Source organism: Pseudoduganella ginsengisoli (assembly GCF_009720865.1).
Classification (GTDB): Bacteria; Pseudomonadota; Gammaproteobacteria; order Burkholderiales; family Burkholderiaceae_D; genus Rugamonas; species Rugamonas ginsengisoli.
Map to the genome: position 1 here is coordinate 1 of NZ_WNLA01000007.1, position 57,671 is coordinate 57,671.

Consider the following 57,671-nt stretch of genomic DNA (forward strand, 5'->3'; position numbering starts at 1 on the left):
AGCCGTCTGCCAGCGTGCCGCGCTGCGCCGTGGCATTTACTACCGCGCTGACGGCTTTATCGACGCCAGCCTTGGCCGCCGCCAGCGATGCATCCGTGGTAATGCCTTTCAGCCAGGCGCTGGCAGCCGCCTTGGCAGTGGCCAGCGTATAGGCCGTGCTTTCCGCCGCCGTATCGAGCGCAGTGGTAAAGGCCGTGGCCGCGTCAACCTTGTTGGCCACCACGCGGCTATCGGTTGCCGATGCCGCCGCCAGGATCATGCCCACCGTCTCGTGCGCGCTGTAGCCCTGTTTCATCACCCCGGCCCAGTATTCGGCGCCGGACGGCTCCGCTTCACGGCCGAACAAGTTCAAATAGACCGCCTTGATCAGGTCGGTATTCGACTTACCTTCGTACAGTGCTTTATATTCCGGCGATTTCGCGAAATCGGCCGCGATCGACGCCACGCTGGTGCCGCTTTCCACATAGCCGGTCCAGAACGCCAGGCCGTCCGTATCGGCCGGACGGTTGAAATAGGTCACATACAGTTGCTGCAACTGTTGCGTGGTGGCGGCCATCGCCTGTGCCGTGGCGCCCACTGCGGCGCTGACAGCCTTGTCGATGCCTGCCTTCGCTTGCGCCAGCGATGCGTCGGTGGTTACGCCGTTGAGCCATGCGCTGGCCGAAGCTTTCGCTGGCGTACGCGTGTACGCAGTGCTTTCCGTTGCGGTATCGAGCGCGGCCGTAAACGCTGCCGCCGCTTCCGTCTTGTTGTCCACCACGCGCTTGTCGGTTTCTGATGCCGCCGCCAGGATCAAGCCAACCGTCGCATGGGCGCTGTAGCCCTGTTTCATCACCCCGGCCCAGTATTCGGCGCCGGACGCCTCCGCCACGCGGCCGAACAGGTTCTGGTACACCGCCTTGATCAAATCCACATTGGACTTGCCTTCATACAGCGCCTGGTATTCGGGCGACTTCGCGAAATCCGCTGCAATCGATGCCACTGTGCTGCCTTTGTCCAGCGCAGCCGTCCAGTAGGCCAAGCCTTCCTTGTCTGCTGGACGGTTGAAGTAAGTGACGTAGAGCTGTTGCAGCTGACTTTGGATGGCGGCCATGCAGAGTAATCCTGGTGATTAAAAAATGACAATAAACTGTGCATTATAACAATTTACAATTGGAAACAAACTATCCAATCGTCACCAAAAGTCATAACAGGTATGACACAGATGCAGTCCGGAACCGGTCCGCGGAGGGCAAAAAAAAACCGGAGAAGCCGAGGATCGCCCGACTTTCTCCGGTGGGAGTTATAACTTGTTTGACTGATTAGCGCGGCAAGTTCGACGAACCCATCAGGAACTCATCCACCGCGCGGGCGCATTGGCGGCCTTCGCGGATCGCCCACACCACCAGCGACTGGCCACGGCGCATGTCGCCGGCTGCGAACACTTTCGGTACCGACGTCTTGTAGCTGCTGTCGCCTTCGGTAGTGGCTTTGGCGTTGCCGCGTGCATCCTTGTCGACGCCGAACGCGTCCAGGATTTGCTGCACTGGCGACACGAAGCCCATGGCCAGGAACACGAGATCGGCTTTCATTTCAAATTCCGAATCCGGCACTTCCGTCATCTTGCCGTCTTTCCATTCCACGCGGCACGCAATCAGTTTTTCAACCTTGCCATTTTTGCCTTCCAGGCGCTTGGTCGCCACGGCCCAGTCACGTTCGCAACCTTCTTCGTGCGACGACGACGTGCGCAGCTTGGTTGGCCAGTATGGCCACACCAGCGGCTTGTTCTCTTGCTCTGGCGGCATTGGCATCAATTCGAACTGCGTTACCGAGGCTGCGCCGTGGCGGTTCGAGGTGCCCACGCAGTCGGAACCCGTGTCGCCGCCGCCAATCACGACCACGTGCTTGCCGTTGGCCTTGATCTGGTCTTTGACTTTATCGCCTGCGTTGACTTTATTTTGCTGCGGCAGGAAGTCCATGGCGAAGTGCACGCCCTTCAAGTCGCGGCCTGGCACTGGCAAATCGCGCGGCTGTTCCGCACCGCCGGCCAGCACCACGGCGTCGAATTCCTTGTCCAGGTCTTCCGGGAAGATGGTTTCCTTGGCCCAGTTGTTGACGTTGGCCGGGAAATCTTTGCCGATCAGCACGTTGGTACGGAATTTCACGCCTTCCGCTTCCATCTGTTCCACGCGGCGGTCGATGTGCGACTTTTCCATCTTGAAGTCAGGGATGCCGTAGCGCAGCAGGCCGCCGACGCGGTCGGCTTTTTCGAACACGGTCACATCGTGGCCGGCGCGGGCCAGCTGCTGGGCGGCAGCCAAACCTGCAGGACCGGAGCCAACCACGGCAACTTTCTTGCCGGTTTTAACGCTTGCCGGCTGCGGCACAACCCAGCCGTGTTCCCAGCCTTCGTCGATGATCTTGTGTTCGATCGACTTGATGCCGACCGGATCTTCGCTGATGCCCAAGGTGCAGGCGGCTTCGCACGGCGCCGGGCAAATGCGGCCCGTGAACTCCGGGAAGTTGTTGGTCGAATGCAGCACGTCCAGTGCTTCGCGGTAATTGCCGCGGTACACCAGGTCATTCCAGTCAGGGATGATGTTGTTGACCGGGCAGCCATTGTTGCAGAACGGGATGCCGCAATCCATGCAGCGCGCGCCCTGGATCTTGGCCTGGTCATTCGTCAGGTGCAGGACGAATTCCTTGTAGTTCTTGAGGCGTGCCTCGGGAGCCAGGTAGCTTTCGTCCTGGCGCTTGAATTCCATAAAGCCGGTGATTTTACCCACGATTCAATTCCTTATTCTCATCAGTTTGCGTCCCCCGGCGGCGGCGCGTAGCCGCTCAGGCCGGGGATCTGCATCACATCAGGCAGCGATAGCCTGGGTTTCCATTTCGAGGGCCTTGTCTTCCGCCATCTCGATCAGCGCGCGCTTGTACTCGTTCGGGAACACTTTCACGAACTTGCTGCGGCCTTCAGCCCAGTTATCGAGCAGGAAGCGCGCACGGGTGGAGCCCGTATGCTTGAAGTGGCGCTCGATCAGGCGCTTCAGGATGACCTCGTCGGCCTCCGGCTCGCCGTCACGGTGCTGGCTGTGCCACGTGTTCTGGTCGACTTTCTGCTCGGCGGCAGGCAACACCGATTCCAGCGACACCATGGACAGGTTGCACTTCTGTGCGAAATCGCCGTCCGGGTCGTACACGTAAGCGATACCGCCCGACATACCCGCTGCGAAGTTGCGGCCGGTGGCGCCCAGCACGACCACGGTACCGCCGGTCATGTATTCGCAACCGTGGTCGCCCACGCCTTCAACAATCGCGGTGGCGCCCGAGTTACGCACAGCGAAACGTTCGCCTGCCACGCCGTTGAAGAACGCTTCGCCGGCAATCGCGCCGTACAGCACGGTGTTACCGATGATGATGTTGTTCACTGCCCAGCCACGGAATTCCGTGTTCGGACGCACGATGATGCGGCCGCCCGACAAGCCTTTACCCACATAGTCGTTACCCTCGCCCACCAGGTCCAGCGTGATGCCATGTGCCAGGAACGCGGCGGCGGACTGGCCGGCCGTGCCTTGCAGCTGGATGTGGATGGTGTCGTCCGGCAGGCCGGCGTGACCATAACGCTTCGCCACTTCGCCGGACAGCATGGTGCCGACCGTGCGGTTGACGTTCTTCACTGGCGAGATGAACGACACGCGCTCGCCTTTTTCCAGTGCGGCTTTGGCCTGGGCGATCAGCTTGTGGTCCAGTGCCTTGTCCAGGCCGTGGTCCTGGTCTTCCACGTGGTACACCTGCTGGCCTTCCGCCAGTTTTGGCTGGTAGAAGATGTTGGAGAAGTCCAAGCCTTGCGCTTTCCAGTGTGCGATGGCTTTCGACTTGTCCAGCAGGTCGGAGCGGCCGATCAATTCGTCGAACGTGCGGATGCCCAGTTGCGCCATCAGCTGGCGGGCTTCTTCCGCAACGAAGAAGAAGTAGTTGACCACGTGTTCCGGCTTGCCCTGGAACTTGGCGCGCAGCACCGGATCCTGGGTGGCAACGCCAACCGGGCACGTATTCAAGTGGCACTTGCGCATCATGATGCAGCCTTCCACCACCAGCGGTGCGGTGGCGAAGCCGATTTCGTCGGCGCCCAGCAGCGCGGCAATCACCACGTCGCGGCCGGTACGCATCTGGCCGTCAGCCTGCACACGGATACGGGAGCGCAAGCCATTCAATACCAGCGTCTGCTGCGTTTCCGCCAGGCCCAGTTCCCATGGGGTACCAGCGTGTTTCACGGACGACAGCGGCGATGCGCCGGTACCGCCGTCATGGCCTGCCACCACCACGTGGTCGGCTTTGGCCTTGGAAACGCCGGCTGCCACGGTACCGATACCTACTTCCGACACCAGCTTGACGGAGATCGACGCGGAAGGATTCACGTTTTTCAAGTCGTGAATCAGCTGCGCCAAGTCTTCAATCGAATAGATATCGTGGTGCGGTGGCGGCGAAATCAGGCCCACGCCTGGTACCGAGAAGCGCAGCTGCGCAATGTACTCGGACACTTTATGGCCTGGCAGCTGGCCGCCTTCGCCTGGCTTCGCGCCCTGCGCCATCTTGATCTGGATCTGGTCAGCGGAGCTCAGGTATTCGGCAGTCACACCGAAGCGGCCCGACGCTACCTGCTTGATGCGCGAACGCAGCGAGTCGCCTTCTTGCAGCGGGATGTCCACCACCATCTTGTCCGAACCCAGCACGGTGGCCATGGTGTCGCCCTGCTTGATTGGAATGCCCTTCAATTCCATCTTGTAGCGCGCCGGATCTTCACCGCCTTCACCCGTGTTCGACTTGCCGCCGATACGGTTCATGGCAACGGCCAAGGTGGCGTGCGCCTCGGTCGAGATCGAGCCCAGCGACATGGCGCCGGTAGCGAAACGCTTGACGATCTCTTTCGCCGGTTCCACCTGGTCCAGCGCGATGGCCTTGCTTGGATCGATCTTGAATTCGAACAGGCCGCGCAACGTCAGGTGGCGCTTGGTCTGGTCGTTGATGATCTGCGCATACTCTTTATAGGTCGAGTAATTGTTGGCGCGGGTCGAGTGCTGCAGCTTGGCGATCGCGTCCGGCGTCCACAGGTGGTCTTCGCCACGGATACGGAACGCGTATTCACCGCCGGCGTCCAGCGCATTTTTCAGCACAGGGTCGTTGCCGAACGCCAGGTTGTGCAGGCGCAGCGCTTCTTCGGCCACTTCGAACACGCCGATGCCTTCGACGTTCGATGGCGTGCCACGGAAGTACTTGTCCACCAGCGACTTGTTCAAGCCGATGGCTTCGAAGATTTGCGCGCCGCAGTACGACATGTAGGTCGAGATACCCATCTTCGACATCACCTTCATCAAGCCCTTGCCGATGGCTTTGGTGAAGTTGTAGATCGCTTGTTCGCCCGTCAAATCGCCTTGCAGGGTCGGCGCGATTTCCATCAGGGTTTCCATCGCCAGGTACGGGTGCACGGCTTCCGCGCCGTAGCCCGCCAGCAGGGCAAAGTGGTGGGTTTCGCGGGCCGAGCCGGTTTCCACCACCAGGCCGGTCGAAGCGCGCAAGCCCTTCGACACCAGGTGCTGGTGGATGGTCGACGTGGCCAGCAGCGCAGGAATCGCCACGCGGTCGGCGCTGATGGAACGGTCGGACACGATCAGGATGTTGTGGCCGGATTTCACCGCGTCCACGGCTTCCGCGCACAGCGAGGCCAGGCATGCTTCCACGCCTTCGTTGCCCCATGCCAGCGGGTAGCAAATGTTCAATTCATACGACTTGAACTTGTTGCCCGTGTGTTGCGCGATATTGCGCAGGCGCGCCATGTCGTCGAAGCCCAGCACCGGCTGCGCCACTTCGAGACGCATCGGCGGGTTCACGTTGTTGGTGTCCAGAAGGTTCGGTTTCGGACCGATGAACGACACCAGCGACATCACCATGGCTTCGCGGATCGGGTCGATCGGCGGGTTGGTCACCTGGGCGAACAATTGCTTGAAGTAGTTGTACAGCGGCTTCAGCTTGTTCGACATGATCGCCAGCGGCGAGTCGTTACCCATCGAGCCGGTGGCTTCTTCGCCGGCCACTGCCATTGGCGCCAGCAGGAAGCGGATGTCTTCTTGCGTGTAGCCGAATGCCTGCTGGCGGTCCAGGATCGATGGCACGGCTTTTTCGCCTGCGGCATCGTACTTGGCGACGTTTTTCGCCAGCTGGCTTTCCGACAGCTTGATTTCGTTCAGCTTGATGCGCACGGCGTTGATCCATGCCTTGTACGGCTTGGCGTTGGCGTACGTATCTTTCAATTCCTTGTCATCGATGATGCGGCCGGCTTCCAGGTCGATCAAGAACATCTTGCCTGGCTGCAGACGCCATTTCTGGATGATCTTCGATTCAGGAATCGGCAGCACGCCGGATTCCGACGCCATCACCACCAGGTCGTCATCGGTCACGATGTAGCGGGCAGGACGCAAGCCGTTACGGTCGAGGGTGCCGCCGATATAGCGGCCATCGGTAAAGGCCATGGCGGCCGGGCCGTCCCATGGTTCCATCATCGACGCATAGTATTCGTAGAATGCTTTGCGGTTGTCGTCCATCAGCGTGTGGTTTTCCCACGCTTCCGGAATCATCATCATCATTGCCTGTGCCAGCGGGTAGCCTGCCATCAGCAGCAGTTCCAGCGCGTTGTCGAAGCATGCGGTGTCCGACTGGCCTTCATAGATCAGCGGGAACAGCTTTTGCAGGTCGTCGCCCAGCACGGCGGATTTCATCACGCCTTCACGGGCGCGCATCCAGTTGAAGTTACCCTTAACGGTGTTGATCTCGCCGTTGTGCGCGATCAGGCGGTATGGGTGGGCCAGTGGCCACTCTGGGAAGGTATTGGTGGAGAAGCGCTGGTGCACCAGGGCCAGGGCCGAGATGCAGCGTGGATCTTGCAAGTCTTTATAGTAGACGCCCACCTGGTCCGCCAGCAGCAAACCTTTGTAGACGACGGTACGGGCCGACATCGATGGCACGAAGAATTCTTTGCCATGCAGCAACTTCAGGGCCTGGATCGCGTGGCCCGACGATTTGCGGATCACGTACAGTTTGCGCTCCAGCGCGTCGGTCACCATGATGTCGGCGCCGCGGCCGATAAAGATCTGGCGGATCACGGGTTCTTTGGCGCGCACGGTCGGCGACATCGGCATGTCATAGTCGACCGGTACGTTACGCCAGCCCAGCACGACCTGGCCTTCGATGCGCACGGCGCGCTCGATTTCCTGTTCGCATGCGATACGGGATGCGTTTTCTTTCGGCAGGAACACCATGCCGACACCGTATTCGCCTGGCGGCGGCAGTTCCACGCCTTGCTTGGCCATTTCATCGCGGTAGTACTGGTCCGGGATCTGAATCAGGATACCGGCGCCGTCGCCCATCAGCGCGTCCGCGCCAACCGCGCCCCGGTGATCGAGGTTCTTCAGGATCAGCAGACCCTGCTCCACGATCGAATGGCTTTTCTTGCCCTTGATGTGGGCGACGAAACCGACGCCGCACGCGTCATGTTCGTTGGCTGGGTCGTACAAACCTTGCGATTCCATGTTTTCTCCACTGCATTTAGATAACGAAAACTCAGAATAGAACAAGGTCAACGTAAACTCAACAAAAACAATTAGGGTCGGAGTCAAATTAAATCAACAGGAATCGCCATATTTTTTAATTAGGGACATAGTCAATAACGGCATAAAAATACCCGGCGTGTGGCCGGGCTAGCGACAAAAAATTGTCTGTTTAATCAAGGGCCTTCTTGAATGGACGCCCCCGTTTGGCGGGCAGCACCTGGCGCTGCATCCGGTTTTGCAAGTCAGTTTTGAACTTGTCCGAGCCCAGCGGCCAGCCTTTTAAAACCGACTTTTCCACTGTGAGGATCTGGTCTTTCGACAGGTCTGAGGACGCCATTTCCGCATACGTGTTTTCACGCTGGTACGGCGTGTTACCGAGCGCCCAGTACAGCGGGTGGTCTGTCACTACCGGATCCGGGTTCAGGCCCGCATGCTGGCCATAACTGGACCACTTATAGCCGGCCGGCTCGAACGCCAAGCCGGCCCGCACGGGGAGATACTCGATATACCGGCTATTGAGCAGCAAATATGACTCGGCATCGACGACGGACGTCTTGAAACGGCCCTGCCATAACGTGCCGGAACGGCCATATTTCCGGTTGTAGTACGGCACGTAGTTGCGGCCTATCCATTGCATGGCCTGCCCCAAGCCCTCTTCGTCAGCCGGCGACACCAGCATGTGCAGGCAGTCCGGCAGCAGCGCATAAGCGTGGATGGAAATCTTCCAGTTGCGGGCGGCCGTACGCAGCCAGTCCAGGAATGCCGTATAGTCGGCGTCTTCCTGGAACAGGGGGACGCCGGACAGGGCTTTTTGTATCACGTGGTGTGGTTGGAACGGGACGATGAGTCGGGGAAGCCGGGCCATGTTGTCAAATAAAGTGCTATCGGGAAGTGCGATAGTACCTCGAATCAACTACTCTGTCCCTGATTATTTTTCAAAGTTCAAAAAAATGCCCGACTCCGTCCCTTTTTAATTAAAACTTGCTATGTCGTCAATAAACGCCGGGCCAGCCGGCCGGGCGGATAGGGCTGCCCAGCGTTACCGGCTCCACTGCCGCCCCCGTTGCCAGCCAGGCTGAATGCACTGACCAGGTTGGCCAGCGCCACACTTTGTTCTTGCAGCGCATCCGCTGCAGCGGCCGCCTCTTCCACCAGCGCGGCATTTTGCTGCGTCACCTGATCCATTTGCATGATGGCCTGGTTGATTTGTTCGATGCCATCGCTTTGTTCCGCGCTGGCCTGCGTAATTTCGCCGATCAATCCTGTCACGCGCTGCACGTGGCCCACGATATCGTCCATGGTCGTGCCAGCCAGGTCCACCAGTTTCGCGCCATTTTCCACCTGGGCCACCGAATCGACGATCAGCGCCTTGATTTCCCGCGCCGCCGTGGCGCTGCGCTGTGCCAGGCCGCGCACTTCCGACGCCACCACGGCAAATCCCCGGCCCTGCTCGCCGGCACGCGCCGCTTCCACTGCGGCGTTCAATGCCAGGATATTGGTTTGGAAGGCAATGCCATCGATGACGCCGATGATGTCGGCAATTTTCTGCGCCGATGCATTGATCTGTCCCATGGTGTCGACCACTTGGCCCACCACCACGCCGCCTTGTTGCGCCACAGCCGAGGCTGACATGGCCAGCGCATGGGCCTGGCGGGAATTGTCATCATTCTGGCGCACCGTGGCTGTCAATTGCTCCATCGACGACGCCGTCTGCTGCAGCGAACTGGCTTGCCGCTCGGTCCGGCTCGATAAATCCAGGTTACCGCTGGCAATCTGGCCCGACGCCATGGCAATCGTGTCGGTGCCGCCCCGTACCTGGCCAACCAGGCTGGCCAGACTGTTATTCATGTCTTTCAACGCTTGCAGCAACTGGCCCGTTTCATCGCGGCTGGTAACAATGATCTGGCTGCCCAGGTTGCCGGATGCCACGGTTTGCGCCACCTGCACGGCCTGGTGCAGGGGCGCGGTGATCGACACAGTAATGCGCCACGCGAACCAGGCGCCCAACACCACCGCGCACACGGCTGCCCAGACCAGGAATTGCGTACCGCTCTGGTAATCTTTTTGCACTTCTTGCGCCAATACCTTGCTGATTTCAGCCTGGTGCTTGCCGATGTCTCCCAGCCGTTCCAGGTACTGGTCCAGTTTGGGCGCCAGCGCACTGTTGGCCAGCGCGCGGGCGCCGTCACGGTCCCCTTTTTGCTGGAGTGCAAACACACGGTCGCGCGTGGCGGCATAGTCCTTGCGCACATCGCTCACGCGTGCAAACAAGGCTTGCTCTTCCGGCGTCACCAGCATGGCTTCCAGTTGCTTTTGAATATCGGTGACGCGCACCCGCGTAGCCGCTGCCACTGCGGCATCGGCTTTGGCTTGAGCATCGTCAACTTGTGGATCGCGCGCCAGCGCCAGCACCCGCACGCCGACCATGCCGACCATCCGGTGCCATTCTGCTATCAAGCGTTCCTTGGCCATGGCCTCGTTGACCATGCGGCCCGTCAGATTCCCTACCGCCTGCAACTGCCAGGCGCCCGCCACTGCCATCGTTATTACCAGCAGCATCAATACGCCAAAGCCTCCGCCCAGGCGCATGCCAATTCTTAAGTCCCTGATTTTCATCCGTAAACTCCTCTGGCAAATTCGGCCATGCGCAATATGCTGCACAGCACAAGAATTCATCTTAGGAAATCATTACGGAAAGAAAATCTCCAATTGTCACAAGTGGAAATTTTTTATGTGAAGTAACTCAACCGATACCGATTGGTTATCGTTCAGGACAAATTGAAGCTGGTCGACAGGCTGTAGCCTTCGCCATACGCGCTGCGCAATGGCAAATCCTGCCCCAAACCACTGCGGGCCTTTTTTCGCAAACGGTACACCAGCATATCGACACGCCGGCCCGCATCGGGGTCGTCACCGCCAATACCGGCAACGATGACCTGGCGCGGCACCGGACGTGTATTGATCGTCAGCAAATGCAGAAAGTTGCATTCCTTTTCCGTCAGCGTGATGGCTTGCCCTTGCAATTCCAGGCGGCGGGCGGCCAGGCGCAATGTCCATTTGGCGGGCAGCGGCACGGTTTCCTGTGGGCCCACGCGACGGTCCAGCGCTTCAATGTGCGCGGCCAGTTCAGGGAACTTGATGGGTTTGGTCAGATAATGGTCGGCGCCTAAACGCAAGCCGAGAATGCGGTTATCAAATGCTACTCGGCCCGTCAGAACCAGCAAACCAATGTGCGGATATAGCTGGCGCATGCGCGGAATGACATTGAAGCCATCCTCGTCCGGCAAGCCCAGGTCGAGCACCACCACGCCAACATTGCCTTGGCTCAGTGCCGACCACATTTCGCCGGCGTTATTGGTGATGTGGACTACGTGTTCAAGCTCAGTCAGGAACTCCGCCATTTCTTCGGCATAGTCCAGATTGTCTTCCACGATCAATATCTGCGTCATGTATGAAGCGCCATTTAATTGGATGTAAGCATGCGCCTACATGGTGAGAATTATCACCGGTTGGTGCTGCATGGCGCAAGGCTTTTCCCGGCTCAAGCTGCGATTGGAAGCCAAATCCTAAATTTCTTGCCGCTTTCAGAAAAATTCTCGACCGTCAGCGTCCCGCCATGTACTTCCACCACTGCACGCGCCATATATAAGCCGAGGCCGGAACCAGCAATACCAACGGCATTAGGGCCCCGGTAGCCTTTTTCAAACAGCTTATCGATCTCATCAGGGGGGATACCATTACCCTGGTCCGATACCGCGAATTCAATGCCACCCTCTGTTGCTTTTTTGCCGATCAGTGTTATGGCCACGTCATCGCGTGTGTACTTAATGGCATTGTCGAGCAAGATCTCCAGGCACAGGCGCATGCCGGCCGGGTCGCAGCGCAGCCATTGCGGCATGCCTTCCACTTCCACACGCACATTGGCGCGGCGTGTGCGGGCCTGCTCTGCCGCGGTTTCCAGCAGCGCCAGCGGTGAAATCTCGTTGGGTTGGCGCTTGCGGCCTATCGACGCCAGCCGTTCCGGCGACAGGTATTCGTCCAGCATGGCCAACAGCCGGTCAACTGCTGTCTGGATTTTTGTATAACGTTTGCGCGTTGCCTCGTCGTGGTGGGCGCCCGTCATTTCCAGGCGCTGGATGGCGCCATCGATGGTGGACAGCGGCGTGCGGAATTCATGCGACAGCATCGACGCGAATTTCTTTTGCTGTTGCTGCCATTCGTGCCGCTCGCTGGCATCGCGGACCGTGCCCGTCAGCGCCACGGCGCTGCCGAACTCATTCAATACCAGCACGGATTCCACGTCGACCGGGATCGTGCTGCCATCGGTCGCATGGGCCAGATCCAGTTCGCGCCGCACGCGCAATCGGCTTTGGTCGCCAGCCGCAAAGCGCTCTAGCCGCAACGGCAATTCTTTGATCAAGCCATCGGCCAGCTTTTGCGCCTGTTCCAGCGTGTAGCCGAAACGGCGGCCGGCAGCAGGGCTCAGGTACAGCAGCTTGCCGCTGTCGCATTCAAGCATAAAATGCACGTCGCTGCTGTTGTCGAGAATTTGGCGGTACAAGGCTTCGGACATGGATCAATCCACTTAATCTACCAAAGGCGCAAAGATTTGCTGCAAGTCTTCCTGCGTCAACGTCATCTTTTGCGATTCGCCTTCCGCCAGCACCGATTGCGCCAGGTCGGATTTTTTCTGCTGCAAGACCTGGATCTTTTCTTCCAGCGTGCCCTTGGCAATCAACTTGTAGACAAATACCGGCTTGTCCTGGCCGATACGCCAGGCGCGGTCCGTAGCCTGGTTTTCCGCTGCCGGGTTCCACCACGGGTCGTAGTGAATCACGGTATCGGCGGCCGTCAAGTTCAAGCCCACGCCGCCGGCCTTCAGCGAAATCAGGAAGATCGGCACAGCGCCTTGCTGGAACGCCGCCACTTGCGCGCTGCGGTCCTTGGTTTCGCCGGTCAGGATCGCGTACGGAATGTCACGCGCATCCAGTTCTTCTTCAATCAATTCCAGCATCGACGTGAATTGCGAGAACACGAGGATTTTACGTTTCTCTTCCAGCAAATCCTCCACCATCTGCATCAAATCCTGCAGCTTGGCGGAACCGGCTGCCTGTTTTTTCGACGGCAGCGTTTTCACGAGACGCGGGTCGCAGCATACCTGGCGCAGTTTCAGCAACGCTTCCAGGATCACGATCTGGCTGCGCGCCACGCCTTTACGGTCGATTTCTTCGCGCACCTTCTGGTCCATGGCCAGCCGCACGGTTTCATACAAGTCGCGCTGGGCGCCCGTCAACTCCACCTTGCGCACCATTTCTGTTTTTGGCGGAAGTTCCTTGGCCACGCTGTCCTTGGTACGGCGCAGCAGGAACGGCTTGATGCGGCGGTTCAGCAGCGCGCGGCGCAGCGGATCGTCTTGCCGTTCGATCGGATGCCGGAATTGCGAGTTGAAAGTTTTCTCGTCGCCCAGCAAGCCTGGCAACAGGAAGTGGAATTGCGACCACAATTCCCCCAGGTGGTTTTCCAGCGGCGTGCCGGACAGGCATAAACGGTGGCGCGACTTCAGCAAGCTCGCGCTTTGCGCCGCCTTCGAGCGGGTGTTCTTGATGTAATGCGACTCATCAAGGATCACCAGGTGGAATTCATGTTCGTGCAGTTTTTCTTCATCGCGCGGCAGCAGCGCGTACGTCGTCAGCACCAGGTCCGCCTGCGGAATCTGGTCAAACAATTGTGCGCGGTCTTTGCCTTGCAACAGCAGCACGCGCAAGTCCGGCGCGAAGCGCGCTGCTTCATCTTGCCAGTTGCCCATCAAGCTCGTAGGGGCAATCACCAGCACCGGATGCGTGAGGCGGCCTGCCTCTTTTTCCACCAGGATGTGCGCCAGCGTTTGCACGGTTTTACCCAAGCCCATGTCATCGGCCAGGATGCCGGCTAAACCATATTCGCGCAGGAATTGCATCCATGCGAGGCCGTCGGCCTGGTAATCGCGCAACGTGGCGCGCAAGCCGGCCGGCGTCGGCACGCGCTTGACGGAACTGAACTGGTTCAGGCGGCGGCCCATTTCACGCAACTCTTCGCCGCCAGTCCATTCAAAGTCCACCGTACGCGCCAATTCATCGAGGCGCGCCGCATCCAGCGTGGCCATGCGCACCGAGTGGCGGATTTTTTCGCTGAAATACAGTTCGCCCAAGGTGGCGAGAATCGGCTTCACGCGGTTCCATGGCAACGCGACACGCTCGCCATCGGACAACGTCGCCAGCATCTGGTCTTCTTCCGCATGCACGGCCAGCGCTTTCGGGCTGAAATCGTTGGGCGCATTGCGGATCATTTGCACCAGCACCGGCAACAGCGGAATGCGTTCGCCCGCCACCACAATGCCCAGCTCCAGGTCGAACCACGCGTGGCCGCCATCGGCGTCGTCTTCTTCCACTTCCGCATACCAGCCATCGACAGCCGTCACGTCATAGCGGTACTTCGATGTCTTTTCCACTTGCCAGCCATTGCTGCGCAATTCATCAATGCCATCAGCGGCAAAGCGCAGCCAGTCAGCCTGGCTAGCCAGCAGCAAGCCGCCGCGCACGGACGACAGCGGCAGCGCATTCGGCTTGCGGAAGCCCAGCGCCGTCAGCGCCGCCAGCGCATCGGCTTCAGCCTGTTCATTGCGCTGGATGACTTCAGTGACTTCGCCGCGCTGGCGCACGACGCGCTGCGACGGGTCGAACGACACGCGTTCGCCATCATAGTCATACGACAAGACCGCGTAATCGTTCCAGCGCTGGTGCGCGCCATCGGCCAGCATGGCCGAATCCAGCACAAGGATAGGTTTCGGCAACACGTCATTGCGGATGCGCTGCGGCAGCGGCTGCGGCAGCGGCATCAATTGCTGCAAGCCGTGCGCCAGCAACAGTTGCGACACGCGCAGTTTATCGTTGGCCGTCAACAGCGGCGCTTGCGCCACCAGCGCCTGCAAGTCGGCCAGCGGGATTTCCGTGCCGCCCTGGTTTAATTGCAGTACGCCGCACGACAGGTTATCGATGTACCATGGCGGATCGGTCGGCAGCATGTAGTCGACGGAATCGGCGCCATGATGGCGCGCACCTTCCGGCGCTTCCACTGCCCAGCCCAGCCGCAAGCCCTTGCCTTCTTCGCGCCATGCCAGGTTGGCCTGCCGCAGCGCGCCACCTTTCATCGGGTACACCAGCCCATTGCCCACGTCGGACCACGAATTGGCCCACAGCAGTTTGTCCTGTTCAGCCAGCATTTGCAGCAGGGCCGCACCAATCTTGCCGCGTGGTTCCGTGGCGCTGCCCGTTTGTGAATTCGGGCCGCTGCGCATGGCAACAAAGAAGCGGATCAAGTCTTCATCACCGGCTTCCAGGAAAGAAGGCGGCGCGGACAACAGGGAAAATACTTCGCTGACAGGCGTTGCGGCAGCCACGTCGCCATTCGGGCGCAAGCGTGCCTTGTACAGGCACAGCGCCACATGGCGGCCACCGCTGGTCGGCGCCAGCACATAAATTAACCGGTACTGCGTTTGCGGCTGTTTCGGGTCCGGCTCTGGTATTACTGCCAGCTTCGGCTTCGGATGCGCAGCTGCATCCACCCGCTGTAGCCACGTGGCAACCGCATAGGGCAGCTGGGTCGCTGGTGCCGATGCTGGGGCCTGGGCCGGGGTGGTTTCGCGGGTTTCGGCGCGTGTCAAATCCATAGTGCGCATAGCTTTTACGAACTCTTACTTTGGTGCTTACAGAACTGCTGTTTTATTGGGAAGTGGACGGTTCTAAAACTGCAACATGTAATATTATCCGTTTTAGGGGGATTCTGGTTTGTGTTTCTTCGAACATATCCCGTCTAAAACATGAAAGATAAGGAAAGCTGCGGTCCTGAGGTTGGCGATGGCAGCGGCATTGCGTATGATTCCGGGCTCGTCTTAGAGGAAATACGCCATGCTGCCTACCATCGAACAACGCCTTGCCAACGAATTGGCCGCCAAGCCGGCCCAGGTCACTGCCGCCGTCGCCCTGCTGGATGAAGGCGCCACCGTGCCCTTCATTGCTCGTTATCGCAAGGAAGCCACCGGCGGCCTGGATGATACGCAATTGCGCTTGCTGGAAGAGCGCTTGCGCTACCTGCGCGAACTGGAAGAGCGCCGCGCCGCCATCGTGGCGTCGATTACCGAGCAAAACAAGATGACGCCGGCATTGCTGGACGCCGTCCTGCATGCGGAAGACAAGACCCGCCTGGAAGACTTGTACCTCCCTTATAAACAAAAACGCCGCACCAAGGCGCAAATCGCCATCGAAGCAGGCTTGATGCCGCTGGCCGATGCCTTGCTGGCCGACCCCACGCTGAATCCTGACACGCACGCGCAGGCTTACTTGCGCGAAGCCTTCACCAATGCCGATGGCGTGGCCAATCCCGGCGTGCCGGATACCAAAGCCGCCCTCGACGGCGCGCGCCAAATCCTCATGGAACGCTTTGCCGAAGACGCGACCCTGCTGCAATCGTTGCGCGAATACGTGCAGGAACATGCGGTAGTTGAGTCCAAAGTCGTGGAAGGCAAGCAGGAAGAAGGCGAAAAATTCGCCGATTACTTTGATTACTCGGAAACCCTGGCCACCGTGCCATCGCACCGTGCATTGGCATTGCTGCGCGGCCGCCGTGAAGGCGTGCTGGACGTGACGTTGCGCCTGGATACGGAAGCGGAAAAACCCAAGTGGGATGCGCCGCTGAACCCGTGCGAAAGCCGCATTGCCGCCCGTTTCGGCATCAAACAGGCAGGCCGCCCTGCCGACAAATGGCTGGCCGACACGGCGCGCTGGACGTGGCGCGTCAAAAGCTTCATGCACCTGGAAACCGAATTGATGGGCGCGCTGCGTGAAAAAGCGGAAACGGATGCCATCAATGTCTTCGCTACCAATTTGAAAGCGTTGCTGCTGGCAGCCCCGGCGGGGCAGCGCGCCACCATGGGCCTGGACCCTGGCTTGCGTACCGGCGTCAAAGTCGCCGTGGTCGATTCCACCGGCAAAGTGGTTGAAACGGCAACGATTTATCCGCACCAGCCAAGAAATGACTGGGCCGGTTCGCTGCAAACGCTGGGCCGCCTGGCCGCCAAGCACAATGTGTCCCTGGTTTCCATTGGCAATGGCACGGCATCGCGCGAAACCGACAAGCTGGCGCAAGAGTTGATTAAGTTATATCCGGAGCAAAAGCTGACCAAGATTGTCGTGTCGGAAGCCGGGGCATCCGTGTATTCCGCCTCGGAATTCGCGTCGCGCGAATTGCCGGAGCTGGACGTGTCGTTGCGCGGCGCCGTATCGATTGCCCGCCGTTTGCAAGATCCGCTGGCGGAACTGGTGAAGATCGACCCGAAATCCATCGGCGTGGGGCAATACCAGCACGACGTGTCGCAAACGCAATTGGCGCGCACGCTGGATGCCGTGGTGGAAGATTGCGTGAATGCGGTTGGTGTGGATGTGAATACTGCGTCGGCGCCGCTGCTGGCGCGCGTATCCGGGCTGTCGGCCAGCGTGGCGCAGGGTATCGTGAACTTCCGCGATGCGAATGGCGCCTTCACGTCGCGCGCGGGCTTGAAGAAAGTGCCCCGTTTGGGCGACAAGACGTTTGAACAGGCGGCCGGCTTCCTGCGCATTTTGGGTGGAGAAAACCCGCTGGATGCGTCGGCAGTGCACCCGGAATCCTATCCTGTCGTAGAAAAAATCCTTTCTGATATCAAAAAGGATATTAAAGGCGTCATCGGCGAATCATCGCTGATCAAGTCGTTGAACCCGGCCAAGTATGCGGACGACAAGTTCGGCGTGCCAACGGTGACGGATATCTTGAAAGAACTGGAAAAGCCGGGCCGCGATCCGCGTCCGGAATTCACCACGGCGACGTTCAAGGAAGGCGTGGAGGAAATCAGCGACTTGCGCCCGGATATGATCCTGGAAGGCGTGGTGACCAATGTGGCCGCGTTTGGCGCGTTTGTGGATATCGGCGTGCACCAGGATGGACTTGTCCACATTTCCGCGCTGTCGAACTCGTTCGTCAAGGACCCGCATACGGTGGTGAAAGCGGGCCAGGTGGTCAAGGTCAAAGTGCTGGAAGTCGACGTCAAGCGCAAGCGCATTGCCTTGACCATGCGCCTGTCGGACAGTGCTCCACAGGCGGGGTCCCGCCCCGAGCAGCGCAGTGAGCGCAATGACCGCCGCGCCATGGGCCAGCACCAGAAGCAGCAGTCGCGCGAGCCCCAAGTGCAAGGTTCGATGGCCGCAGCCTTCGCAAAACTGCGCGGCTAAAACTTGCCAAATCACCGTGCCGGGAATTTAGATCTAGCAAAAAAGTCCCTGGCACCTTTTTTCTAATGGGCAAGTAGTAGCTGGCTTGCTGATACCCCGGGTGCCGATTTCTTATAAAATGTCGGCATCTTCATCTTTTCCCCTGAGGCAGTTATGAGCGACGTACAAACCTGGATCAAAGAAACCGTGACCAACACGCCAGTGGTCCTGTTCATGAAGGGCACCGCCCAGTTCCCGCAATGCGGCTTTTCCGGCCGTGCTATCCAGATCCTGAAAGCGTGCGGCGTTGAAAACATCGCCACCGTGAACGTGCTGGACGACCCTGAAGTGCGCCAGGGCATCAAAGAATACTCGAACTGGCCAACCATTCCACAGCTGTACGTGCGCGGCGAGTTCATCGGCGGCTCGGACATCATGTCGGAAATGTTTGAATCCGGCGAACTGAAGGCCCTGCTGGACAACAATGGCTGATAAGCCAAAGCGGCTCGTCATTGCCATCACGGGCGCCACTGGCGCCGTGTATGGCGTGCGGCTGCTGGAAGTGCTAAAGGCACTGCCGCAGAAAGTCGAATCGCACCTGGTGATTTCCGACGCGGCAGTGCTGACCCTGCATCAAGAGACCGGTTTGCAGCGCAAGCAAGTGGAAGCGCTGGCCGACGTCGTGCACAAGCAAAACAATATCGGCGCAGCCATTGCCAGCGGCTCGTTCCAGTGTGACGGGATGGTGATTGCGCCGTGCTCGATGAAAACCCTGGCGGCCGTGGCGCACGGCTTGTCCGACAACTTGATTGCCCGCGCAGCGGACGTCATGCTCAAAGAGCGCCGCCGGCTGGTATTGATGGTGCGCGAAACACCATTTAACCTGGCGCATTTGCGCAATATGACCGCCGTGACGGAAATGGGCGGCATTATTTTCCCGCCCTTACCCAGCTTTTATCATCAGCCGCAATCGATCGCCGAGATGGTCGATCACACAGTGGCGCGCGTACTTGACCTATTCGCGGTTGAACACGAACTGGCGCCCCGCTGGGCAGGAATGTAAAACCGGTATAACTGGATACGGCAGGGGTCAATTACCGAAACGGGTATCGGCCCGCTTCAATTCCCGCATTTCTTCCAGCATCCGGCGCTGTTCATTTCTTTTGCGCAGGACTTCAGCATGGCGCGTCGCAGACATAGGCGGCGCAGTCATCAAATCTTTCAATTGCGCAGAATTGCTGTAATTGTTTCGAATCGGACGGCTCAATGCAGACTCCTTGAAAATCACATGCATGGGTATTGTGCCTGATTTTCGTGTCGAATTGATGACGATTTATTACAAGACAGCACGCGGCGGCGTTTGGGACGCGGCGGCGGGACAGTTCCGCCGCCGGAATGGCGGTTACTTCTGATAATTTACCCGCACCAGCATGCGGATAAATTCTCGGGCGATCTGGCGGTGATGTTCATCTAATCGCTGTAAATCAGCAATGAGTTTCACATCAGCCGACTCGAAACGGGACAGGCTGCTGCCATTTTGCTCCGTCGGGGCCACCGATTCCGGCCCGCCAAAGCGTAACCAGTCGGCAGGCACGCCTAACCATTGCGCAATCATGCGCAATTTTTCCTGCGTAGGAATAGCTTCGCCCACCAGCCATTTGCGGGCCGCATGCACAGTAATCGGCCGGCCGTCGAAACGGATATTAAATTCCCTGGCCAGGCGGGTGGGGCTATCGGGTGAATAATGTGCGTTTTTAAGAGCCTGCTGGAGTCGCTGGCTAAAGCTTTCGCGTTCGTTGGATGAATTCATAGTTGCACTATTTCACGTCGCGGCATAATTGTCAGTCTCTCAGCGCTTGTGACAATCGAGAATTCAAAATATAACATTTGAAGGGCTCATGATCGCGCAGTGATCAAAGTCCTTTCCAAACTTTGTACCAAGCTCTGAATAATACGGAAAATTGTATTCAGCGGCGACATCGTTGGATTGAACGTTCGTTCAGCAAGATGCGTTTACGCCACTTTCTCTCCAATTGTCACATAAATGTGACACTCATGGGATTACCATGAAACGTATTATTCCGCCACCATCGGTGGCCCGTCGCACGATACCTTCACGCCACAACTTGTGAAGATGGGCCAGCGCCTCGCCGAGCGCAAAGCTTAGTTGATGGGCATCAAGAGGACGGCGGAACATAATCGGAACGATCTCTGCCGCAGTCCGCCACTGTCCCGTGCACGCCGCCACCACTTCCGCCAGCCGGGCATCGTGGTGGTCGCGCAATTGCTGGATACGGGTATGCAAGCCACGGAACGGTTTACCATGCGATGGCAAGACCAGCACGTCATCCGGTAAATCCGCATATCTGGACAATGAATCCAGATATAAAGCCAGCGGATTGGCTTCCGGCTCCACGGCAAATACCGAGACATTGGTGGAAATTCGCGGCAACACCATATCGCCGGATATCAACATATTTAAATCCGCACAATATAGTGAAACGTGTTCAGGGGCATGGCCAAAACCCGTAATCACACGCCACGCGTGTTGGCCGATGGTGACGGCGTCGCCATCTTGCATACGCGTGTAGGCGGCCGGAACGGCCGGCACCAGCGACGGATAGTAATTGCGGCGGCTGCCCATCTTTTCCAGCATGTCCGGGTCAGACAAGCCATGGCGCTCGAAATGCGGCAAGGCCGACGTGCCATCCACGCCGGGCAGCGCGGCCGCCATCATGCGGGCAAAGCCGAAATCGGCAGCCGACATCCACAGCGGCGCGCGCCAGCGGCGGCACAGCCAGTCCGACAAGCCCACGTGGTCAGGATGGCAATGGGTGACCAGCACGCGCTGCAGCGGCTTGCCCTGCAAGCCCTGCGCAAACACTTGTTCCCAGCCGGCCTTGGTGGCGTCAGTCGATGCGCCGCAATCGACGACACTCCAGCCAGCCTCTTCCTTCTCGCCAAAGCGGTCTTCCAGCAGCCACAGGTTGATGTGGTCCAGTGCGAATGGCAGTGGCATGCGCAGCCAGGCCAGGCCGGGCGCTAGCTGGTGCACTTCGCCGGTAGCGGGAATGGTGTCGCCAAACGGATAGTGCAATTGGGATTCAAGATGGTTCATGGTTCACTTTCCAGGCAAGCGCGCTACAATGTGGTTGACGTTACGTAAACGGAAGATAGCCAAGCACAAGCTTGTCATTATGCCCGTTAATCCGCGTCTCACCACAGAAACTGCCACCGACATGCCGACTTATACCATTACTGAATTGGCCCGTGAATTTGACGTCACGGCGCGCGCCATCCGCTTTTATGAAGACCAGGGCTTGCTGAGCCCTTCTCGCGAGGGCGCAGGCGGCCGCAACCGCGTGTATACGCCGCGCGACCGCACCCGCCTGAAGCTGACCTTGCGCGGCAAGCGCCTGGGCCTGTCGCTGTCTGAAATCAAGAGCCTGGTCGACATGTATGAGTCGCCCAAAGACACCGCCGCCCAGATGAACCGCTTCCTGGGCGTACTGAACCAGCACCGCGAAACCTTGGAACAGCAGCGTGAAGACATTGAAATGACTTTGGCGGAAATCACCGCCCATGAAGATGAGTGCAAGCGCTTACTCGCAGGATTGGCTGAAAAGCAATCCACTGCCGGTTGAAAACACGCCCTACTTGACGTTTACGTTAACGTCACTTGAGCGTATCATGATCGCTTCATTACCCCTTACAACAACGAGGACGACATGCTCCACCTTCCAGGCCTGACCTTTGACCACGGCGAAGACATCGCCGCCCTGCGCGAAGCCGTACAACAGTTTGCCGCTGCGGAAATCGCGCCGCGCGCTGCGGAAATCGACCGCACTGACCAGTTCCCAATGGACCTGTGGCGCAAGATGGGCGAGCTGGGCTTGCTGGGCATTACCGTGCCGGAAGAATACGGTGGCGCCAACATGGGTTACCTGGCGCATATCGTGGCCATGGAAGAAATCTCGCGCGCATCCGCGTCCGTCGGCCTGTCGTATGGCGCGCATTCGAACCTGTGCGTCAACCAGATCAAGCGCAACGGTACCGAAGAGCAAAAGAAGAAATACTTGCCGAAGCTCATTTCCGGTGAACACGTGGGTGCACTGGCCATGTCTGAGCCGAACGCCGGTTCCGACGTCGTCAGCATGAAGCTGCGCGCCGACTTCAAAGGCGACCGCTGGGTGCTGAACGGCACCAAAATGTGGATCACCAATGGTCCTGACGCGGACGTGCTGGTGGTGTACGCGAAAAACGACCTGGAAGCGGGCCCGCGCGGCATGACGGCCTTCCTGATTGAAAAAGGGTTCAAAGGCTTCTCCATTGCGCAAAAACTGGACAAGCTGGGCATGCGCGGTTCGCACACGGGCGAACTGGTCTTCGAAGATTGCGAAGTCCCTGCAGAAAACGTGCTGGGCGGCCTGGGCAAAGGCGTCAACGTGCTGATGTCCGGCCTGGACTTCGAGCGCACCGTGCTGTCCGGCGGCCCGCTGGGCATCATGCAGGCGTGCATGGACGTCGTCGTGCCCTACATCCACGACCGCAAGCAATTCGGCCAGCCGATCGGCGAATTCCAGCTCATGCAGGGCAAGATCGCTGACATGTACTCGACCATGATGGCGTGCAAAGCGTACGTCTACGCTGTAGGCCAGGCTTGTGACCGCGCCACCACGCCGGAAGCTGTACGCCAGCTGCGTAAAGATGCCGCCGGTGCAATTCTGTATAGTGCTGAGAAAGCGACGTGGATGGCCGGCGAGGCGATCCAGACGTTGGGCGGCAACGGCTACATCAACGAGTATCCGGTCGGCCGCCTGTGGCGCGACGCCAAGCTGTATGAAATCGGCGCCGGCACCAGCGAAATCCGCCGCATGCTGATCGGCCGCGAACTGTTCGCGGAAACCAAGTAAGCATCGCTTCGGGGATGCGGCGGCCGGCATGTAAACACACCAAACGGTACGGTTTATGACGCAAGCTGCTGCATTCCCCAAACTGCTATCGTCCCAGATAGCCTTCGATATCGCGCGCACGATACGCGACGGTTTCGACAAGCATTACCGGCTGTTCCGCCAGAGCAGCCAGCAAGCCAAAGAACATTTTGAACGGGGCGCGTGGAAAATCGCACAAGAGGCGGCGCGCGAACGCATCGGCTTCTATGACAAGCGCGTGCAGGAATGCGTGCACATGCTGGAAGATGAATACGACCCGGCCGAATTGACGGACGACGTGTGGCGCGAGTGCAAGCTGCACTTCATCGGCCTGCTGTCCGGCCACAAGCAGCCGGAATTGGCGGAAACCTTCTTCAATTCCGTGTGCTGCAATATCCTGCACCGCAGCTACTTCCACAACGAATTCATATTCGTGCGGCCCATGGTATCGACCGAATACATCGACACGGAAGAACCGGCGCCCACGTACCGCATGTATTACCCCGGCGCAGACGGTTTGCGCTTTACGCTGAAGCGCATTGTCACGAACTTCCAGCTCAATGCGAAATTCGCGAACCTGGACCGCGACGTGGCGCAAGTGGAAGCGCGTTTGCGCGACTTGTTTGGCGGCGAAGAACTGGAACCGAATCACCAGATCCAGGTGTTATCGAGCCTGTTCTTCCGCAACAAGGGCGCCTACATCGTCGGCAAAGGCATCAATGGCGCGCGCGAATACCCGTTCGTCGTGCCGATCCTGCACAACCGCCATGGGGAATTGATCCTCGATACGGTGCTGTTCGACAAAGAACAAATCATCATCCTGTTTTCCTTTACGCGCGCATACTTCCAGGTCGACATGGAAGTGCCGTCCGCGTATGTGCAATTCCTGCGCACGCTGCTGCCGCGCAAACCGCGCAGCGAGATTTACACGGTGCTGGGCCTGCAAAAACAGGGTAAAACGCTGTTCTACCGCGATTACATGCAGCACCTGAAGCATTCTTCAGACTTGTTCGACGTGGCGCCCGGCATCCGCGGCCTCGTGATGCTGGTGTTTGCACTGCCGTCGTTCCCGTACGTGTTCAAGATCATCAAGGATTTCTATCCATCGCCGAAGGAAACCACGCGCGCGCAGATCAAGGAAAAATACCTGCTGGTCAAACACCACGACCGCGTCGGCCGCATGGCCGACACGCTGGAATATTCCAACGTGGCGTTTCCCCGCCACCGCATGAAAGAAGAACTGATCGCCGAGATCAGGCACTTCGCCCCGTCCTTGCTGGAAGAAGAAGGCGACCAGGTCGTCATCAGGCACCTGTACATCGAGCGCCGCATGGTGCCGCTCAATATCTGGCTGACGCACGCAGAACAGGAAGGCGATGACGCCCGCATCGAACACGGCGTGCGCGAATACGGCAACGCCATCAAGGACCTGGTGGCGGCGAATATCTTCCCTGGCGATATGCTGTACAAGAACTTCGGCGTCACGCGCCACAAGCGCGTCGTGTTTTACGACTACGATGAAATCGAATACATCACGGACTGCAACTTCCGCGATATTCCGCAGGCACGCAATGAAGAAGATGAAATGTCCGCCGAGCCGTGGTACCCAATCGGCAAGCATGACGTCTTCCCTGAACAATTCGGCCGCTTCTTGCTCGGCAACGCGAAAATCCGCAAGTACTTCCTGCAACACCATGCGGACTTGCTGACGCGCGAATTCTGGCAAACCCGCAAGGAACGCATCCTGGCGGGGGAAGTGGAAGACATCTTCCCGTACCCGCAAGACGTACGTTTTTCGTATCAGGGCTTACCTACTACCCCACCGGCGCACGTTGCGCCGACCTTACTGGAGACTACTGAAAATGAATGATCCTATTGTCATCGTTGGCGCCGCCCGTACCCCGATGGGCGCCTTCCAGGGCGACTTTTCCGGCAAGGCTGCCCATGACCTGGGCGCCGTGGCCATCGCCGCAGCCGTGGAGCGCGCTGGCGTTGCTCCAGGCAGTGTGGAGCATGTCTACTTCGGTAACTGCCTGATGGCTGGCCAGGGCCAGGCCCCTGCCCGCCAGGCGCTGCTGAAAGCCGGCCTGCCGACCACCACCGGCGCCGTGACCCTGTCGAAAATGTGCGGTTCCGCCATGCAGGCCGCCATCTTCGCTTACGACACGCTGGCTGCCGGTTCCGCCAAAGTCGTCATCGCGGGCGGCATGGAATCCATGACCAACGCACCCTACCTGATTCCAAAGGCGCGCGGCGGCTACCGCATCGGCCACGGCATGATGTTTGACCACATGATGTACGACGGCCTGGAAGATGCCTATTCGCGCAATGAAAAGACCGGCGAAGGCCGCTCGATGGGCACGTTCGCGGAAGAGTGCTCGGCGCACTACCAGTTCTCCCGCGAAGACCAGGATGCGTTTGCCATCGCGTCGGTAAAACGCGCGCAGGAAGCTACCAATGAAGGTTACTTCAAGTGGGAAATCGCACCGGTGACGGTCACGTCGCGCGCCGGCGATGTAGTGATCGACAAGGATGAAGGCCCTTCCAAAGCCAAGCCGGAAAAAATCCCGTCGCTGCGTCCGGCATTCAAGAAAGACGGCACCATCACGGCCGCATCGTCGTCGTCCATCAATGATGGCGCCGCTGCACTGGTGATGATGCGCGAATCGACCGCGAAAGAACTGGGCCTGACCCCGATCGCAAAAATCCTCGCGCACGCCACCAATGCGCAGGAACCCAACTGGTTCACCACCGCCCCGATCGGCGCCATCCAGAAGGTGTATGCAAAGACCGGCTGGACTACGCCCGACGTGGACCTGTTCGAGATCAATGAAGCGTTTGCCGCCGTGCCGATGGCCGCCATGCGCGACCTGGAAATCCCGCATGACAAGGTCAACGTCCATGGCGGCGCCTGCGCGCTGGGCCACCCGATCGGCGCGTCGGGCGCCCGCATCATGGTGACGCTGATGGGCGCGCTGAAACGCACGGGCGGCAAGCGCGGCGTGGCGGCACTGTGCATCGGCGGCGGCGAAGCCACTGCCATCGCGATTGAAATGGTGTAAGCAATGCCGTCCGCACTCATCATCGGCGCATCGCGTGGCATTGGCCACGAATTGGCGCGCCAATACCTGCGTGACGGCTGGCGCGTGATCGCCACCGCGCGCAGGCCGGACGACGTCGATGCGCTGGCCGCGATGGGGGCGGAAGCCCATGGCCTGGACGTGAACAATGTGGAAGCTGTCGCGGGCCTGGGCTGGAAACTCGATGGCGAGCAGCTGGATGTGGCCATCTTGAACGCGGGCGTATTCGGCCCACGCCACGATGGTTTCCCCATGCAGACGGACTTTGACCTGGTGATGCACACCAATGTGCTGGCCGCCATGCGGCTGTTGCCGATGATCGCCCCCTGGGTGGCGGCCGCGCGCGGCAATAACAGGGAAAAAGGCGGCAAGCTGGCCGTGCTGTCATCGCGCATGGGTTCCCTCAGCGAACGCAATCACCCCAGCGGTTCGCTGTACCGCGCCAGCAAGGCCGCGCTCAATTCCGTGCTGATCGACACGTCGCTGACGTTCGGCCCGCAAGGCGTGACGTGCGTGGCGCTGCACCCGGGCTGGGTGCGCACGGATATGGGCGGTACGGGCGCGGATATTTCCGTGGAAGAAAGCGCTGCCGGTATCCGCAAGACGCTGGCGGAATTGCCTGCATCTGCCAAAGCCACGTACCGCAATTACGATGGCACGGAGATCGGCTGGTAACGCGCCACGTACATCAACAACAACGAGACACAACATGATTCTGAGCGAACAACACCAAATGATCCGCGACGCCCTGCGCACTTTTTCGCAGGAGCGCCTGGCGCCACAAGCTGCCCGGTGGGACAAGGAACACCACTTCCCTAAAGAAGAATTGAAAGAACTGGCCACGCTGGGCGCGTTCGGCGTGGCCGTGCCGGAAGAACTGGGCGGCGCCGGCATGGATTACGTGTCGCTGGCCGTGGTGCTGGAAGAAATCGCCGCCGGCGATGGCGGCACGTCCACCATCATTTCCGTCAACAATTGCCCCGTGTGCAGCATCGCCATGATGTATGCCAACGACAAGCAAAAGCAGCAATGGCTGCGTCCCTTGGCGCAAGGCGAGATGCTGGGCGCGTTCTGCCTGACGGAACCGCATACGGGTTCCGATGCGGCTGCTTTGCGCACCACCGCCACAAGGGTGACAGACAGCGACGGCGACCATTACGTCATCAATGGCGTCAAGCAGTTCATCACCAGCGGCAAATACGCGGACGTGGCCATCGTCATGGCGGTCACGGACAAGGCAGCCGGCAAGAAAGGCATCAGCGCGTTCTGGGTGCCGACCAATACGCCGGGCTACATCGTGGCCAACCTGGAACAGAAAATGGGCCAGCATTCGTCCGACACGGCGCAAATCCTGTTCGAGAATTGCCGCATCCCTGCCGAAAACCTGATTGGCGAATTGGGCCAGGGTTACAAGATTGCGCTGTCCGGCCTGGAAGGCGGCCGCATCGGCATCGCATCGCAATCGGTGGGCATGGCCCGCTCCGCGTATGAGGCGGCGCTGAAATATGCGAAAGAGCGCGAAAGCTTTGGCCAAGCCATCTTTGACCACCAGTCCGTGCAATTCAAGCTGGCCGACATGGCCACGCAAATCGAAGCGGCACGCCAGTTGATCCTGCACGCGGCGTCGATGAAAGATGCGGGCTTGCCCTGCCTGAAGGAAGCGGCCATGGCCAAGCTGTTCGCGTCCGAAATGGCGGAGCGCGTGTGTTCGGATGCGATCCAGATCCACGGCGGCTATGGTTATGTATCCGATTTCCCGGTCGAACGCATCTACCGCGACGTGCGCGTGTGCCAGATTTACGAAGGCACCAGCGATATCCAGAAAATCCTCATCGCCCGCGCAATTTAACCAGGGGTGGCCGGGCCTTCAGGCCAGGCATCCTGATCTTAACGCAGCGCCATCTCGAACGCCACGCGGAGTGTCCGTGCTCCGCGTGTCCACGTTTGCCGCAGCGAGCTGCTATCCGCACCCTGGTAGCGCTGCATGCCATAGCGCTGCTGTGCCAGCGCATCGGCCACACTGATGCGCAGCTGGCGGCCCGCTGCGGGCGGCAGCTTGATGTCGAATTCAAGGCCGAACACGGATGCTTTGCCATCGTTGACGGTCCGTGCGGTGAACCGGTGATGGGCTGCGTCAAGTCGTCGCGTTTTCCTCCCGCTCCAGCCATTCTTCCGCTTCCTGCAAGGTAGCGGCCAGCACCGTGCGCACTTCGGCAAAATGCGCGGGCCATTCATCGCGGCGCTGTTCCGTGATGGCGTGTTCCGCCTCCAGTGTGGCGCGGATCAGGCGCTTGGCGCCCAGCACGCCGATGGCGCCCCTTAAACTGTGCAAGATGCGGGCCGCGTCCTCAGGACGGTCTTCTTTCAGCGCCAGGTCGGCGTCATCGGCCGGCTTCATGCCGGAACTGACGGCGCCCCGCACCATGCGGAACATCACGGCGCGCCCTTTCGGGTCCTTGCCCATGACTTTCATCAGGCCGGACATATTGAACAGCGGTTCCAGCTCTTGATGGGCAAGCGCCGGCGCTGGTGCGGCGGTGGGAGCAGCCAACGCAGCAGATTGCGCCACGCCTGGTGCAGGCGCGCCATTGGCCAGCAGCGCGCCGGAAGCGGATGGCAAATGGCGGCCAATCACCGCCAGCATGTCTTCCACCACCACCGGCTTGGCAATAAAGTCGCTGATGCCCGCTTCCACGCAGCGGTCCCGTTCCGATGCCAGCACGCCGGCCGTCATGGCAATCACGGGCAGCGTGAGTTTCAATTCACGGCGCAATATGGCGGTGGCGGAAAAACCGTCCAGCACCGGCATTTGCATATCCATCAGCACGACGTCATAGCGCCCCGCATCCGTGCGCAGCAAGTCCACGGCTTGCTGGCCATCACCCACCGTATCCACCGTGGCGCCCGCGTGTTCGAGGATGCCACGCGCGACAGCCTGGTTCAGCAAGTTGTCTTCCACCAGCAGGAAATGCACACCTCGCAGGCGGCCGGCAATGGCGCTTGGCTTGGCAGCGCCATCGTTGCCGCCTGCCTTGGTTTGCAGCGCCTGGTGCAAGGCGTCATACAGGCTCGATGCCGTAACCGGCTTCACCAGCACGGCATCCGGCTGCAATTGGCGGCCCGACGTGGCGGCAGCATCGATACGGTCGCGGGCAAAGGCATTGAGCATGGTCACAACCGGCAAATCCGCGGCCACGCGGCGCACTTTGCGCAGGGCATCCGGTGCATCCATACCGGGCATGTGCCAGTCGGCCAGCAACACGTTGCAGTGAGGCTGCGCCGGCAAGCGCTCCAGCGCCGCATCAAATGACGGCGCCTGTTCCACCTCCCAGCCCCATGCGCGGATCAGCTGGCACACCAGCTCACGGCTGGTGGCATTGTCGTCCGCCACCAGCACACGCTGCTTGCCCGGCCCTGGCTGCCGGACTTCTTTGGCGGCATCGGCCACCACGGCAAACGGCAACGTAAACCAGAACCGGCTGCCCTTGCCTTCCGCACTGTCGACCGCGATATCGCCCCCCATCAATTCAATCAATTTCTTCGTGATGGCCAGCCCCAGGCCCGTGCCGCCAAAGCGGCGCGTAATGCTTTCATCGCCCTGCGTGAATGCATTGAACAATTGCGCCTGCTGCGCTTCACTGATGCCGATGCCGGTATCGGCGACTTCAAAGCGCAGCATGGCCGTAGCGCCGTCACGCGATGCCAGCGCAACGCGCACCACCACTTCGCCCTGCTCCGTGAATTTGATGGCGTTGCCGGCCAGGTTGACGAGGATTTGCTGCAGGCGCAGCGCATCGCCATGCAACTGGCGCGGCACGTCGGGCGCGACGGCAATCGCCAGTTCCAGTTCTTTTTCACCCGCATTCATTGTCATCGTCGTGGCCAGGCTGTTGACCGTATCATCCAGGTCGAAGTCCACCGGCGCCAGTTCCATGCGGCGCGCTTCGATCTTGGAAAAGTCCAGCACATCGTTGAGGATGGCCAGCAAAGTCTGGCCCGAAGCCTGCACCATGTTCAGGTATTTGCGCTGCTGCGCCGTCAATGGCGTATTGCCCAGCAAATGCGCCATACCCAAGACGGCATTCATCGGCGTGCGGATTTCATGGCTCATGTTCGCCACGAAATCGCTCTTGGCGCGGTTGGCCGCTTCCGCACGGTCGCGCGATTGCTCCAGTTCCGCCGCACGGGCTTCCGACTCCTGGCGCAAACGCTCGCGTTGCGTGATGTCGGTAATGACAGCCAGTACCTTTAGGCCGTCCGCCGTGCTGATGGCAGACAAACTGATGTCGGCCGGGAATCGGCTGCCATCTTTGCGCAAGCCTTGCAGCGTGCGCCCGCTGCCCATGCGCACCGGTTCCGGCGACAGCCGCGTCGATGCAAAGCCTTGCCGCAATTGCTGGTGCGCGTCGCGCTGGTCCGGCGGAATCAGCATTTCCACCGGCCGGCCCAGGATATCGTCGCGTGCATAGCCAAAGCAGCGCTCCGCTTCCCGGTTGAACGTTTCAATGCGCCCGTCCGCGTCCGTCACCACGATGGCGTTCGGCGCCAGGTCGATCATGTCGTGCAAACGGCGGTCGGCCGCCTCGCGCTGGCGCATCAAGCTGTTGAATGCCTGCGTGACTTCGCCGATTTCATCGTTGGCCGACACGGCAATCGGCGTGAACGTGTCCTGGCGCCGGCCCGCCTGCATGCGCTGGATAGCATCCTGCAATCGCGCCAGAGGCGCCATCAGCCGCGTGGTCAGCCAGCCGATCAGCGCTGCCGCCGCCAGCGAAGCCAATATGCCCCAAGTCGCCACACGCGACCGCATGCCTTCGAACGGTTCAAATGCCTCTTCCACCGGCAGCGATGCGGCCAGCACCCAGTCGACGGATTTCAACGCCTTGAAACTGCTAAAGGCGTGTATGCCGTTGCTGCCCGTGCCGATGGCCGTGCCTTCAAAGCCTTCATTCAATGCACGGGTGGTGGCGGAATCCGCATTGGGCGGGCGTGGTTTCAGCATGCGCTCCAGGTCTGGGTGCAGCACGTACAGCGGCGCATCGGAGCGGGTCACGGCAAAGTAATAGCCGGTGCGGCCCACTTTCGCATTGCGCAGGTGGCCCAGCACATTTTCCTTGTACAGCCGCAGCACGCCGACCAGCACGGCTTGCACTTCGCCTTTGTTGTCCAGCACGGGCGCCGCCATTTGCACAATGGGCTGCTTGCCGGACTTTCCAATCACGGGTTCTGCAATCAATGGCTGGTGCGTGGCCAGCACTTTCTTGAAGAAGGCACGGTCGCCCGCATTGATTTGCGTGCGGCCCGCCACTTCCGGCAAGTCCGCAATGATCTGGCCCTTGGGGTCCAGCACGAGGATATCGTCGAACAGTGACAGGACGGCCCGGTCGGCGTAATAGGCGCGCAGCGCGGCAGGGTCGCGGACAAGGGACGGCGGCTGCATCTTGGCGGACATCGCAATGATGCCAAGCAGCATGTTCAATTTGTCGTCCAGCTCTTCTGCGGTGCGATTGATCAGCGCGGTCTGCTGGGCAAACAATACGCGCGTGAAATCCTGTTCCAGCTTGCGCATCTGCATCGCAGTCACCAAGCCCACGACAACGACGGACGTGATGCTGGTGGCTAAAGCAACTTTGACTTTGATGCCGAGCGGTTTCATGTCGTCCTTGGCTGGGGAATGCTGGGAATTTTCCTACCTAAGCCTGCCGGTGGCAAGGATACCATGGCAAAAGGAAAGGGTTTCCTACAACATGCCCAGCAGAGCCAGGGACAGGGCGCGTCGCAGCACCCACGTGCCTTACAGATTTCCCGCGTTTAAGTTCATTTCCCGCTGTTCCGGCCACTGCCAGCGCCCTTCCAGCCGCCAGTCGCGCTTGTCGCTTTCCACCAATACTTGCCAGCGGCTGCGCTCCAGCATGGGCAGCGGGGCGTCAAATGCGCCATCCGCGGCGGGATGCACTTGCAGCACCACGTCCTTCGATGGCTGCGTCGCATGCACCAGGTGCACGACGACGGTTTCCGGCATCACGCTGTGGCCATCGATTTTGCCCGTCAAGACGCCGCGCGCCGCGTCATAGCGCAGCGCCGCCACCATGCCCATTTCCGACGCCGCACGGTCGCGCCGCAAGTCCTGGTTGATGGCCTTGCCCTGCTTGTAGTAGTCGCCCACCACCAGTGCATCAGGCCGGGAAAAGGCCAGCCATCCCGTATAGGAACCGGCCAGCAGCACAATGAAGGGGCCCAGCATCAACAGCCAGGGCCACCGTTGATTCCACCAGGGCGTGTTATCCATGATCATTCCTCCTTCGTCACTTTCACCGCTTAGCGGCGCGGCACGATAAAGACTGCTTGTTCCTGGACATGCAAGGCCGGGTCATCCAGCGCCGTCAGTGCAATGTCGATATGGTTCGAGCCTTTTTGCCCCCGGTCCGCTTCCACCCGCAAGCGCAGCGGCACAGCCAGGGTTTCCGTGGCGCCGACCGACACCACGTCAGCCGTCACCGGCGCCAGCGTGTCGAGGCCGGACACCGTGATGCGGTAGCGGTGCGGCTGTTCCGTTGTATTCATGATTTGCAGCCGGTACACGTTTTCAATCGCCCCATCTTCCACTTCGCGGCCCATCGCGCCCCGGTCGCGCAGCACGTCCAGTTTCAGCGGCGTGCGCATCCACAGTGCAGCGCCAAAGGCTGCGATGATCAGCCACAGGATCGCGCTGTAAATCAGGATGCGGGGCCGCAGCACTTTCTTCCACGACGCCACCTTGCCGCTGCCGGTCGCGTAGTGGATCAGGCCACGGGGACGGCCAATCTTGTCCATCACGCCGTCGCATGCATCGATACACACGGCGCAACTGATGCATTCATATTGCAAGCCCTTGCGGATATCAATCCCCGCCGGACATACTTGCACGCACATCGAACAATCGATGCACGAACCGCCTTCCTTGCCCATCGGAACACGCGGTTCGCCGCGCTGCGCGTCATACGTGACGATCAAGGTATCGCGGTCAAACATCGAGCTCTGGAAGCGCGCATAAGGGCACATGTAGCGGCACACCTGTTCGCGCAGCCAGCCGGCATTGCCATACGTGGCAAAGCTGTAAAACAAGACCCAGAACCATTCCCATGGACCGAACTGCAATTGACTCAACATCCGGATCGGCGTGAAGTAGCCGACAAACGTAAAGCCCGTCCACAAGCCGACCAGGCCCCACGACAAGTGCTTGCCGCCGCGGCGCCATGCCTTGTCCAGCGTGAGGCCCTGCTTGTCGAGGCGCAGGCGCGCGCTGCGCGGGCCTTCCCAGCGGCGTTCCAGCCACAGGAAGATTTCCGTATAAACGGTTTGCGGGCACGCGAAACCGCACCATGCACGCCCTGCCACGGCGGTCACGAGGAACAGGCTGTAGGCGCAAATGATCAGCAGGACAGCCAGGTAAATGAAGTCCTGCGGCCACAGCACGAGGCCAAAGATGTAAAACTTGCGGGCAGCCAGGTCGAACAACAGGGCCTGGCGGCCATTCCACTGCAGCCATGGGGCTGCGTAGAAGGCAATTTGCGTCAGCCACACACACAGCCAGCGCAGCCGTGTGAAGTGGCCTTGCGTTTCGCGCGGGTGGATCGCCTCCCGCGCCGCATACATTTTAATGACTCGTTCCGGCGCGTTCATCGCTATTTACCACCGCCGCCGTTGCCGGCTGAGTTTCCGCCTTGTTCGCTGGCGTATTTGACAGGCTCCATACATACGCTGCCAGCACATGCACCTTGCCTTCACCGAGGAAGTCGGCAAACGCCGGCATCGTGCTGTTGCGGCCTTTGGTGATGGTTTCCTTGATGGTTTCCAGGCCGCCGCCATGCAGCCAGACCTTGTCCGTCAGGTTGGGCGCACCGATAGCCTGGTTACCCGTGCCGGCAGCCGTGTGGCACGCCATGCAGGCTGCAAACTTGGCCTTGCCGAAGACTGCCTTGATCGGATCGGCAGCGCCATCGGACAGGCTGACCACGTAGTGCGCGACGTTTTCCACATCCTTGTCGGAACCCAGCGCCCCGCCCATCGGCGGCATCACGCCATTACGGCCATGCATGATGGTGGTCTTGATCACGTCCGGTGCACCGCCATACAGCCAGTCCTTGTCCGTCAGGTTGGGGAAGCCCTTGCTGCCGCGCGCATCGGAACCGTGGCACTGTGCGCAATAGGTGAGGAACAGGCGTTCACCGATCGCATGGGCTTTCGGATCGGCCGCCACCGTCTGGATATCCTGCTTCAGGTAGCCGTCAAACAGCGGGCCGTAGTTTTTTGTGGCCTGATCCAGCTCGGCCTGGTACTGGCCGGACGATTTCCATCCCAGCTTACCGGCATAGGCGCCCAGGCCCGGATACAGGAACAGGTAAGCGAGCCCGAACACGATGGTGATGTAGAACAGCCACATCCACCAGCGCGGCATCGGCGTGTTCAATTCCGTCAAGTCTTCGTCCCACACGTGGCCGGTGGTTCCGATGGGATTGTCCTTGCCCGCCTTGATCTTGTGCATCGACTGCGAATACAGCAGCACAGCGCAGCCGATCACACCCAGCATGGTGAGGACGACAATGTACAGGTTCCAGAATTCGCTGGTGAAGTCGGACATGATCAATCCTCCCCGTCAGCAAAAGGCAGTTGCGCGGCTTGCGCGAATTGGGGCTGGTTACTGCGGGCCCAGGCCCACAGCACGATGCCCATGAAGGTGACGAACGAAACCACCGTCATCACGCTGGCGGCACGGTCAAATATTAAGTGCAGGTCCATGTTAATTTCTCGCTCAGTTGCGTGCTCAGTTGCGTGCTCAGTTGCGTGTTTTGATGGCAGTACCTAACCCTTGCAGGTACGCGATCAGCGCGTCTTCTTCCGTCTTGCCTTCCAGTTCCATCGGTGCGGCGGCAATTTCAGCATCCGTGTACGGATCGCCGAGGCGCTGCAGCGCGCGCAGGCGGGGCACGATGTCGGCCGGCTTCAGCGCCGTGGCGGACAGCCATGGATAGCCAGGCATGTTCGATTCCGGCACCACGTCGCGCGGGTTGGTCAGGTGCGTGCGGTGCCACTCGTCGGAGTAGCGGCCGCCCACGCGGGCCAGGTCCGGGCCGGTGCGCTTGGAACCCCACTGGAACGGACGGTCGTACACGAACTCACCGGCCACCGAATAGTGGCCATAGCGTTCCGTCTCGGCGCGGAACGGGCGGATCATTTGCGAGTGGCAGCCATAGCAGCCTTCACGTACATACACATCGCGTCCCGCCAGGCGCAGCGGGCTGTATGGCTTGATACCCGCCACCGGTTCCGTGGTGGAGTGCTGGAAGAACAGCGGGATGATTTCCACCGCGCCGCCCACCGAGACCACCAGCGTGACCAGCACGATCAGCAGCCAGGGGTTCTTCTCGATCCATTCATGGGAAAATTTCATGTCGTTCTCCTGGCCTTAGGCGGCCTTCAGTTCTGGGATGCGGGCTTCAGGCGTTTTCTGGCCGCGCAGGGTCATCCACGTGTTGTAAGCCATCACGCACATGCCGCTCAGGTACAGCGTGCCGCCTAGGAAGCGCACCACGTAGTACGGATAGGTTGCCTTCACGCCTTCGACGAAGGTGTACGTCAGCGTGCCGTCCGGGTTCACCGCGCGCCACATCAAGCCTTGCATCACACCGGCAATCCACATGGCGGCGATGTACAGCACGATGCCGATGGTGGCCACCCAGAAGTGCACGTCGACCAGCTGCATGCTCCACATTTCCTTGCGACCCGCCAGGCGTGGCAGCAGGTAGTAAATCGAACCCATGGTGATGAAGCCCACCCAGCCCAGTGCGCCGCCGTGAACGTGGGCGATACCCCAGTCCGTGTAGTGCGACAGTGCATTGACCGTCTTGATCGACATCATCGGACCTTCGAACGTGGCCATGCCGTAGAACGACAGCGACACGATCATGAATTTCAGGATCGGATCGGTGCGCAGCTTGTGCCATGCGCCCGACAGCGTCATCATGCCGTTGATCATGCCGCCCCACGATGGCGCCAGCAGGATCAGCGAGAACACCATGCCCAGCGACTGCGTCCAGTCAGGCAGCGCCGTGTAGTGCAAGTGGTGCGGACCAGCCCACATGTAGGTGAAGATCAGCGCCCAGAAGTGCACGATCGACAGGCGGTACGAATACACGGGGCGGTTGGCCTGCTTGGGAATGAAGTAGTACACCATGCCCAGGTAGCCGGCCGTCAGGATGAAGCCCACGGCATTGTGGCCATACCACCACTGGATCATCGCGTCTTGCACGCCGGTGTACATCGAGTACGATTTCCACAGCGTGGCCGGCATGCTCATGCCGTTCACCACGTGCAGCAAGGTCACGGCGAGAATGAAGCCGCCGAAGAACCAGTTGGCGACATAGATGTGCTGGACGCGGCGCTTGATAATGGTGCCGAAATACGTGATGGCATAGGCAACCCACACGACAGCGATCAGCAACGTGATGGGCCATTCCAGTTCAGCGTATTCCTTGCCGCGCGTGAGGCCGGCCGGCAGCGTGAATACGGCGCTGATAATGACGGCTTGCCAGCCCCAGAACGTGAACGAAGCCAGCTTGTCCGAGAACAGCCGGACCTGGCAAGTGCGCTGTACCACGTAGTATGACGTGGCGAACAATCCAGAAACGCCGAACGCAAAGATGACGGCGTTGGTATGCAAAGGCCGCAGGCGGCCATAGGTCAGCCAGGGAATGTCGAAATTCAGTGCTGGCCATGCCAGCTGGGCGGCAATGACAACGCCGACCAGCATGCCGACCACGCCCCACAAGACAGTCGCGATGGCGAACTGCTTGACGACCCGGTAGTTGTAGTTTTCCACTTTGGTGTTCTCCCGTAGAACGCTTTAATGATGTGAATCAAAGGTTACGGGGGTGGGCACTAAAAAACTTTGACGTGGATCAAAATTGCCCGACTCGGTTTTAGATAGGGATTGAATTAATGCGTCGTGTCGTCATCTTGCAGGACGCGCAAGCCTGGGCCAACCAGGTCATCGAATTGCCCGCTGTCCGATGCCTTGAAAAACAGCCACAGTGCGCCAAACACCAGCACCACGCTGAGGGGAATCAGTAAATACAAGGCTTCCATGGCTATGCCTTTCGCAATCTCAATGCATTGATGACCACCACGGCGGAACTGAGCGCCATGCCCACGCCGGACAGCCACGGATTCAGCCAGCCCAAGGCCGCGGCAGGAATGGCCGTCGCGTTGTACAGCATGGCCCACGCAAGGTTTTGCCGGATCACGCCCATGGCGCGGCCGGCGCAGTGTGCGCTGTCCGCCACTGCATGCAGTTGTCCATTCAACAGCACAGCGTCCGCGTGCGCTTGCGCCAGCGCCGCGCCGCTGCCCATGGCAAACGACACGTCGGCGCTGCGGAGCACTGCCGCATCGTTGATGCCGTCGCCCACCATGGCCACGACCGCGCCGCCCCGCTGCAGTTGCCGCACGTAGTCGACTTTTTGCTGCGGCAGGCAATCGCCCTGCACCATCGTGATGCCCAGCTGGTTCGCCACTTGCCGCGCCAGCCGGTCGCGGTCGCCGCTCAACAGCACCACTTGCTTGCCTTGTTTGAGGAAGTCGTCGACCGTGCGCTGTGCATCGGCGCGCAACGCATCGCAGATGTAAAAACATGCGAGCCACGCGCCATTCGTGCCCAGGTACACAGTGGTCAGGCCGCCGCCGCACCTCTCCGGCACAGCGCCGTCGTCCGGCTCGCCCATATCGTTGCCGGCAATGGCGGCAACAAAGGCCGCATTGCCAAGCCGGTAACGCTGCCCGCAGACAAAACCTTCCAGCCCCTGGCCCGGCATTTCACGCACATCCATGGCAGTCCAGCGTGCAGCAATGCGGCTTTCTGCCGCCGCGCTGATGGCGCGCGCAATCGGGTGCGCGCTGTTGGCTTCCAGCGCCGCGGCAATGTGCAACGCTGCGCGGTTATCCGGACCGGCGCCCGGGCCCATGCGGCTCACGTGGCGTACGGCAGGCTTGCCTTCGGTCAGCGTGCCGGTTTTATCGAAGACGATATGGGTGGCGCGGTGCAAGGTTTCCAGCACGTGGGGCTGCACCACGAGGATGCCTTGCGCCAGCAGCCGGTCCGTGGCGGCAGCCAGTGCCGATGGCGTGGCCAGCGACAGCGCGCACGGGCACGACACGACCAGCACGGCAATGGCCACCGGCCACGCGCGGCCCGGATCGGCCCAGTGCCACCACAGCCACGCACCCGCCGCCAGCAACAGCAGCGCGGCCACGAAAATCGATGCGACGCGGTCCGCCCACATGGCCATGGCAGGCTTGCTGCTGCCGGCTTTTTCCACCAGTTTCAGCAACCCGGCCAGCGTGCTGTCGCCGGCAGCGCGCGTCACGCGCAACAGCACGGCATTGCCCGCATTGATGGCGCCGCCCGGCACCGTGGCGCCAGCCGCCATTGCTTGCGGCGCGCTTTCGCCCGTCAACAGCGACAAGTCTGCCGACGTCGATCCTTCGATGATGTCGCCGTCCGCGGCAAACGCTTCGCCCGGCTTCACGGCAATCACGTCGCCGGCTTTCAGCGCGGCCGCATCGACCACGGTGGCAATGCGCGCCGTGGGCCAGCCGGCCAGCAGCGATGCCGATGCAGGCAAGCCATGTTGCATGCGCTCCAGCGCGGATGCCGCCTTGCGCCGCGCCGCCAGTTCCAGCCAGCGGCTGCACAGCAGCAGGAAAATAAACATGGTGACGGAGTCGTAATACACGTCGCCCTGGCCGCGCCACGTGGCAATTACGCTGGCGCCAAAGGCTGCCGCGATGCCCAGCGCTACCGGCACGTCCATGCCCAGTGCGCGGGCGCGCAGGCTGGACCACGCGCCACGGAAGAAAGGCGTGGCGGAATAGCAAATCGCGGGCAGGGTCAGCAACAGGCTGGCCCACTGCATCAGCGCCGCCATGCCGTCATCCAAAGTGCCCCGGTTGACGGCATCGTCGGCCAGATAGGCAGGCGCCACGTACATCATCACTTGCATCATCGACAGCCCGGCAACAAACAAGCGGCGGCCCAGGGCTTTGCTGGATTGCTGCAACTGGCGGCTATGGCGGGCCGCATCGTATGGCCACGCCGGATAGCCAATGGCATGCAATGCGCGCAGCACATCTGCCGCCTCGCAGCCATCCTTGCGCCACCGCACGCGCAAGCGGCCCGTGGCGATATTCATTTCCGCCTGTACGACGCCAGGCATTTGCAGCAGGCGGTGTTCAATCAGCCATACGCAGGCGGCGCAGCGAATGCCGTCGACCAGCAGCACGGCTTCGCAATCCGTGGCGTCCAGCGCAAAGCGGGGATCGTCATTGCGGTACAAAGCCAATTCCGCCGGCAGCGCATCGGCGCCGGACGCGGTGGCGGCATAGCCGTCGCGCGTGGCATACCACGACGACTGGCCCGCATCAACGATGGCTTGCGCAACGGCCGCGCAGCCGGGGCAGCACATCTGGCGCGGCGCGCCATCGATGGCCACGGTCCACTGCGCGTTTGGAGCGGCAGGCAAGCCGCAGTGGAAGCAGCAGGGGTCTTGCTGCGGTACGGCACTGGGCGCCGCAGCCAATACAGCGTTCATCGTCCACCTCCAATGCACAGCACATCTGCCCAGCCATGCAGTCCCGGCGCGCCGGGAATATCCAGTCCAGCCACACGCAATAAACCCAGCACGCCGAATGCCATCACCACAACGCCGCATGCGATGCGCACGGCACGCTGCTGCAGGAAGCGGCGCAATGCCATGCCCGCCATGCCGGCGGCAAACAGCAAGGGCGCCGTACCCAGGCCGAACGCCAGCATGATGCGGGCGCCATTCATGCCATCGCCACTCAGCATGGCCGTCACCAGCATGCTGTACACGAGGCCGCAGGGCAGCCAGCCCCACAGCGCACCAGCGGCCAGTGCTTTGGCGGCAGTATCCATCGGCAGCAAAGGCGCCAGCAGTGGCTGGACGTGCCGCCACACGTGCTGGCCGGCCCGTTCGGCATGCGCCAATCCATGCCACGCATTCATCAGGTACAGGCCCGCCGCCAGCAGCATCAAATTGGCCAGCGCCAGCGCTGCTTTTTGCAGCGGCGCGGCGGCCGCCAACCCCAGCACGCCTTCCGATAAACCGCCTGCAATGGCGCCCGCCACCACATAGCTGGCGATGCGGCCGGCGTTGAAGGTGGCGATGCGCAGCAAGCGGGGCAAAACTACGATGGGTGAAACGGCTGCCGCCGCGGCTGCGCCACGCGCGTGGAATACCACGGGCGCCGCGCCATCATTGGCTGTTGGCCGCGCTGCCGCCGCGCCCCCCAGCATGGCGGCGATCCCGCCGCACATCCCCACGCAATGAACGCTTGCGGCCAGGCCGGCGGCAAAGAAGGGCAGCAAGTTCATGGCGCGGGCCGTTCAAATTGTTTTGGAAAACCGCAGCGGCTGTACGGATGCGGTTTCCTGCGCGGGGCGCGGCATGCCCAGGTAGCGGTCAAACACCATGCAGATATTGCGGATCAGCAGGCGTCCTTTCAGCGTAACGGACAACCAGGCGCCGTCGTACGAAACCAGGCCATCGTCTTCCAATGCTTTCAGCTCAGCCAACTCTTTGGCGAAGTACTGGTTGAAGCGGATCGGGTACGCCTGTTCCAGCGACGCTACGGCCAGTTCAAAGTTGCACATCAATTGCTGGATGATGTGGCGGCGCAGCAGGTCGTCGGCATTCAGGCGAAAGCCGCGCGCCACGGGCAGGCGGCCCAGTTCCAGCTGTTCGTAATACGCGTCGAGCGTCTTTTCATTCTGGCTGTACGTATTGCCGACCGAACTGATGGCCGATACGCCCAGCGCCACCAGGTCCGCATCCGCATGCGTCGAATATCCCTGGAAGTTGCGGTGCAGGCGGCCCTGGCGCTGCGCCACGGCGAGGTCGTCATCCGGCTTGGCAAAATGGTCCATGCCGATGTACACGTAGCCGGCCTGCGTCAGCAACGCGATGCACAGCGCCAGCATATCGAGCTTGGTGTTCGGCGATGGCAAATCGTCTTCGCTGATGCGGCGCTGCGGCTTGAACAAGTGCGGCATGTGCGCATAGTTGTACAGCGAAATGCGGTCCGGGCTGGCGGCAATCACCTTGGCCATGGTTTGCTTCATGCTGTCCAGGGTTTGCTTCGGCAAGCCGTAAATCAGGTCGATGCTGATGGAGCGGAAGCCGGCGCCGCGCGCCGCCTGCATGACTGCCAGTGTTTCCTGCTCGGGCTGGATGCGGTTGACGGCTTGCTGCACGTCCGGATCGAAATCCTGCACGCCCAGGCTAAGGCGGTTGAAGCCCTGCTTGCGCAGTGTGTGCACGCGTTCCGGCGACACGGTGCGCGGATCGATTTCAATCGAATATTCACCCGCATGATCGGGCGCGAATGCGAAGTGACGGCGCAAGTGCGCCATCAATTCATCCATCTGGCGGTCGCTCAGGTACGTCGGCGTACCGCCGCCAAAGTGCAGCTGGTCGACCTGGTGCATGCCGGAAAACAGCTTGCCCTGCATTTCAATTTCCTGCTTCAGGTACGACAGGTACACGGCCGCCTTGCTGCGGTCGCGCGTGATGATCTTGTTGCAGCCGCAGTAGTAGCAAATGGATTCGCAAAATGGAATGTGCACGTACAGCGACAGCGGTCCCCGTGGGCCGCTCATCTTGATGGCGGCCAGCGCTTCCAGGAAGTCGCCATAGCGGAAATCAGCGGTAAAGCGGTCGGCCGTCGGGTACGACGTATAGCGCGGGCCGGAAGTGCTGAGGCGCTCGATGGTGCTGGCGTCGAATTGCACAGGGAAGTCAGGGGTGATGGTATTCATGTCAGTACTGCCTCAAGCTGCCAGCCGTTTTACGCCGGCGGTATCAGGTGCTGCCGCGCTGCGGATAGGACGCACGGCGGCTGGAGTAGCCGGTAAAGCGGTCCGGCCAAACTTGAACAGGCTGACGGCCTGCTTCAAGCCGCCCGCTTCATTGGCCAGGCTGGCGGCGGCCGCTGCTGCTTCTTCGACCAGCGCGGCATTTTGCTGCGTCACCTGGTCCATATGGGCAATGGCCTGGTTGACCTGGTCAACGCCGATGCTTTGTTCGCGCGACGCTACGGAGATTTCACGCATGATGGCCGTCACTTGCTGCACGGCGCCGACCACTTGTTCCATCGTGTCGCCGGCGCGGTTGGCACGCTCCATGCCCATGCTGACTTTGCTGACAGACACGTTGATCAATTGCTTGATGTCTTTTGCCGCCATCGACGAACGCTGCGCCAGGTTGCGCACTTCGCCTGCCACCACGGCAAAACCGCGGCCCTGTTCACCGGCACGGGCGGCTTCCACGGCGGCATTGAGCGCCAGGATGTTGGTCTGGAACGCGATGCCTTCGATCAGGCCAATGATGTCGACAATTTTCTTCGACGAGGCATTGATTTCATCCATCGTCGCAATGACTTCAGACACAATCTGGCCGCCTTCCACTGCCACTTCCGATGCGGCCACCGCGAGGTCATTGGCTTGCGCGGAATTTTCCGCGTTTTGTTTGACGGTGGACGAGAATTCATCGATGCTCGATGCGGTTTCTTCCAGGCTGGCCGCCTGTGATTCCGTCCGGCCCGACAAGTCGGCATTGCCGGCCGCGATCTGGCGCGTCGCCACGGCCATGGTTTCCACATTGACGCGCACGTCGCGGATGGTGGCAATCAAATTGCTGTTCATTTGCTGCAGCGCGCGCAACAGCTGGCCCACTTCATCGGTGGCATCCGTATCGAACGAACCGGACAAGTCGCCGGCGGCAATCGAACGGGCGCCTTCCAGCGCGCGGCCCAGCGGTTGCAGCACGCTGGTGCGCAATGTGTACCACAGGAAGACATTGACCAGCAGGCCGATGAAGGTGGCGCCAAAGATGGTGTAGCGGATCAAATCAGAAGCGCCGTCGCCGAACAGGCTGGCAATGCACACCAGCGCCAGCAGCACGTTGACGCCGCTGGTGGCAGCCCAGATGCGCATGGCCAGCGACATATGGCTGAGGCGCGACAACACGTTGCCAATGCCCAGGTGGATCACTTGGCCATTGCGGATCGCCACGCGCTTGTCGCCCGCGCGGATCAACTGGTAAGCGGCTTGCGCGGCAGCGATCTGGTCGCGGTCCGCCTTGGTGCGCACGGACATATAGCCCAGCGTGCGGCCGGCTTCCTTGATGGGCGTGATATTGGCTTTAACCCAGTAAAAATCGCCGTTTTTGCAGCGGTTTTTTACCAGTCCCGTCCATGGGGTGCCTTCCCTGATCGAATGCCACAGGTCGGCAAACGCTTCCGGCGGCATGTCCGGGTGGCGCAAGATATTTTGCGGCGAGCCGATCAGTTCTTCTTCGGAAAAGCCGCTGACTTGCACGAAATACGGGTTCACATACGTGATGTTGCCATTCAGATCAGTCTTGGAAACAATCGCCTGATCGGCCGACAATTCGACTTCGCGGTTGGTAACGGGTAAATTCGTGCGCATCGCGCCCTCCTGCAGTTGATATTCTTGCTCTATCACAAGTTATGCAGGCAGTTTACGTAGTTGGGCACGAAATTTTATTGACGTAGATCAAAATTCCAAAGGTTAGGAAGCGTATGGGATCGCAGCAAGGAACAGTGGATTTCCTGGTAGACCAGTTCTCCGGGGCGGGCCCTGTGGATGCCCGCAAAATGTTTGGCGAATATGCGATTTATTGCGATGGCAAGATGTTTGCGCTGGTTTGCGACGACCGGCTATTCGTCAAACCGGTTCCTGCCAGCAAGAACTACATGGGGGAGCCGGAACAGGCGCCGCCTTATCCACAGGCCAAGCCGTGGTATGTGGTGCCGGAAGACAAATGGGATGAGCGGGAGTGGCTGTGCGGGCTGGCGCGGGTCACGGCAGCCGCCTTGCCGCCGCCCGCGCCGAAGAAGCCAAAGAAAAAACCTGCGTGATTAGGCTTTGCGGCGGAACAGGTTGACGACTTTGCCGGCGGCGGTAACGACTGCCAGCACCAGGCCGCCCGCCACCAGGCCGCCAATCGCGTCCAATACCGGCGGCATGACGGCCGCCAGCGCCCGGCCAACGCCCGCGATGTCTGCGACCGCTTCCACCGCGTGATGGATCACGTCATGCGCGCCAGGGATGCCGTGCGTCAGGATGCCGCCGCCCACCATGAACATGGCCAGCGTCCCGGCCACGGACAAGAATTTCATCAATTTCGGTGCAGCCGCCAGCAGGAAGCGGCCCACGCCTTTGACGAAGCCGCCGGCGCCGGGCAGGCGCGCGAGATATAAACCCGCGTCATCCATCTTTACAATGGCGGCCACGATGCCATACACGCCCACCGTCATCAGGGCTGCGACCCCGGCCAGCACGGCTACTTGCTGCCCGAACGGCGCATCGGCCACGGTGCCGAGGGCAATTACGATGATTTCCGCCGACAGGATGAAGTCCGTGCGGATCGCTCCTTTGATCTTGTCTTTTTCCAGCGCCACCATGTCAACTTCGGGATTGGCCAATGCCGCCGACAATTCCGCATGGTGCTGTTCATCTTCTTCCCCGCTGTGCAGCAGTGGATGGGCGACTTTTTCAAACCCTTCGAAGCACAGGTAGGCGCCGCCCACCATCAGCAGCGGCGTCACCGACCACGGCGCGAATGCACTGATGGCCAGTGCGGCGGGCACGAGGATCGCCTTGTTTTTCAGCGACCCGACGCCCACGGCCCACACCACGGGCAATTCCCGCTCCGCCTGCACGCCCGCCACTTGCTGCGCATTCAGCGCCAGGTCGTCGCCCAGCACACCGGCAGTTTTCTTGGCGGCGACTTTGCTCATGGCGGCAACGTCGTCGAGGATGGTCGTGATGTCGTCAATCAGCGCCAGCAGGCTCGATCCGGCCATATCAGCAGCCCTCCGTACGCAAGATGGTCGTGAAGAGAGTGGCGGCAAGTGTCATGGCGTTAAAAATCAGATTAAATTGAACGGCAATCTTACCGCATAAGCAACACTGCACCCATAAACTACTGCGGATACAATGTTTGGATCTTTCCCTGGAGTACTGCCATGACGTTCGCCACCTGGATCACGTTTGTTATTGCCGCCTGCATTATTGCCGTGTCGCCCGGCTCCGGCGCCGTGTTGTCGATGTCGCACGGGTTGTCGTATGGCGTGCGCAAGGCCAGCGGCACCATCGTCGGGCTGCAGGCGGGCTTGCTGCTGGTGCTGGCCATTGCCGGTGCGGGCGTGGGATCGCTGCTGCTGGCGTCCGAAGTGGCGTTCAATGTGGTCAAGACCGTGGGCGCGCTGTACCTGATCTGGCTGGGCTTTTCACAATGGCGCGCCAAAGGCGCGGCCGGACCGGGGGCGCAAGTGGTGCAGACCGAAGCGCCGTCGCTGCGCCGCCGCGTGCTGACAGGTTTCCTCACCAACGCCACCAATCCCAAGGGCATTATTTTCATGGTGGCCGTGCTGCCGCAATTCATTGCGCAAGACCACCCGCTGCTGCCGCAACTGCTGATCCTGGCCGTGACCATGTGCACGATCGACTTGATGGTCATGCATGGCTATGCATTCCTGGCATCGTCGATGCAGCGCTTTTTCCGCGATGCCAAAGCCGTCAAGGCGCAAAACCGTGTGTTTGGCGGCTTGCTGATGGGAGTCGGCACGGCATTGTTCTTTGTCAAACGAAGCAGCGCGCACGCTTGACGAAATTTGTAGCGTCCGATTGAAAAATTCTGTAACGGGGGTCGTCGTTACGCCCGATCACGCGTTTAATAGCATCATTCCCCTGCTCCCGGAGCGTTGTCATGCACCGCAAAATCAAGCATTTAATCCTGTTGTCTGCGCTGGTGGCCGTCACGTCGCTGGCGATGGCCGACGACCCGCCGGCCCGTGTGGCGCGCGTGTCCGTGGTGGATGGCCAGGTCACGCTGCAGGAACCCGGTGGCGATGAAGCGGGCGGCAACCTGCTGAACTGGCCCGTGACGTCGGGTACCCGCATCACGGCGGCGCCCGGCGCGCGCACGGAATTCCGCGTCGGCTCGACGTCGATCCGGCTCGATGGCGACTCCAGCATGGAAGTCATGGAACTCGATGACAACGTGCTGCGCCTGCGCCTTGATTACGGCACGGCCAATGTGCGCATCCGCAATCCGGAACATTTGAGCGGCTTTGAATTGAGCACGCCACAGGGCCGCGTGACGATGTCCGAGCCAGGTTCGCTGCGCATCGATACGGAGCGCGCGCCCGACACCAGCGTCGTGACCATGCTGGCCGGCGCCGGCCGCGTGGATGGCGCCGGCACGTCCATGAGCCTGCGCGCGGGCAAACGCATGGAAATTCGCGGCGACGACATCTTTACCGGCGTGGCCCAGCGCACACCGTTTGATGACTGGGCGCAGGCGCGCGACCGGCGCGATGACAATTCGCAGTCGGCACGCTACGTCACAGCCGACATGACGGGCTATGAAGAGCTGGACCAGCACGGTACGTGGCGCGAAGATCCGGATTACGGCCCGCTGTGGGCGCCGCGCGGTGTCAGCGCGGAATGGGCGCCCTACCGCGACGGCCGCTGGACGTGGCTGGAACCGTGGGGCTGGACGTGGGTCGATGACGCGCCGTGGGGTTATGCGCCGTCGCACTATGGCCGCTGGGTGTTCGTGCAATCGCGCTGGTATTGGGCGCCGGGCCGCACCGTCGTGCGTCCTGCGTGGGCGCCTGCACTGGTGGGCTGGGTGGGCGGCAACGGCTGGAACGTGACGTTCCGCGACCACCGGGCCGGCCCCGGTGTCGGCTGGTATCCGCTGACGCCGCGCGACCGCTATGTGCCGGCTTACCGCGTGTCGGTGGAGCATGAACGCCGCCTCGAATGGCAGCATGGGGGCAAGGTGCGCTGGAAAGAAGAACCGCGCAATGATGGGCGCCGCGATGGCGTGACCGTGCTGCCGCGCGAATACTTTGAACGCCGCAGCATCGTCAACGTGGGGCGTGAACCGCGCATTGCACTGCCTGCCGCCGACGTGCGTAAAGCGCCATTGATTACCGCACCGCCGGTTGTGCCGCAACTGGAACACCGACCGGGCCGCGTGATTGAAACGCGCCGCGAATCGCGCGATGACTGGCGCGAACGGCATGATGGCCGTGACGGCCGTGACGGCCGTGACGGCCAGCGTGCGCCAATCGGCCAGCCTGTGCCGGGCAATACGCTGCAAGCGCAGCCGCAACGCATCATGCCGGGCGGTGCGCCTGTCGTGCAGCAGCCGGGTGGCGTGCAGGATGGCCGCCGCTTTGAGCGCGATGGCGAGCGCCGCGATGAGCGTGGCCGCATCAGCCAGCAGTTGCCAGTGCCGCCACAGCAGGGATTGCAGCCGCAACCGGGCCAATTGCCGCAGCAAAATGTTGAGCAGCAGCGGCAGGAGCGCCAGCGGCAGGAATATCAGCGCCAGGATGCCCTGCGCCAGGAACAGCAACGGCAAGACGCCCAGCGCCAGGACATGCAGCGGCAAGACCAGCAGCGCCAGGAATTCCAGCGGCAGGAACGTGCGCGCCAGGATGGCCAGCGGCAGGAGACGCAACGCCAGGAACAGCAACGGCAGGAATTCCAGCGCCAAGAAGCGCAGCGGCAAGAGCAGCAGCGTCAGGAGGCGCAACGGCAGGATGCCCTGCGCCAGGAACAGCAGCGCCAGCAGGAAGCCCAGCGGCAGGAAGCGCAACGGCAAGAGCGCCAGCGCCAGGAATTCCAGCAACGGCAAGACCAACAGCGCCAGGATGCCCTGCGCCAGGATGCCCTGCGCCAGGAAATGCAGCAACGGCAGGCGCAGCAACAGCAAGAAGCTCAACGCCAGGACATGCAGCGCCAGGAACAGCAGCGCCGCGAACAGCGCGAAGCCATGCGCCTGGAACGCCAGCAGGCGCCGCAACAGCAGCCGCCCCAGCGCCAGGAAGCCCGTCCACAGCCGCAAAATGCGCCATCTGGCGACAACCGCCGTGGTCCGCGCGAAGAGAACAAGGAGAAAGAAGGCCGCAACCGCAAGAATCCGGAGCAATAGCAGCCAGTCTTGACGCGGCAGCAAGCTGCGGCCCAGCCCAGGATTCTGCCGTTCATCCCCCAAATTCTGCAGTTCGTCCCACGGCGGTGGCCGGGCCAGGAGGAATTCCTTACAGTGGCGTCACGTGATCTTCACGCACTATTTTCCTCCCAATACAAAATAGTTTCTGCCAGCCCCTACCGGCTGGCATTTTTTTTCGCCTTAGCCATCCCCATCTTGCGTACCAGCCAGCAAGCGTATGCGGGCGCGCCACTCGCCCAGCGCCGACAGCGCCGCATTGAATTCGCGTTCAATCAAGTCCGCTTCAGCCGGGGTGATCTTGCCGTCCAACAAGGACTGCGATACGGCTTCCGCCACGTCGCCCACCTGGCTCATGACACGGCAGACGGTTTGCGACAAGTCATCCTGTGCCACCTTTTCCGGTACTGGAACCACGAAAGCCGCCATACCATGCCGGACCAGCATGGCATGCAGGGGCATCAGCGCATCGGGAACGCCTGCTTTCTGGCACAGGTCGATAATGATCGATACTTCTTCAAACGAAGGGTAGTGGGAAGCGATGGTTGGTGACAATTTGTTACGTAAAACGTTCACCGAAATGCCCATGCATTGGGACAATGCTTCGATGCCGCCAGGATAGTTTCGCGCGACGGTATACAACGCGTCGTGCTGATTCATGTCAGAGTATTTGCGTGTCATGGTGGTAAATCTGGCGTTTTTTTACCGATGCGTAAAAGTTTGCCAGCTATTATGCTGTTATTTAATCAACCTCAAGACGATCAGGATACATGATGAAGTCTCTCCGCAAAGCCGTAGTACTTGCTTTATCGCTGTCGCTGGCGATGGGCGGGCCGCTGGCGGAAGCCAGGCCGACCCAGAGTTCGGGTTCTTATAAGGGCGGATTTTCGTCGCAGCGCAGCAGTACTTCCAAGAGTACGCCATCGCGCAGCCCGTCGTCCGGCTCATTTGGTTCCTTTGGTTCCAGCCGGACGCAGCAGGCCGATACGGCGCCGCCGTCCAGCGGCAGCCGCTCGGCGATGAACCGCGACATGTCGCAAAAGACTGCGCAAGACAATGCCGTGCGCACGATGGATGAACGCACTGCGCAGCAAAACCGCTTGCCGCCGTCGGACCCGGTGATGCAGCGCCAGGCGCCGCCTCCGCCGCCACCACAGTATGGCAACAACGGCGGCTATAGCAATAATCCATACAACGGTGGTTACAGCCAGCCGCAAGACCGCCCAAGCCGCTGGGGCACGGCCGGCGCGGCGGCAGCCGGCGCCGTGCTGGGCAGCGTCTTGGCGGGCGGCGCCCATGCGCACCAGGCGCCGCAACAGCAATCACTGCCAAGCAATATTCCGGCAGACGTGGGTTCCATCGGTCCGGTGGGCAGCGGCAGCACCAATACGGCGTCCGGCGCCGGCACGGTGCCCAATCCGATGAATCCGGATGACGCCACTGCCGCGACACCGGCGCCGCAAGTGCAGGAACAGCCAGTGGAACGTCCGGCGCGCAAGCACGAATCGTCGGGCATCGGCTGGTTTGGCTGGGTGATGCTGGGTCTGATTGGTTTTGTGCTGTACAAGGTCTTGACGCGCCGCAAAGCGAGCCGCCAGGGCGCTAACTATACGCTGGGAGATTGATATGGGTTGGAAGGATGCATTCGGGTACGTACGCAACGCCGCCATGAAAAAGGGCGCCGTCGACGCGCCGGAAGATCAAAGCTTGCCGCTCAATGCCCGCATCGGCAGCATGGTGACGATCCAGCAAGCGCCCCTGCTGCGCGCCAATACGTCCGGCTCGCTGATTGCGCTGCCCCAGGCGTCGGATTTCCGCATCCTGGCGATTTCGAGGCTGAAGTTGAACCTCAGCGGCAAGGTCTACCGCTATTACCTGGACAAGGGCGATGACCAGGCCGATGAAAAGTTCTTGCAAGTGTATGTGGATGCGCAAGGCAACGTAGCGGAAATCATGTATTGCACGCAGCTGGCCCGCGTGATCCCGGAAACCGTGGAAGACCAGGAAGCGTACACGGGTGAAAAAGGGTATGGCCTCGGCGACCGCAGTTATACGTTGTGGCGCAACCAGCTGGGCGACTATGGCCTCGATGAACAGGATTTGAACCTGGTATTCGGCGCAGACGAAGGCATTGATTACCAGCGCGACGCGGGCGACCCGCACACGGAATGGGTACAGCCATTCCAGGGTGGCGAAACCCGCATCGATGATGCGGCGGGACGCGAAGGCTTGCAGCAGGATGTGTATTACATGCCGTACGTGCGCGATTTGCGCGGCGGCGCAGGACCGGAATTTTTGCTGATCACGACGGAGATTATCCGCAGCGTGAATGGCGATAGCAGCAAACGCGGTATCCATGTGGATTTTGTCATTGGGATACCGGTGGAGCAGGAACGGATCGTCATTCAGTGAGATCCACTGAGACATCCGCAATGTGCAGTAACTTCAAATAAACCGAAAGGAAGGACACGACTATGAGCAACTCGAATGGCTGGGGCCTGACCGCACGCCTGATCTCGAAACACTTTGGCGCGCTGGGCGACCGCGTATCCGAAGCAATCGCCAACTTCGATCCAGAAACGGCGACCGAGGCAGACCGTGACCGCCTGGCCGACACCTTGCGCAGCACCGCGCAAAAGCTGGCCGCTGCCCGTGCCTCCTTCGACAAGGAGCACAACGACGTCGTCAAGCTGCGCGAACTGATCGCCAGCGACGAGCGCGCTGCGGAAACGCTGGGTGAGCGCCTCGCGGCGGGCAAGATTTCGGAAGCCACCATCAACCTGTTCTGCGACGAACTGGAAGCCAATAAAGCGCGCCTGCCGCTGGAAGAACAGGAAGCAGCGGATGCGAAAGAGTATATGGACGAACTGCAAAAGATCGTCGATGCGCTGTCGCAGCAACTGGCTGATTTCGATGCCGCCGCCAAGAAAGCCATGCAGGCGCTGGCGACCGCCAACGCGCAGCGCGATTTGCAGCAAGTGCGCGCCGAGCGCCAGGAACAGTTGAATGGCCTGAAAGGCTTGCAGGGCAACTCCAGCGCGTTGAATGCGCTGACGCGCCGCGCCCAGGCCGTGTCGAATGAAGCGGCCGGCATGAAGATCGTCGCGGACATCGGCCAGCGTCCGCATGACCAGAAGGCGGAACTCGATGCGCTGCGCAAGTCGGTGGCCAATGAAGCGGCTGGCGGTGGCGAGTCGGCGCTGGAGCGGCTGAAGCGGTTGTCGGCCAAGCCTGCTGCTTAATTCTGCGCACGGCGGCATGGGCGGCATGGGCGCCATGCCGCCGTCGCCGTATTTGGCTGCAGCCCTCGCCGGTCGCCTTGAAAGCAGCGTGCTACGGTACAATATCCCCTGTATCTATTTGTTTTGACAGGAATTACTATCATGGCCACGCTGAACCCGCCGAAAGAATCGCTGATCGAATACCCGAGCGATTTCCCGATCAAGATCATGGGTGTCGCCCATGCAGAATTCACGGCCACCATGCTGGCCGTGGTGATCAAGCACGATCCAACTTTCCATGAAGGCAAAATGGAAGTGCGCCCTTCGTCCAAGGGCAACTACACGGGTTTGACGGTGACCGTGCGCGCCACCAGCCGTCCGCAACTGGACGCGCTGTACAGCGAACTGTCCGGCCATCCGATGGTCAAAGTCGTGATGTAATGTGCAATTGCGGAAGAAATTCCGCAATTTGCGCCAGCAGCCATGTGCGGAATGCCTGCACATGGAGCTGTTCCGCCGCCAGCGGCGGGCTGACAAAGTAATATTCATCCGCACTGGGCGTGGCTATATCAAACAGCCGCACCAGTTGTCCCGACGCGATTTCCTGCATGGCCACCACATGGCGCACCAGCGCCACGCCGTCGCCATCCACGGCTGACCGGATCAGCATCGATAAATCTTCATACATGACGCCGCCGGACGGTTCCGCCAGGTCCAGCCCCGCTGCGCGGAACCATGGCAGCCACGGTTCATTCGAGCGCAGCAACGTGGCTTGCGCCAAGTCCTGCGGCGTGCGGGGCAAGTCGCCGCCCCGGTAAGAAGGACTGGCGACGGGATAGTAAATGTCGCCCATCAAATGCTGCACCATCAGGCCCGGATAGCGTCCCTTGCCAAAGCGGATACCGACATCGATGCCTTCCCGCTCCAGATCCTGCAACTGGCCGGATGCCTGCAGCAGTACTTCGATATCCGGGTGATGCTCGATGAATTGTCCGAGCCGGGGCGCCAGCCAGCGTGCCGCAAACGAGGGAATCGATGAAATCGACAGCCGGCGGCAACCCTGCTTCGGCCGCACGGCATCGGCTGCCAGCACGATATCGGCAAACGCTTTCGTCAGCGACTGGGCAAATTTGCGGCCATCCGGCGTGATTTTCACGTGGCGGCCATTGCGGATGAACAGTTGCACGCCCAATTCATCTTCGAGCGCGCGCACCTGGTGGCTGATCGCGCCGTGAGTCAAATGCAATTCATCAGCGGCGCGGGAAAAATTTTCATACCGGGCCGCCGCCTCAAAGGCGCGCAGCGCGGGAAAGGCGGGCAGTCGCATGTTCTTGTGAATAGAATTAGCAAGAATAGAGAAAATATATCGTTATGTGGTTAATCCGGCAAGACGTACCATAAAATGCCCAATCCACACAGGAACACGTAGCATGAACCTCAAGCTTTACGTCAACAGCGAATTTTCCAGCCCGTATGCGATGTCTGTCTTCGTGACGCTGAAAGAAAAAGGCATTCCATTTGAACTGGCAGCGCTGGACTTGAATACCGGCGAACACCAGCAACCGGGCTACCGCGACCTGGCGCTGAATGGCCGTATTCCCGCGCTGGTGCATGACGGCTTCGTGCTGACGGAATCGTCGGCCATCTCGGAATACCTGGAAGACGTGTTCCCGGCCCCAGAATACAAGGCGGTCTACCCGAAGGCATCGCAGCAGCGCGCCCGCGCCCGTGAAATCCAGGCGTGGGTGCGCAGCGACTTGATGCCGATCCGCGAAGAACGCAGCACTTTGACTGTTTTCCACCAGCCGGCCACGCAACCTCTGTCCCCAGAGGCGCGTGCGGCCGCGGATAAATTGTTCCGCGCTGCCGATAAGCTCGTAAATGGCGAGAACCTGTTCGGCGAGTGGTCAATTGCCGATACCGACTTGGCCATGATGCTGCAGCGGCTGGTGCACAGCGGCGATGACGTGCCTGCGAAATTGAAGGATTACGCGAACGCCCAATGGCAGCGGGAACCGGTGCAGCAGTGGCTGGCTTTGGTGGAAAAGGCAAAATTGGCTGCCCGTTAAGCTTGCCTGCCGCATCAAGAAAGCCCGTCAAATCACTATCTTTCTGCAATTTTCTGCTGACAAAATAGGCAAGGCGCCGGGAAAGTAATTCAGGACTGACTTATAATGACGGGGTTTTCCGTAACAAACCCGTCCATGTCTACTGCCCCGGCGCTTATTCGAAACCTCGGCCAAGCCGACTACGAACCCACGTTTGCCGCCATGCGCGCGTTCACTGATGCGCGTACGCCTGACACGCCTGATGAATTGTGGATCGTCGAACACCCGCCCGTGTACACGCTGGGACTGGGCGCCGACCGCGGCCACCTGCTGAGCGCCACCACGGACATCCCTGTCGTGCAAACCGACCGGGGCGGAGAAATCACGTACCATGGCCCCGGCCAGGTGGTGATTTACCTGATGATGGACCTGCGCCGCAATAAACCCGGCGGCAAATTGTACGCGCGCCAGTTCGTCAACAAAATCGAACAGGCCATCATCAACGTACTGGAAACGTATCATCTGGCCGGCGAGCGCATTGACGGCGCGCCGGGCATTTATATCGCTGGCGGCCCAAAAAAGGGCGCCAAGATCGCCGCGCTGGGACTCAAAGTGCGCGGCAACGGCTGCACCTACCACGGGGTGTCGCTGAATGTGGGTATGGATTTAGCCCCATTTTCCTGGATTAACCCCTGCGGTTACTCTGGACTGGAAACCATCGACATGCGCTCGATGGGCGTGGAAGCGCCGCTGGCCGATGTGCAGCTGGCGTTAGCCAACGAACTGGTAAAGCTGCTACAAGTGGCCGAACCTGCCGAAGTAACCACCGTATCGAATTAAGCCTATGACTACCGAGACCACTTCCAGCAACGCCCCCGCTTACAACGCCAGCGAAAAGCAGAAAGGCGCCAGCAAGACCTCGCGCATTCCCATCAAGATCACGCCGATCGAGCAGGTGGAGCGCCTGAAAAAGCCGGAGTGGATCCGTGTGAAAGCGGCGTCGACGTCGACCCGCTTCTATGAAATCAAGGACATCCTGCGTGAAAACAAGCTGGTGACTGTGTGCGAAGAAGCCAGCTGCCCGAACATCGGCGAATGCTTCGGCAAGGGCACGGCGACCTTCATGATCATGGGCGACAAGTGCACCCGCCGCTGCCCGTTCTGCGACGTGGGCCATGGCCGTCCTGACCCGCTGGACAAGGATGAACCGCAAAACCTGGCCAACACCATCGCCAAGCTGCGTTTGAACTACGTGGTGGTGACGTCGGTGGACCGCGACGACTTGCGCGACGGCGGCGCCGCCCACTTCGTCGAGTGCATCCAGAAGACGCGCGAACTGTCGCCGAACACCACGGTGGAAGTGCTGGTGCCGGACTTCCGCGGCCGCCTGCAAAAAGCGCTGGATATCTTCGCTGAAGGCTTGCCGGACGTGATGAACCACAACCTGGAAACCGTGCCGCGCCTGTACAAGGAAGCGCGTCCTGGTTCCGACTACATGCACTCGCTGAAGCTGTTGAAAGACTTCAAGGCCATGTATCCGAACGTGAAGACCAAGTCCGGCATCATGGTCGGCCTGGGCGAAACCGACGAAGAAATCCTGCAAGTGATGCGCGACATGCGCGAGCACGACATCGACATGCTGACCATCGGCCAATACCTGGCGCCATCGAACAGCCACTTGCCGGTGCGCCGCTACGTGCACCCGGACGTGTTCAAGATGTTCGAGGAAGAAGCCTATAAAATGGGCTTCAAGCACGCGGCCGTTGGCGCGATGGTGCGTTCGTCGTATCACGCTGACCAGCAGGCCCACAACGTCCTGGAACAGGCGTAATTGGCTGACGTCCGCATCGAAGCGTCCTGGAAGCGCGAGCTGCAGGACCAGTTCGAGCAGCCGTACTGGGAAAATCTGACGGCGTTCGTGCGCAATGAATATGCGTCCGGACGCTGCTTCCCCCAGGGGCGCGATATCTTCCGCGCCTTTGACTTGACGCCGTTTGACGACGTCAAAGTCGTCATTCTCGGGCAAGACCCTTATCACACGCCTGGCGCAGCCATGGGCTTTTGCTTTTCCGTCCCGGAAGGCAACCGCCCGCAACCGAGCCTGCAAAATATTTTCCAGGAACTGGCCGACGATATCGGCGTGATGCGCACGCGCACGGATTTATCCGACTGGGCGCAGCAGGGCGTGTTCCTGTTGAATGCCGTGCTGACGGTGCGGGCCCATACGGCGGGTTCGCATGCGGGCAAAGGCTGGGAACAGTTCACGGACAGCGCGATCCGCAAGCTGTCGCAAGAGCGCGATAACCTCGTGTTTATTTTGTGGGGCAGCTATGCGATGAAAAAGCGCGAGCTGATCGATGCGCGCCGCCACTTGATCATCACATCGCCGCACCCCTCGCCGCTGTCCGCGCACCGGGGCTTCTTTGGCAGCAAACCGTTTTCACGGGCCAATGCCTACCTGGAAGCCAAAGGCAAAACGCCAATCGTCTGGGCGTAACTCGAAGCAAGATTGTTGCAAATCCCGCTGGTGCCTGGCACCAAATTTACCAAATTTAGTCGACATTTCGGGGCCTGGCCCCAAAAGCACTATCGTTCGCATAAAGCGTTCGAACAAGATGCTATGACGGGCCAGACTTCCGGATGGCGGTTACTTCACGCGTTGCGGCGCTGCCGTTGCCAGCTTTTCCGGACGCGGGCTGACGCGCGCCAATTCACGCTCATCGATTACCACGGCCCGCTGCTGCCGCTGCAGCACGCCCAGGCGGCCCTGATCCAGCAAGAACAGTTCGCGGATTTCATATGGCCCGGTAGCCGCAGCGCGCAGTTCCGGCGCGAACGTCATGGCGATCGTGCCACTGCCCGGCTCCAGCCACTGCGCAGCATGCGCGACACCGATCGGTTTCAATACCCCCTGCACCGTGCCATACAGCACACCGCGCACTTCATAGCGCCCCGCCTGCGCCGCTTCCACACCAAAGTTCACGGCGATGCCCCCCGCGTGCTCCGCCAGCGCCACTTTGCGGTCCAGCTTGGCCGTGGGCATGGCAACGGGGAAGGCCAGCCGCAGCGAACGCATGACGTCGCCCTGCTTTGCCTTGCCCTGCCCGTGCGCATGCACTTCCCACAAGCCCGGCGCCAATTCTTCATCGGCATCCAGCGCCAGCTGCGCCGTCATACGCCCACCAGCGCCATTTTTAAACGTCAGCGGGAAACGCCGCCCTGCCGGCGACATCACGTAGCCTTCCAATTTGGAAAACACGGACTTCGAACCATCCTTGCTGCGCAATTCCGAGGTCAACGACAACTGCTGCCCATGCAGGTACGCGGCAGCACCCGCCTGCATCGTCAGCGACACGGGGCTGTCCGGCTCCACCACGTTGATCAGGAACCGTTCGTTCTCTCCCAGGTTGTCCGCACGCAGCTTGAACTGCCCCGCGCCCATGTCCTGGTGCAGGCGGAACGCCGACGTACCGGGCGCAAACGGCATGTCCGCCTTGGCCAGCTTATCGTCCGTCACCAGCGACTCCATTGCTTCCGCCGGACCATGCGCGCGGCCCGCCTTGTCGATGACCGTCATCGATTGCGGGTGGATCGCCAGGTTCGAACGGGGGCTCGATGTATCGAGCGCCTGTACCCGCACGACGGCACGCGGCACGGTGGTATTGAGTGGCACTCCCTTGGCCAGTTCCGCCCCCGTCACGATGACATACGATTCGCGGCTTTCCGCTTCATGCGGCATGGCCGCCGCCATGCCCGCGTCAGACGACGCCCAGCTCATTGCCACCGGTTCGCGCGATTGCCCCGGCGCCCCCGCCTTGGCCGCTTGCTGCACAGGCTTGGCCGCCGCCACGGCAACCGGTTCCAGGTCCCCTGCCTGTTTCGGCAACAGTTCCACCGCGGATGCGGACACACAGGCAGCCAGCGCCGCCGCCATCATTGACAGTTTCATTTGCATGATTTGCATGTTCGGCTCCCCGTTCAGATATCGTTGCGCAAGATGGCGTCCAGGCCGAAGCACTTGCGGCGGCTCTGGTTGTGCGACAGCGGTTCGGCATCGGCCGTGCGGTCCTTGTCCTGGAACCAGCGCCAGCCGGCGCCGGACTGGCTGCTGCAGTTCAGGAAGCCGTCCGAACAGCTGTCCAGCCACGCCTGCGTGATTTCCAGCCCCACGTTCAACGTATAACCGCCGCAGTAACTGTCGCTGTCGAACGGCGAGCTATCCACGTCCGTCCCCACTACGTGATAAAACGGCTTCGGCAGCGCCGGGCGGCCTGCCGTGCCATACAGCCACGACGCGTTATAGCTGGCCATCCAGCTGGTTTGCTGCTGGCGCACGGCGTCGCTCTTGTAGCCCAGCAGCCAGCCCACGGCGCTTTCAAATGCATTGCCGCTGATGGAGGCATCGGCCAGCGGCGTGCCCAGCGACGA

At 60.7% G+C, this 57,671-nt stretch carries 49 protein-coding genes (1 of these 49 running past the window's edge); 20 read left to right on the forward strand and 29 right to left on the reverse strand.

Annotated elements, in window-relative coordinates; genetic code table 11:
- The 8 genes from GM668_RS12560 to GM668_RS12595 all read right to left on the reverse strand — a co-directional run.
- On the reverse strand, nucleotides 1-1,093 hold a 1,093-nt coding region (locus GM668_RS12560), incomplete at its 3' end, for a DUF4214 domain-containing protein (protein WP_155439314.1).
- A 208-nt stretch (nucleotides 1,094-1,301) separates the two neighbouring features.
- Complete coding sequence (locus GM668_RS12565; RefSeq protein ID WP_170305618.1) at nucleotides 1,302-2,765, reverse strand: glutamate synthase subunit beta; 1,464 nt, start codon at nucleotides 2,763-2,765, stop codon at nucleotides 1,302-1,304.
- A gap of 78 nt (nucleotides 2,766-2,843) precedes the next feature.
- Nucleotides 2,844-7,562, reverse strand: a complete 4,719-nt coding sequence (locus tag GM668_RS12570; protein WP_155439315.1) for a glutamate synthase-related protein — start codon at nucleotides 7,560-7,562, stop codon at nucleotides 2,844-2,846.
- Between the two features lie 190 nt (nucleotides 7,563-7,752).
- On the reverse strand, nucleotides 7,753-8,403 hold the full coding sequence (locus GM668_RS12575) for a transposase (RefSeq protein WP_371868690.1): 651 nt from the start codon (nucleotides 8,401-8,403) through the stop codon (nucleotides 7,753-7,755).
- Between the two features lie 164 nt (nucleotides 8,404-8,567).
- Nucleotides 8,568-10,199 (reverse strand): methyl-accepting chemotaxis protein, encoded by a 1,632-nt coding sequence (locus GM668_RS12580; RefSeq protein WP_155439317.1) that lies wholly within the window; start codon nucleotides 10,197-10,199, stop codon nucleotides 8,568-8,570.
- A gap of 152 nt (nucleotides 10,200-10,351) precedes the next feature.
- A complete protein-coding gene (locus GM668_RS12585) occupies nucleotides 10,352-11,032 on the reverse strand; it encodes a response regulator transcription factor (RefSeq protein ID WP_154371423.1) in 681 nt (226 codons plus the stop codon).
- A 92-nt stretch (nucleotides 11,033-11,124) separates the two neighbouring features.
- Entirely contained in the window at nucleotides 11,125-12,156 is a 1,032-nt protein-coding gene (locus GM668_RS12590) for a PAS domain-containing sensor histidine kinase (RefSeq protein WP_155439318.1), read from the reverse strand.
- Between the two features lie 12 nt (nucleotides 12,157-12,168).
- A complete protein-coding gene (locus GM668_RS12595) occupies nucleotides 12,169-15,288 on the reverse strand; it encodes a DEAD/DEAH box helicase (RefSeq protein ID WP_155439319.1) in 3,120 nt (1,039 codons plus the stop codon).
- 238 nt (nucleotides 15,289-15,526) lie between these two features.
- Here GM668_RS12595 and GM668_RS12600 point away from each other — a divergent pair, with 238 nt between their 5' ends.
- From GM668_RS12600 to GM668_RS12610, 3 genes are all read left to right on the forward strand, one after another.
- Entirely contained in the window at nucleotides 15,527-17,878 is a 2,352-nt protein-coding gene (locus tag GM668_RS12600; RefSeq protein ID WP_155439320.1) for a Tex family protein, read from the forward strand.
- A gap of 153 nt (nucleotides 17,879-18,031) precedes the next feature.
- Nucleotides 18,032-18,349 carry a Grx4 family monothiol glutaredoxin gene (grxD, locus tag GM668_RS12605; RefSeq protein WP_154371419.1) on the forward strand — a complete coding sequence of 106 codons (318 nt, stop codon included), beginning with the start codon at nucleotides 18,032-18,034 and terminating at the stop codon, nucleotides 18,347-18,349.
- Nucleotides 18,342-18,920 (forward strand): UbiX family flavin prenyltransferase, encoded by a 579-nt coding sequence (locus GM668_RS12610; RefSeq protein WP_155439321.1) that lies wholly within the window; start codon nucleotides 18,342-18,344, stop codon nucleotides 18,918-18,920. Before grxD ends, GM668_RS12610 begins: the two co-directional genes overlap by 8 nt.
- Before the next feature lie 27 nt (nucleotides 18,921-18,947).
- Here GM668_RS12610 and GM668_RS12615 read toward each other — a convergent pair whose 3' ends face one another.
- The 3 genes from GM668_RS12615 to GM668_RS12625 all read right to left on the reverse strand — a co-directional run bounded on the left by GM668_RS12615 (nucleotide 18,948) and on the right by GM668_RS12625 (nucleotide 20,975).
- Nucleotides 18,948-19,151, reverse strand: coding sequence for a hypothetical protein (locus GM668_RS12615; RefSeq protein ID WP_155439322.1), 204 nt, complete (start codon nucleotides 19,149-19,151; stop codon nucleotides 18,948-18,950).
- 108 nt (nucleotides 19,152-19,259) lie between these two features.
- Nucleotides 19,260-19,667: a hypothetical protein gene (locus tag GM668_RS12620; protein WP_211923383.1), complete on the reverse strand. Its 408-nt coding sequence runs from the start codon at nucleotides 19,665-19,667 to the stop codon at nucleotides 19,260-19,262.
- 243 nt (nucleotides 19,668-19,910) lie between these two features.
- Nucleotides 19,911-20,975 carry an MBL fold metallo-hydrolase gene (locus GM668_RS12625; RefSeq protein WP_155439323.1) on the reverse strand — a complete coding sequence of 355 codons (1,065 nt, stop codon included), beginning with the start codon at nucleotides 20,973-20,975 and terminating at the stop codon, nucleotides 19,911-19,913.
- A 121-nt stretch (nucleotides 20,976-21,096) separates the two neighbouring features.
- Here GM668_RS12625 and GM668_RS12630 point away from each other — a divergent pair, with 121 nt between their 5' ends.
- The 6 genes from GM668_RS12630 (at nucleotide 21,097) to GM668_RS12655 (ending at nucleotide 27,717) form a co-directional block, all read left to right on the forward strand.
- A complete protein-coding gene (locus GM668_RS12630; protein ID WP_155439324.1) occupies nucleotides 21,097-21,501 on the forward strand; it encodes a MerR family transcriptional regulator in 405 nt (134 codons plus the stop codon).
- Between the two features lie 84 nt (nucleotides 21,502-21,585).
- On the forward strand, nucleotides 21,586-22,770 hold the full coding sequence (locus tag GM668_RS12635; protein WP_155439325.1) for an isovaleryl-CoA dehydrogenase: 1,185 nt from the start codon (nucleotides 21,586-21,588) through the stop codon (nucleotides 22,768-22,770).
- A gap of 55 nt (nucleotides 22,771-22,825) precedes the next feature.
- Nucleotides 22,826-24,658, forward strand: a complete 1,833-nt coding sequence (gene aceK, locus GM668_RS12640) for a bifunctional isocitrate dehydrogenase kinase/phosphatase (protein ID WP_155439326.1) — start codon at nucleotides 22,826-22,828, stop codon at nucleotides 24,656-24,658.
- Nucleotides 24,651-25,850, forward strand: coding sequence for an acetyl-CoA C-acyltransferase (locus tag GM668_RS12645; protein WP_155439327.1), 1,200 nt, complete (start codon nucleotides 24,651-24,653; stop codon nucleotides 25,848-25,850). The genes aceK and GM668_RS12645 overlap by 8 nt, the downstream gene beginning before the upstream one ends.
- Nucleotides 25,851-25,853: 3 nt before the next feature.
- Entirely contained in the window at nucleotides 25,854-26,543 is a 690-nt protein-coding gene (locus tag GM668_RS12650; RefSeq protein WP_155439328.1) for an SDR family oxidoreductase, read from the forward strand.
- A gap of 34 nt (nucleotides 26,544-26,577) precedes the next feature.
- Nucleotides 26,578-27,717, forward strand: coding sequence for an acyl-CoA dehydrogenase family protein (locus tag GM668_RS12655; RefSeq protein ID WP_155439329.1), 1,140 nt, complete (start codon nucleotides 26,578-26,580; stop codon nucleotides 27,715-27,717).
- Nucleotides 27,718-27,755: 38 nt separating this feature from the next.
- Here the strand turns inward: GM668_RS12655 and GM668_RS12660 are convergent, their stop codons facing one another.
- The 13 genes from GM668_RS12660 to GM668_RS12720 all read right to left on the reverse strand — a co-directional run bounded on the left by GM668_RS12660 (nucleotide 27,756) and on the right by GM668_RS12720 (nucleotide 43,410).
- The gene (locus tag GM668_RS12660; RefSeq protein WP_155439330.1) at nucleotides 27,756-27,950 is read right to left on the reverse strand and encodes a hypothetical protein; all 195 of its coding nucleotides are present in this window, start codon (nucleotides 27,948-27,950) and stop codon (nucleotides 27,756-27,758) included.
- Between the two features lie 52 nt (nucleotides 27,951-28,002).
- Nucleotides 28,003-31,524 (reverse strand): response regulator, encoded by a 3,522-nt coding sequence (locus GM668_RS12665; RefSeq protein WP_155439331.1) that lies wholly within the window; start codon nucleotides 31,522-31,524, stop codon nucleotides 28,003-28,005.
- A 138-nt stretch (nucleotides 31,525-31,662) separates the two neighbouring features.
- Nucleotides 31,663-32,157, reverse strand: a complete 495-nt coding sequence (locus GM668_RS12670) for a FixH family protein (RefSeq protein WP_229499255.1) — start codon at nucleotides 32,155-32,157, stop codon at nucleotides 31,663-31,665.
- Nucleotides 32,158-32,186: 29 nt separating this feature from the next.
- Nucleotides 32,187-33,530, reverse strand: coding sequence for a cytochrome c oxidase accessory protein CcoG (ccoG, locus tag GM668_RS12675; RefSeq protein WP_155439333.1), 1,344 nt, complete (start codon nucleotides 33,528-33,530; stop codon nucleotides 32,187-32,189).
- Nucleotides 33,505-34,488 carry a cytochrome-c oxidase, cbb3-type subunit III gene (ccoP, locus tag GM668_RS12680; protein ID WP_155439334.1) on the reverse strand — a complete coding sequence of 328 codons (984 nt, stop codon included), beginning with the start codon at nucleotides 34,486-34,488 and terminating at the stop codon, nucleotides 33,505-33,507. The genes ccoG and ccoP overlap by 26 nt, the downstream gene beginning before the upstream one ends.
- 2 nt (nucleotides 34,489-34,490) lie before the next feature.
- Nucleotides 34,491-34,646, reverse strand: coding sequence for a cbb3-type cytochrome oxidase subunit 3 (locus GM668_RS12685; RefSeq protein ID WP_155439335.1), 156 nt, complete (start codon nucleotides 34,644-34,646; stop codon nucleotides 34,491-34,493).
- Between the two features lie 37 nt (nucleotides 34,647-34,683).
- The gene (gene ccoO / locus GM668_RS12690; RefSeq protein ID WP_155439336.1) at nucleotides 34,684-35,298 is read right to left on the reverse strand and encodes a cytochrome-c oxidase, cbb3-type subunit II; all 615 of its coding nucleotides are present in this window, start codon (nucleotides 35,296-35,298) and stop codon (nucleotides 34,684-34,686) included.
- A 15-nt stretch (nucleotides 35,299-35,313) separates the two neighbouring features.
- A complete protein-coding gene (ccoN, locus tag GM668_RS12695) occupies nucleotides 35,314-36,726 on the reverse strand; it encodes a cytochrome-c oxidase, cbb3-type subunit I (RefSeq protein WP_170305619.1) in 1,413 nt (470 codons plus the stop codon).
- Between the two features lie 116 nt (nucleotides 36,727-36,842).
- The gene (ccoS, locus tag GM668_RS12700; RefSeq protein WP_155439337.1) at nucleotides 36,843-36,992 is read right to left on the reverse strand and encodes a cbb3-type cytochrome oxidase assembly protein CcoS; all 150 of its coding nucleotides are present in this window, start codon (nucleotides 36,990-36,992) and stop codon (nucleotides 36,843-36,845) included.
- 2 nt (nucleotides 36,993-36,994) lie between these two features.
- Nucleotides 36,995-39,493, reverse strand: a complete 2,499-nt coding sequence (locus GM668_RS12705) for a heavy metal translocating P-type ATPase (protein WP_155439338.1) — start codon at nucleotides 39,491-39,493, stop codon at nucleotides 36,995-36,997.
- Nucleotides 39,490-40,296: a sulfite exporter TauE/SafE family protein gene (locus GM668_RS12710; protein WP_155439339.1), complete on the reverse strand. Its 807-nt coding sequence runs from the start codon at nucleotides 40,294-40,296 to the stop codon at nucleotides 39,490-39,492. The genes GM668_RS12705 and GM668_RS12710 overlap by 4 nt, the downstream gene beginning before the upstream one ends.
- A 12-nt stretch (nucleotides 40,297-40,308) precedes the next feature.
- The gene (gene hemN / locus GM668_RS12715; protein WP_155439340.1) at nucleotides 40,309-41,739 is read right to left on the reverse strand and encodes an oxygen-independent coproporphyrinogen III oxidase; all 1,431 of its coding nucleotides are present in this window, start codon (nucleotides 41,737-41,739) and stop codon (nucleotides 40,309-40,311) included.
- Nucleotides 41,740-41,751: 12 nt separating this feature from the next.
- Nucleotides 41,752-43,410, reverse strand: a complete 1,659-nt coding sequence (locus GM668_RS12720) for a methyl-accepting chemotaxis protein (protein WP_155439341.1) — start codon at nucleotides 43,408-43,410, stop codon at nucleotides 41,752-41,754.
- A 113-nt stretch (nucleotides 43,411-43,523) separates the two neighbouring features.
- Between GM668_RS12720 and GM668_RS12725 the strand changes: the two genes are divergently transcribed.
- Nucleotides 43,524-43,862 (forward strand): TfoX/Sxy family protein, encoded by a 339-nt coding sequence (locus GM668_RS12725; RefSeq protein WP_155439342.1) that lies wholly within the window; start codon nucleotides 43,524-43,526, stop codon nucleotides 43,860-43,862.
- Here GM668_RS12725 and GM668_RS12730 read toward each other — a convergent pair whose 3' ends face one another.
- On the reverse strand, nucleotides 43,863-44,810 hold the full coding sequence (locus GM668_RS12730) for a DUF808 domain-containing protein (RefSeq protein ID WP_155439343.1): 948 nt from the start codon (nucleotides 44,808-44,810) through the stop codon (nucleotides 43,863-43,865).
- A 162-nt stretch (nucleotides 44,811-44,972) separates the two neighbouring features.
- On the opposite strand from GM668_RS12730, the gene GM668_RS12735 reads away from it, so the two are divergent.
- Together GM668_RS12735 and GM668_RS12740 are read left to right on the forward strand one after the other, a co-directional pair.
- The gene (locus tag GM668_RS12735) at nucleotides 44,973-45,614 is read left to right on the forward strand and encodes a LysE family transporter (RefSeq protein ID WP_155439344.1); all 642 of its coding nucleotides are present in this window, start codon (nucleotides 44,973-44,975) and stop codon (nucleotides 45,612-45,614) included.
- 101 nt (nucleotides 45,615-45,715) lie between these two features.
- Entirely contained in the window at nucleotides 45,716-47,956 is a 2,241-nt protein-coding gene (locus GM668_RS12740; protein WP_155439345.1) for a DUF6600 domain-containing protein, read from the forward strand.
- Between the two features lie 201 nt (nucleotides 47,957-48,157).
- Here the strand turns inward: GM668_RS12740 and GM668_RS12745 are convergent, their stop codons facing one another.
- Nucleotides 48,158-48,655: a phage regulatory CII family protein gene (locus GM668_RS12745; protein ID WP_155439346.1), complete on the reverse strand. Its 498-nt coding sequence runs from the start codon at nucleotides 48,653-48,655 to the stop codon at nucleotides 48,158-48,160.
- 89 nt (nucleotides 48,656-48,744) lie between these two features.
- On the opposite strand from GM668_RS12745, the gene GM668_RS12750 reads away from it, so the two are divergent.
- The 4 genes from GM668_RS12750 (at nucleotide 48,745) to GM668_RS12765 (ending at nucleotide 51,636) form a co-directional block, all read left to right on the forward strand.
- A complete protein-coding gene (locus GM668_RS12750; protein ID WP_155439347.1) occupies nucleotides 48,745-49,599 on the forward strand; it encodes a hypothetical protein in 855 nt (284 codons plus the stop codon).
- Between the two features lies 1 nt (nucleotide 49,600).
- Nucleotides 49,601-50,386 (forward strand): DUF2491 family protein, encoded by a 786-nt coding sequence (locus GM668_RS12755; protein ID WP_155439348.1) that lies wholly within the window; start codon nucleotides 49,601-49,603, stop codon nucleotides 50,384-50,386.
- Between the two features lie 62 nt (nucleotides 50,387-50,448).
- Nucleotides 50,449-51,216, forward strand: a complete 768-nt coding sequence (locus GM668_RS12760; RefSeq protein WP_155439349.1) for a hypothetical protein — start codon at nucleotides 50,449-50,451, stop codon at nucleotides 51,214-51,216.
- A 141-nt stretch (nucleotides 51,217-51,357) separates the two neighbouring features.
- Nucleotides 51,358-51,636 carry a DUF493 family protein gene (locus GM668_RS12765; RefSeq protein WP_155439350.1) on the forward strand — a complete coding sequence of 93 codons (279 nt, stop codon included), beginning with the start codon at nucleotides 51,358-51,360 and terminating at the stop codon, nucleotides 51,634-51,636.
- Here GM668_RS12765 and gcvA read toward each other — a convergent pair.
- Nucleotides 51,620-52,522: a transcriptional regulator GcvA gene (gcvA, locus tag GM668_RS12770; RefSeq protein WP_155439351.1), complete on the reverse strand. Its 903-nt coding sequence runs from the start codon at nucleotides 52,520-52,522 to the stop codon at nucleotides 51,620-51,622. The two genes, GM668_RS12765 and gcvA, sit on opposite strands and share 17 nt — an antisense overlap.
- 103 nt (nucleotides 52,523-52,625) lie before the next feature.
- On the opposite strand from gcvA, the gene yfcF reads away from it, so the two are divergent.
- The 4 genes from yfcF (at nucleotide 52,626) to GM668_RS12790 (ending at nucleotide 55,740) form a co-directional block, all read left to right on the forward strand.
- Nucleotides 52,626-53,264: a glutathione transferase gene (yfcF, locus tag GM668_RS12775; RefSeq protein WP_155439352.1), complete on the forward strand. Its 639-nt coding sequence runs from the start codon at nucleotides 52,626-52,628 to the stop codon at nucleotides 53,262-53,264.
- Between the two features lie 135 nt (nucleotides 53,265-53,399).
- On the forward strand, nucleotides 53,400-54,083 hold the full coding sequence (lipB, locus tag GM668_RS12780; RefSeq protein WP_155439353.1) for a lipoyl(octanoyl) transferase LipB: 684 nt from the start codon (nucleotides 53,400-53,402) through the stop codon (nucleotides 54,081-54,083).
- A gap of 4 nt (nucleotides 54,084-54,087) precedes the next feature.
- Nucleotides 54,088-55,074: a lipoyl synthase gene (gene lipA, locus GM668_RS12785; protein WP_155439354.1), complete on the forward strand. Its 987-nt coding sequence runs from the start codon at nucleotides 54,088-54,090 to the stop codon at nucleotides 55,072-55,074.
- Nucleotides 55,075-55,740 carry a uracil-DNA glycosylase gene (locus tag GM668_RS12790; protein ID WP_155439355.1) on the forward strand — a complete coding sequence of 222 codons (666 nt, stop codon included), beginning with the start codon at nucleotides 55,075-55,077 and terminating at the stop codon, nucleotides 55,738-55,740.
- Nucleotides 55,741-55,890: 150 nt separating this feature from the next.
- On the opposite strand, the gene GM668_RS12795 is transcribed toward GM668_RS12790, so the two are convergent.
- Both GM668_RS12795 and GM668_RS12800 read right to left on the reverse strand, forming a co-directional pair.
- Complete coding sequence (locus GM668_RS12795; protein WP_155439356.1) at nucleotides 55,891-57,207, reverse strand: DUF4785 domain-containing protein; 1,317 nt, start codon at nucleotides 57,205-57,207, stop codon at nucleotides 55,891-55,893.
- A gap of 14 nt (nucleotides 57,208-57,221) precedes the next feature.
- Nucleotides 57,222-57,671: the 3' portion of a hypothetical protein gene (locus GM668_RS12800; protein WP_155439357.1), read on the reverse strand. It continues 423 nt past the right edge of the window; 450 of the gene's 873 nt are visible here — the last part of the coding sequence; the start codon falls outside the window, past its right edge; it ends in the stop codon at nucleotides 57,222-57,224.

Excerpts from the sequence above, each read along its gene's own strand:
- ccoS (WP_155439337.1), bottom strand. The coding sequence starts at position 36,992 with ATGGAAGCCTTGTATTTACTGATTCCCCTCAGCGTGGTGCTGGTGTTT.
- lipA (WP_155439354.1), top strand. The coding sequence starts at position 54,088 with ATGACTACCGAGACCACTTCCAGCAACGCCCCCGCTTACAACGCCAGC.
- ccoG (WP_155439333.1), bottom strand. The coding sequence starts at position 33,530 with ATGAACGCGCCGGAACGAGTCATTAAAATGTATGCGGCGCGGGAGGCG.
- lipB (WP_155439353.1), top strand. The coding sequence starts at position 53,400 with ATGTCTACTGCCCCGGCGCTTATTCGAAACCTCGGCCAAGCCGACTAC.
- GM668_RS12610 (WP_155439321.1), top strand. The coding sequence starts at position 18,342 with ATGGCTGATAAGCCAAAGCGGCTCGTCATTGCCATCACGGGCGCCACT.
- GM668_RS12705 (WP_155439338.1), bottom strand. The coding sequence starts at position 39,493 with ATGAACGCTGTATTGGCTGCGGCGCCCAGTGCCGTACCGCAGCAAGAC.
- GM668_RS12710 (WP_155439339.1), bottom strand. The coding sequence starts at position 40,296 with ATGAACTTGCTGCCCTTCTTTGCCGCCGGCCTGGCCGCAAGCGTTCAT.
- aceK (WP_155439326.1), top strand. The coding sequence starts at position 22,826 with ATGACGCAAGCTGCTGCATTCCCCAAACTGCTATCGTCCCAGATAGCC.
- yfcF (WP_155439352.1), top strand. The coding sequence starts at position 52,626 with ATGAACCTCAAGCTTTACGTCAACAGCGAATTTTCCAGCCCGTATGCG.
- GM668_RS12755 (WP_155439348.1), top strand. The coding sequence starts at position 49,601 with ATGGGTTGGAAGGATGCATTCGGGTACGTACGCAACGCCGCCATGAAA.
- GM668_RS12625 (WP_155439323.1), bottom strand. The coding sequence starts at position 20,975 with ATGAACCATCTTGAATCCCAATTGCACTATCCGTTTGGCGACACCATT.
- GM668_RS12585 (WP_154371423.1), bottom strand. The coding sequence starts at position 11,032 with ATGACGCAGATATTGATCGTGGAAGACAATCTGGACTATGCCGAAGAA.
- GM668_RS12590 (WP_155439318.1), bottom strand. The coding sequence starts at position 12,156 with ATGTCCGAAGCCTTGTACCGCCAAATTCTCGACAACAGCAGCGACGTG.
- GM668_RS12745 (WP_155439346.1), bottom strand. The coding sequence starts at position 48,655 with ATGACACGCAAATACTCTGACATGAATCAGCACGACGCGTTGTATACC.
- GM668_RS12730 (WP_155439343.1), bottom strand. The coding sequence starts at position 44,810 with ATGGCCGGATCGAGCCTGCTGGCGCTGATTGACGACATCACGACCATC.
- GM668_RS12735 (WP_155439344.1), top strand. The coding sequence starts at position 44,973 with ATGACGTTCGCCACCTGGATCACGTTTGTTATTGCCGCCTGCATTATT.
- GM668_RS12595 (WP_155439319.1), bottom strand. The coding sequence starts at position 15,288 with ATGGATTTGACACGCGCCGAAACCCGCGAAACCACCCCGGCCCAGGCC.
- GM668_RS12795 (WP_155439356.1), bottom strand. The coding sequence starts at position 57,207 with ATGCAAATCATGCAAATGAAACTGTCAATGATGGCGGCGGCGCTGGCT.
- ccoO (WP_155439336.1), bottom strand. The coding sequence starts at position 35,298 with ATGAAATTTTCCCATGAATGGATCGAGAAGAACCCCTGGCTGCTGATC.
- GM668_RS12645 (WP_155439327.1), top strand. The coding sequence starts at position 24,651 with ATGAATGATCCTATTGTCATCGTTGGCGCCGCCCGTACCCCGATGGGC.
- GM668_RS12760 (WP_155439349.1), top strand. The coding sequence starts at position 50,449 with ATGAGCAACTCGAATGGCTGGGGCCTGACCGCACGCCTGATCTCGAAA.
- GM668_RS12600 (WP_155439320.1), top strand. The coding sequence starts at position 15,527 with ATGCTGCCTACCATCGAACAACGCCTTGCCAACGAATTGGCCGCCAAG.
- GM668_RS12570 (WP_155439315.1), bottom strand. The coding sequence starts at position 7,562 with ATGGAATCGCAAGGTTTGTACGACCCAGCCAACGAACATGACGCGTGC.
- GM668_RS12620 (WP_211923383.1), bottom strand. The coding sequence starts at position 19,667 with ATGAATTCATCCAACGAACGCGAAAGCTTTAGCCAGCGACTCCAGCAG.
- grxD (WP_154371419.1), top strand. The coding sequence starts at position 18,032 with ATGAGCGACGTACAAACCTGGATCAAAGAAACCGTGACCAACACGCCA.
- gcvA (WP_155439351.1), bottom strand. The coding sequence starts at position 52,522 with ATGCGACTGCCCGCCTTTCCCGCGCTGCGCGCCTTTGAGGCGGCGGCC.
- GM668_RS12750 (WP_155439347.1), top strand. The coding sequence starts at position 48,745 with ATGATGAAGTCTCTCCGCAAAGCCGTAGTACTTGCTTTATCGCTGTCG.
- GM668_RS12740 (WP_155439345.1), top strand. The coding sequence starts at position 45,716 with ATGCACCGCAAAATCAAGCATTTAATCCTGTTGTCTGCGCTGGTGGCC.
- GM668_RS12665 (WP_155439331.1), bottom strand. The coding sequence starts at position 31,524 with ATGAAACCGCTCGGCATCAAAGTCAAAGTTGCTTTAGCCACCAGCATC.
- GM668_RS12635 (WP_155439325.1), top strand. The coding sequence starts at position 21,586 with ATGCTCCACCTTCCAGGCCTGACCTTTGACCACGGCGAAGACATCGCC.
- ccoP (WP_155439334.1), bottom strand. The coding sequence starts at position 34,488 with ATGTCCGACTTCACCAGCGAATTCTGGAACCTGTACATTGTCGTCCTC.
- GM668_RS12720 (WP_155439341.1), bottom strand. The coding sequence starts at position 43,410 with ATGCGCACGAATTTACCCGTTACCAACCGCGAAGTCGAATTGTCGGCC.
- hemN (WP_155439340.1), bottom strand. The coding sequence starts at position 41,739 with ATGAATACCATCACCCCTGACTTCCCTGTGCAATTCGACGCCAGCACC.
- GM668_RS12615 (WP_155439322.1), bottom strand. The coding sequence starts at position 19,151 with ATGCATGTGATTTTCAAGGAGTCTGCATTGAGCCGTCCGATTCGAAAC.
- GM668_RS12630 (WP_155439324.1), top strand. The coding sequence starts at position 21,097 with ATGCCGACTTATACCATTACTGAATTGGCCCGTGAATTTGACGTCACG.
- GM668_RS12670 (WP_229499255.1), bottom strand. The coding sequence starts at position 32,157 with ATGGATAACACGCCCTGGTGGAATCAACGGTGGCCCTGGCTGTTGATG.
- GM668_RS12655 (WP_155439329.1), top strand. The coding sequence starts at position 26,578 with ATGATTCTGAGCGAACAACACCAAATGATCCGCGACGCCCTGCGCACT.
- GM668_RS12725 (WP_155439342.1), top strand. The coding sequence starts at position 43,524 with ATGGGATCGCAGCAAGGAACAGTGGATTTCCTGGTAGACCAGTTCTCC.
- GM668_RS12685 (WP_155439335.1), bottom strand. The coding sequence starts at position 34,646 with ATGGACCTGCACTTAATATTTGACCGTGCCGCCAGCGTGATGACGGTG.
- GM668_RS12650 (WP_155439328.1), top strand. The coding sequence starts at position 25,854 with ATGCCGTCCGCACTCATCATCGGCGCATCGCGTGGCATTGGCCACGAA.
- GM668_RS12580 (WP_155439317.1), bottom strand. The coding sequence starts at position 10,199 with ATGAAAATCAGGGACTTAAGAATTGGCATGCGCCTGGGCGGAGGCTTT.
- GM668_RS12765 (WP_155439350.1), top strand. The coding sequence starts at position 51,358 with ATGGCCACGCTGAACCCGCCGAAAGAATCGCTGATCGAATACCCGAGC.